The 55,071-nt window shown below is 71.2% G+C and carries 54 protein-coding genes (2 of these 54 only partly in view); 26 read left to right on the top strand and 28 right to left on the bottom strand.

Going from position 1 to position 55,071, the window contains the following annotated elements; all coding sequences use genetic code 11:
* The 3 genes from VFV21_RS10305 to VFV21_RS10295 form a co-directional block, all read left to right on the top strand.
* A protein-coding gene (locus VFV21_RS10305; RefSeq protein WP_329669333.1) for an NAD(P)/FAD-dependent oxidoreductase crosses the window boundary here: on the top strand, positions 1-1,092 show its 3' portion. 87 nt of this gene lie to the left of the window's left edge; only the last 1,092 of its 1,179 coding nucleotides appear in the window; its start codon lies off the left edge, out of view; its stop codon occupies positions 1,090-1,092.
* Positions 1,093-1,209: 117 nt separating this feature from the next.
* Positions 1,210-2,991 carry an acyl-CoA dehydrogenase C-terminal domain-containing protein gene (locus VFV21_RS10300; protein ID WP_329669332.1) on the top strand — a complete coding sequence of 594 codons (1,782 nt, stop codon included), beginning with the start codon at positions 1,210-1,212 and terminating at the stop codon, positions 2,989-2,991.
* Positions 2,992-3,062: 71 nt separating this feature from the next.
* Positions 3,063-3,596: a DUF2059 domain-containing protein gene (locus VFV21_RS10295; protein WP_329669331.1), complete on the top strand. Its 534-nt coding sequence runs from the start codon at positions 3,063-3,065 to the stop codon at positions 3,594-3,596.
* 57 nt (positions 3,597-3,653) lie between these two features.
* Here the strand turns inward: VFV21_RS10295 and VFV21_RS10290 are convergent, their stop codons facing one another.
* Both VFV21_RS10290 and VFV21_RS10285 read right to left on the bottom strand, forming a co-directional pair.
* On the bottom strand, positions 3,654-4,229 hold the full coding sequence (locus VFV21_RS10290) for a DUF1415 domain-containing protein (RefSeq protein ID WP_414638545.1): 576 nt from the start codon (positions 4,227-4,229) through the stop codon (positions 3,654-3,656).
* Positions 4,230-4,237: 8 nt separating this feature from the next.
* On the bottom strand, positions 4,238-5,539 hold the full coding sequence (locus VFV21_RS10285) for an NADH:flavin oxidoreductase/NADH oxidase family protein (protein ID WP_329669330.1): 1,302 nt from the start codon (positions 5,537-5,539) through the stop codon (positions 4,238-4,240).
* 100 nt (positions 5,540-5,639) lie between these two features.
* Here VFV21_RS10285 and VFV21_RS10280 point away from each other — a divergent pair, with 100 nt between their 5' ends.
* Complete coding sequence (locus VFV21_RS10280) at positions 5,640-6,035, top strand: MAPEG family protein (RefSeq protein WP_329669329.1); 396 nt, start codon at positions 5,640-5,642, stop codon at positions 6,033-6,035.
* A gap of 48 nt (positions 6,036-6,083) precedes the next feature.
* Here the strand turns inward: VFV21_RS10280 and VFV21_RS10275 are convergent, their stop codons facing one another.
* Together VFV21_RS10275 and VFV21_RS10270 are read right to left on the bottom strand one after the other, a co-directional pair.
* Positions 6,084-6,995 (bottom strand): sensor domain-containing protein, encoded by a 912-nt coding sequence (locus VFV21_RS10275; RefSeq protein WP_329669328.1) that lies wholly within the window; start codon positions 6,993-6,995, stop codon positions 6,084-6,086.
* Entirely contained in the window at positions 6,992-7,357 is a 366-nt protein-coding gene (locus VFV21_RS10270; RefSeq protein WP_329669327.1) for a PadR family transcriptional regulator, read from the bottom strand. Before VFV21_RS10270 ends, VFV21_RS10275 begins: the two co-directional genes overlap by 4 nt.
* 141 nt (positions 7,358-7,498) lie before the next feature.
* Here VFV21_RS10270 and ygiD point away from each other — a divergent pair, with 141 nt between their 5' ends.
* The 5 genes from ygiD (at position 7,499) to VFV21_RS10245 (ending at position 11,914) form a co-directional block, all read left to right on the top strand.
* Entirely contained in the window at positions 7,499-8,287 is a 789-nt protein-coding gene (ygiD, locus tag VFV21_RS10265) for a 4,5-DOPA dioxygenase extradiol (RefSeq protein WP_329669326.1), read from the top strand.
* A 6-nt stretch (positions 8,288-8,293) separates the two neighbouring features.
* Complete coding sequence (locus tag VFV21_RS10260) at positions 8,294-9,160, top strand: bile acid:sodium symporter family protein (protein ID WP_329669325.1); 867 nt, start codon at positions 8,294-8,296, stop codon at positions 9,158-9,160.
* Positions 9,157-9,750, top strand: a complete 594-nt coding sequence (locus VFV21_RS10255; RefSeq protein WP_329669324.1) for a class I SAM-dependent methyltransferase — start codon at positions 9,157-9,159, stop codon at positions 9,748-9,750. Before VFV21_RS10260 ends, VFV21_RS10255 begins: the two co-directional genes overlap by 4 nt.
* Before the next feature lie 65 nt (positions 9,751-9,815).
* A complete protein-coding gene (locus VFV21_RS10250; protein ID WP_329669323.1) occupies positions 9,816-10,811 on the top strand; it encodes a serine/threonine protein kinase in 996 nt (331 codons plus the stop codon).
* Between the two features lie 185 nt (positions 10,812-10,996).
* The gene (locus tag VFV21_RS10245) at positions 10,997-11,914 is read left to right on the top strand and encodes a peptidylprolyl isomerase (RefSeq protein ID WP_414638544.1); all 918 of its coding nucleotides are present in this window, start codon (positions 10,997-10,999) and stop codon (positions 11,912-11,914) included.
* 57 nt (positions 11,915-11,971) lie between these two features.
* On the opposite strand, the gene VFV21_RS10240 is transcribed toward VFV21_RS10245, so the two are convergent.
* Positions 11,972-12,871 (bottom strand): DUF2785 domain-containing protein, encoded by a 900-nt coding sequence (locus VFV21_RS10240; protein ID WP_329669322.1) that lies wholly within the window; start codon positions 12,869-12,871, stop codon positions 11,972-11,974.
* 97 nt (positions 12,872-12,968) lie between these two features.
* Here VFV21_RS10240 and VFV21_RS10235 point away from each other — a divergent pair, with 97 nt between their 5' ends.
* The 3 genes from VFV21_RS10235 to VFV21_RS10225 are packed head-to-tail and all read left to right on the top strand — an operon-like array spanning position 12,969 to position 14,438.
* Entirely contained in the window at positions 12,969-13,262 is a 294-nt protein-coding gene (locus tag VFV21_RS10235) for a YkgJ family cysteine cluster protein (RefSeq protein ID WP_329669321.1), read from the top strand.
* A gap of 1 nt (position 13,263) precedes the next feature.
* Positions 13,264-13,515 (top strand): GIY-YIG nuclease family protein, encoded by a 252-nt coding sequence (locus tag VFV21_RS10230; RefSeq protein ID WP_329669320.1) that lies wholly within the window; start codon positions 13,264-13,266, stop codon positions 13,513-13,515.
* Positions 13,512-14,438 carry a DMT family transporter gene (locus VFV21_RS10225; RefSeq protein ID WP_329669319.1) on the top strand — a complete coding sequence of 309 codons (927 nt, stop codon included), beginning with the start codon at positions 13,512-13,514 and terminating at the stop codon, positions 14,436-14,438. The genes VFV21_RS10230 and VFV21_RS10225 overlap by 4 nt, the downstream gene beginning before the upstream one ends.
* Here the strand turns inward: VFV21_RS10225 and VFV21_RS10220 are convergent.
* Positions 14,435-14,980, bottom strand: a complete 546-nt coding sequence (locus tag VFV21_RS10220; RefSeq protein WP_329669318.1) for a YaeQ family protein — start codon at positions 14,978-14,980, stop codon at positions 14,435-14,437. The genes VFV21_RS10225 and VFV21_RS10220 overlap by 4 nt on opposite strands.
* Before the next feature lie 234 nt (positions 14,981-15,214).
* Here VFV21_RS10220 and VFV21_RS10215 point away from each other — a divergent pair, with 234 nt between their 5' ends.
* Positions 15,215-15,739, top strand: coding sequence for a response regulator (locus VFV21_RS10215; RefSeq protein WP_414638558.1), 525 nt, complete (start codon positions 15,215-15,217; stop codon positions 15,737-15,739).
* 7 nt (positions 15,740-15,746) lie between these two features.
* On the opposite strand, the gene VFV21_RS10210 is transcribed toward VFV21_RS10215, so the two are convergent.
* Both VFV21_RS10210 and VFV21_RS10205 read right to left on the bottom strand, forming a co-directional pair.
* Complete coding sequence (locus tag VFV21_RS10210; protein WP_329669316.1) at positions 15,747-17,003, bottom strand: GGDEF domain-containing phosphodiesterase; 1,257 nt, start codon at positions 17,001-17,003, stop codon at positions 15,747-15,749.
* Complete coding sequence (locus tag VFV21_RS10205) at positions 17,000-18,199, bottom strand: HD-GYP domain-containing protein (RefSeq protein WP_329669404.1); 1,200 nt, start codon at positions 18,197-18,199, stop codon at positions 17,000-17,002. The genes VFV21_RS10210 and VFV21_RS10205 overlap by 4 nt, the downstream gene beginning before the upstream one ends.
* 91 nt (positions 18,200-18,290) lie before the next feature.
* On the opposite strand from VFV21_RS10205, the gene VFV21_RS10200 reads away from it, so the two are divergent.
* From VFV21_RS10200 to VFV21_RS10190, 3 genes are all read left to right on the top strand, one after another.
* A complete protein-coding gene (locus tag VFV21_RS10200; protein WP_329669315.1) occupies positions 18,291-19,814 on the top strand; it encodes a phospholipase in 1,524 nt (507 codons plus the stop codon).
* 80 nt (positions 19,815-19,894) lie between these two features.
* Positions 19,895-20,809 carry an aldo/keto reductase gene (locus VFV21_RS10195; protein ID WP_329669314.1) on the top strand — a complete coding sequence of 305 codons (915 nt, stop codon included), beginning with the start codon at positions 19,895-19,897 and terminating at the stop codon, positions 20,807-20,809.
* Positions 20,809-22,095, top strand: a complete 1,287-nt coding sequence (locus VFV21_RS10190) for an NTP/NDP exchange transporter (RefSeq protein ID WP_329669313.1) — start codon at positions 20,809-20,811, stop codon at positions 22,093-22,095. The genes VFV21_RS10195 and VFV21_RS10190 overlap by 1 nt, the downstream gene beginning before the upstream one ends.
* Here the strand turns inward: VFV21_RS10190 and VFV21_RS10185 are convergent, their stop codons facing one another.
* Together VFV21_RS10185 and VFV21_RS10180 are read right to left on the bottom strand one after the other, a co-directional pair.
* Positions 22,096-23,121 carry a fatty acid desaturase gene (locus VFV21_RS10185; RefSeq protein ID WP_329669312.1) on the bottom strand — a complete coding sequence of 342 codons (1,026 nt, stop codon included), beginning with the start codon at positions 23,119-23,121 and terminating at the stop codon, positions 22,096-22,098.
* A 424-nt stretch (positions 23,122-23,545) separates the two neighbouring features.
* Positions 23,546-24,445: a DMT family transporter gene (locus VFV21_RS10180; protein WP_329669311.1), complete on the bottom strand. Its 900-nt coding sequence runs from the start codon at positions 24,443-24,445 to the stop codon at positions 23,546-23,548.
* Between the two features lie 149 nt (positions 24,446-24,594).
* Between VFV21_RS10180 and VFV21_RS10175 the strand changes: the two genes are divergently transcribed.
* A complete protein-coding gene (locus tag VFV21_RS10175; protein WP_329669310.1) occupies positions 24,595-24,816 on the top strand; it encodes an RNA-binding S4 domain-containing protein in 222 nt (73 codons plus the stop codon).
* A gap of 24 nt (positions 24,817-24,840) precedes the next feature.
* Here the strand turns inward: VFV21_RS10175 and VFV21_RS10170 are convergent, their stop codons facing one another.
* From VFV21_RS10170 to VFV21_RS10155, 4 genes are all read right to left on the bottom strand, one after another.
* On the bottom strand, positions 24,841-25,218 hold the full coding sequence (locus tag VFV21_RS10170) for a VOC family protein (RefSeq protein WP_329669309.1): 378 nt from the start codon (positions 25,216-25,218) through the stop codon (positions 24,841-24,843).
* A gap of 19 nt (positions 25,219-25,237) precedes the next feature.
* Positions 25,238-26,908, bottom strand: a complete 1,671-nt coding sequence (hutU, locus tag VFV21_RS10165) for a urocanate hydratase (RefSeq protein WP_329669308.1) — start codon at positions 26,906-26,908, stop codon at positions 25,238-25,240.
* A gap of 63 nt (positions 26,909-26,971) precedes the next feature.
* On the bottom strand, positions 26,972-27,340 hold the full coding sequence (locus tag VFV21_RS10160) for a hypothetical protein (RefSeq protein ID WP_329669307.1): 369 nt from the start codon (positions 27,338-27,340) through the stop codon (positions 26,972-26,974).
* Between the two features lie 98 nt (positions 27,341-27,438).
* Complete coding sequence (locus VFV21_RS10155; RefSeq protein WP_329669306.1) at positions 27,439-28,701, bottom strand: formimidoylglutamate deiminase; 1,263 nt, start codon at positions 28,699-28,701, stop codon at positions 27,439-27,441.
* Positions 28,702-28,749: 48 nt separating this feature from the next.
* Here VFV21_RS10155 and VFV21_RS10150 point away from each other — a divergent pair, with 48 nt between their 5' ends.
* Positions 28,750-29,910, top strand: coding sequence for a CoA transferase (locus VFV21_RS10150; protein WP_329669305.1), 1,161 nt, complete (start codon positions 28,750-28,752; stop codon positions 29,908-29,910).
* Positions 29,907-31,145, top strand: coding sequence for an imidazolonepropionase (hutI, locus tag VFV21_RS10145; protein ID WP_329669304.1), 1,239 nt, complete (start codon positions 29,907-29,909; stop codon positions 31,143-31,145). Before VFV21_RS10150 ends, hutI begins: the two co-directional genes overlap by 4 nt.
* Positions 31,146-31,154: 9 nt before the next feature.
* Here hutI and VFV21_RS10140 read toward each other — a convergent pair whose 3' ends face one another.
* The 3 genes from VFV21_RS10140 to VFV21_RS10130 form a co-directional block, all read right to left on the bottom strand.
* Positions 31,155-32,294 (bottom strand): hypothetical protein, encoded by a 1,140-nt coding sequence (locus VFV21_RS10140; RefSeq protein ID WP_329669303.1) that lies wholly within the window; start codon positions 32,292-32,294, stop codon positions 31,155-31,157.
* A gap of 114 nt (positions 32,295-32,408) precedes the next feature.
* A complete protein-coding gene (locus VFV21_RS10135) occupies positions 32,409-32,597 on the bottom strand; it encodes a 30S ribosomal protein THX (protein WP_329669302.1) in 189 nt (62 codons plus the stop codon).
* 80 nt (positions 32,598-32,677) lie between these two features.
* Positions 32,678-33,088 carry a MerC domain-containing protein gene (locus tag VFV21_RS10130; protein ID WP_329669301.1) on the bottom strand — a complete coding sequence of 137 codons (411 nt, stop codon included), beginning with the start codon at positions 33,086-33,088 and terminating at the stop codon, positions 32,678-32,680.
* 73 nt (positions 33,089-33,161) lie between these two features.
* Between VFV21_RS10130 and VFV21_RS10125 the strand changes: the two genes are divergently transcribed.
* A complete protein-coding gene (locus VFV21_RS10125) occupies positions 33,162-35,234 on the top strand; it encodes a TonB-dependent receptor (RefSeq protein ID WP_329669300.1) in 2,073 nt (690 codons plus the stop codon).
* Between the two features lie 18 nt (positions 35,235-35,252).
* Here VFV21_RS10125 and VFV21_RS10120 read toward each other — a convergent pair whose 3' ends face one another.
* From VFV21_RS10120 to gltX, 3 genes are all read right to left on the bottom strand, one after another.
* A complete protein-coding gene (locus VFV21_RS10120; protein WP_329669299.1) occupies positions 35,253-36,539 on the bottom strand; it encodes a succinylglutamate desuccinylase/aspartoacylase family protein in 1,287 nt (428 codons plus the stop codon).
* Positions 36,515-37,003 carry a transcriptional repressor gene (locus VFV21_RS10115; protein ID WP_329669298.1) on the bottom strand — a complete coding sequence of 163 codons (489 nt, stop codon included), beginning with the start codon at positions 37,001-37,003 and terminating at the stop codon, positions 36,515-36,517. The genes VFV21_RS10120 and VFV21_RS10115 overlap by 25 nt, the downstream gene beginning before the upstream one ends.
* 64 nt (positions 37,004-37,067) lie before the next feature.
* Positions 37,068-38,468 carry a glutamate--tRNA ligase gene (gene gltX / locus VFV21_RS10110; RefSeq protein ID WP_329669297.1) on the bottom strand — a complete coding sequence of 467 codons (1,401 nt, stop codon included), beginning with the start codon at positions 38,466-38,468 and terminating at the stop codon, positions 37,068-37,070.
* 119 nt (positions 38,469-38,587) lie between these two features.
* On the opposite strand from gltX, the gene VFV21_RS10105 reads away from it, so the two are divergent.
* Both VFV21_RS10105 and lpxH read left to right on the top strand, forming a co-directional pair.
* Positions 38,588-39,265, top strand: coding sequence for a peptidylprolyl isomerase (locus VFV21_RS10105; RefSeq protein WP_329669296.1), 678 nt, complete (start codon positions 38,588-38,590; stop codon positions 39,263-39,265).
* Entirely contained in the window at positions 39,262-39,990 is a 729-nt protein-coding gene (gene lpxH, locus VFV21_RS10100; protein WP_329669295.1) for a UDP-2,3-diacylglucosamine diphosphatase, read from the top strand. Before VFV21_RS10105 ends, lpxH begins: the two co-directional genes overlap by 4 nt.
* Before the next feature lie 2 nt (positions 39,991-39,992).
* On the opposite strand, the gene VFV21_RS10095 is transcribed toward lpxH, so the two are convergent.
* From VFV21_RS10095 to folC, 6 genes are all read right to left on the bottom strand, one after another.
* Complete coding sequence (locus tag VFV21_RS10095) at positions 39,993-40,688, bottom strand: hypothetical protein (RefSeq protein WP_329669294.1); 696 nt, start codon at positions 40,686-40,688, stop codon at positions 39,993-39,995.
* On the bottom strand, positions 40,685-41,494 hold the full coding sequence (locus VFV21_RS10090) for a ferritin-like domain-containing protein (RefSeq protein ID WP_329669293.1): 810 nt from the start codon (positions 41,492-41,494) through the stop codon (positions 40,685-40,687). Before VFV21_RS10090 ends, VFV21_RS10095 begins: the two co-directional genes overlap by 4 nt.
* A 186-nt stretch (positions 41,495-41,680) precedes the next feature.
* Positions 41,681-43,150 (bottom strand): amidophosphoribosyltransferase, encoded by a 1,470-nt coding sequence (gene purF / locus VFV21_RS10085; protein ID WP_329669292.1) that lies wholly within the window; start codon positions 43,148-43,150, stop codon positions 41,681-41,683.
* A gap of 3 nt (positions 43,151-43,153) precedes the next feature.
* A complete protein-coding gene (locus tag VFV21_RS10080; protein WP_329669291.1) occupies positions 43,154-43,720 on the bottom strand; it encodes a CvpA family protein in 567 nt (188 codons plus the stop codon).
* 19 nt (positions 43,721-43,739) lie between these two features.
* Positions 43,740-44,768 carry an SPOR domain-containing protein gene (locus VFV21_RS10075; RefSeq protein WP_329669290.1) on the bottom strand — a complete coding sequence of 343 codons (1,029 nt, stop codon included), beginning with the start codon at positions 44,766-44,768 and terminating at the stop codon, positions 43,740-43,742.
* A 60-nt stretch (positions 44,769-44,828) separates the two neighbouring features.
* Positions 44,829-46,079 carry a bifunctional tetrahydrofolate synthase/dihydrofolate synthase gene (folC, locus tag VFV21_RS10070; RefSeq protein WP_329669289.1) on the bottom strand — a complete coding sequence of 417 codons (1,251 nt, stop codon included), beginning with the start codon at positions 46,077-46,079 and terminating at the stop codon, positions 44,829-44,831.
* 79 nt (positions 46,080-46,158) lie between these two features.
* Here folC and VFV21_RS10065 point away from each other — a divergent pair, with 79 nt between their 5' ends.
* Positions 46,159-46,332: a hypothetical protein gene (locus VFV21_RS10065; protein WP_329669288.1), complete on the top strand. Its 174-nt coding sequence runs from the start codon at positions 46,159-46,161 to the stop codon at positions 46,330-46,332.
* Positions 46,333-46,346: 14 nt separating this feature from the next.
* Here the strand turns inward: VFV21_RS10065 and VFV21_RS10060 are convergent, their stop codons facing one another.
* Both VFV21_RS10060 and serA read right to left on the bottom strand, forming a co-directional pair.
* Positions 46,347-46,997, bottom strand: coding sequence for a histidine phosphatase family protein (locus tag VFV21_RS10060; RefSeq protein ID WP_329669287.1), 651 nt, complete (start codon positions 46,995-46,997; stop codon positions 46,347-46,349).
* Complete coding sequence (gene serA / locus VFV21_RS10055; RefSeq protein ID WP_329669286.1) at positions 46,997-48,559, bottom strand: phosphoglycerate dehydrogenase; 1,563 nt, start codon at positions 48,557-48,559, stop codon at positions 46,997-46,999. The genes VFV21_RS10060 and serA overlap by 1 nt, the downstream gene beginning before the upstream one ends.
* 434 nt (positions 48,560-48,993) lie before the next feature.
* Here serA and VFV21_RS10050 point away from each other — a divergent pair, with 434 nt between their 5' ends.
* The 3 genes from VFV21_RS10050 to VFV21_RS10040 form a co-directional block, all read left to right on the top strand.
* The gene (locus tag VFV21_RS10050) at positions 48,994-51,102 is read left to right on the top strand and encodes a M13 family metallopeptidase (protein WP_329669285.1); all 2,109 of its coding nucleotides are present in this window, start codon (positions 48,994-48,996) and stop codon (positions 51,100-51,102) included.
* A 641-nt stretch (positions 51,103-51,743) separates the two neighbouring features.
* Positions 51,744-53,867, top strand: a complete 2,124-nt coding sequence (locus tag VFV21_RS10045; protein WP_414638542.1) for a M13 family metallopeptidase — start codon at positions 51,744-51,746, stop codon at positions 53,865-53,867.
* Positions 53,868-54,198: 331 nt separating this feature from the next.
* On the top strand, positions 54,199-55,071 hold the 5' end (the start) of the coding sequence (locus tag VFV21_RS10040) for a M13 family metallopeptidase (protein WP_329669283.1). Its footprint extends 1,014 nt past the window's final position; 873 of the gene's 1,887 nt are visible here — the first part of the coding sequence; it begins with the start codon at positions 54,199-54,201; the stop codon falls past the right edge of the window.

Genomic DNA, 55,071 nt, shown 5'->3' with positions numbered 1-55,071 from the left:
GTGATCGAGCACGCCAACCGCTGCGGCAAGAAGATCCTGATGTCGGGCGGCGGCCGCTGCAACTTCACCAATACGGGCACCACGCCGGCGAACTTCTTGTCGGCCAACCCGCATTTCTGCAAGTCCGCGCTGGCGCGCTACCGGCCCGGGGACTTCATCGCGATGGTGGATGCGCACGGCATCGCCTGGCACGAGAAGGAGCTGGGGCAGCTGTTCTGCGACGAGTCCTCGAAGCAGATCGTGGCGATGCTGCTGGAGGAGTGCGCGCGCGCCGGCGTGGTGGTGCAGGTTTCCTGCACGGTGGAATCGGTGGAGGCGATGGCGGGCGGCGGCTACCGCGTGCGCACCTCGCAGGGGCCGCTCACCGCGCCCTCGCTGGTGGTGGCCACCGGCGGCCTGTCGATCCCGAGCATGGGCGCCACTGGCTTTGGCTATGAGCTCGCGCGGCAGTTCGGCCACGAGGTGCTGCCCACGCGCGCCGGGCTGGTGCCGCTGACGCTGAGCGGCAAGCACCAGGAGCACTACGCCGAGCTGGCCGGCGTGTCCTTCCGGGTCTCGGCCCGCTGCGGCAAGGCGCGCTTCGACAATGCGCTGCTGATCACCCATCGCGGGCTCAGCGGCCCCAGCATCCTGCAGGTTTCCTCGTACTGGGAACCGGGCCGCGAGCTGCGGCTCGACCTGCTGCCGGACCGCGACGCCGAGGCCTGGCTGCTCGAGCGCCAGGCCGCCAAGCCCGCCGCCGAGCTCAAGACCGTGCTCGGCGAAGCCTTCCCGCAGCGCTTCGCGCAGCGCCTGTGCGAGGTGTGGTTCGCCAACAAGCCCATGCGCCAGTTCACCCACCGCGAACTGCCCGACATCGCCCGGCAGCTGGCGGACTGGCCCATCGTCGCCAGCGGCACCGAGGGCTACCGCACCGCCGAGGTCACCCTGGGCGGCGTCGACACCCGCGGCGTGTCCTCGGCCACGATGGAATCCCGGCACGCGCCCGGCCTCTACTTCGTCGGCGAAGTCCTCGACGTCACCGGCTGGCTCGGCGGCTACAACTTCCAGTGGGCCTGGGCCTCCGGCCACGCCGCCGGCCAATCCGCCTGACAAACCAATGAACCAGGTCCATTTACGCCGGTAAATGAACCTGGTTCATTTGTTTTCACCTGGCCCGTACGGGCGGGTATGGTAGAGTCTGCGCTCCCAACCTGCCGGCTTTCGACCATGCCCCAGTACACCGCTCCGCTGCGCGACATGCATTTCGTGCTGTTCGACCTGCTCAAGGTCCAGGATGAGCTCAAATCGCTGCCGCGGTATGCCGACGTCGACCGGGAGACCATCGAGGCGGTGCTGGAGGAAGGCGCGAAGTTCGCCAGCCAGGTGATCCAGCCGCTCAACCAGGTGGGCGACCGCGAGGGCTGCACCTGGCACGGCGACGGCGTGGTCACCGCGCCGCCCGGGTTCAAGGAGGCCTACGCGCAGTTCGTCGAAGCCGGCTGGCCCTCGGTGAGCTGCGATCCGGACTTCGGCGGCCAGGGCCTGCCCGCGATCGTCAACAACCGCCTGTACGAAATGTGGAACTCGGCCAACCAGGCCTGGCTGATGTACCCGGGCCTGTCGCACAGCGCCTACGAATGCCTGCACGCCTTCGGCACCGACGAGCAGAAGCAGGTCTACCTGACCAAGATCGTCTCGGGCGAGTGGACCGGCACCATGTGCCTGACCGAACCGCACTGCGGCACCGACCTCGGCATCCTCAAGACCAAGGCCGAACCGAACGGCGACGGCAGCTTCGCGCTCAGCGGCACCAAGATCTTCATCAGCGCCGGCGAGCACGACCTGGCGCCGAACATCCTGCACCTCGTCCTCGCCCGCCTGCCCGACGCCCCCGCGGGCACCAAGGGCATCTCGCTGTTCCTGGTGCCCAAGTTCATCCCGGACGCGAGCGGCCAGCCCGGCGAGCGCAACGCCATCCAGGCCGGCTCGATCGAACACAAGATGGGCATCCACGGCAACGCCACCTGCGTGATCAACCTCGACGGTGCCCGCGGCTGGCTGATCGGCGAGCCGCACAAAGGCCTGGCGGCGATGTTCGTGATGATGAACTCCGCGCGCCTCGGCGTCGGCATGCAGTCGCTGGGCCAGGCCGAAGCCGCGCACCAGAACGCCGTGGCCTACGCCAAGGACCGCCTGCAGGGCCGCGCGCCCACCGGCGCCGCCCAGCCTGCGAAGGCGGCCGACCCGATCATCGTGCACCCCGACGTGCGCCGCATGTTGCTCACCAGCCGCGCCTACACCGAGGCCGGCCGCGCCTTCACCACCTGGACCGCGCTGCTGATCGACCGCGAGCACGCGCATCCCGACCCGGCCGTGCGCGAGGAAGCCGACGAGCTGATGGCGCTGCTCACGCCCGTGGTCAAGGCCTTCATCACCGACAACGCCTGGGAAACCACCACGCTTTGCCAGCAGGTGTTCGGCGGCCACGGCTACATCGCCGAATGGGGCATGGACCAGTTCGTGCGCGATTCGCGCATCAACATGATCTACGAGGGCACCAACGGCATCCAGGCGCTCGACCTGCTGGGCCGGAAGGTGCTGATGGACGGCGGCAAGAAGTTCGGCCGCTTCGCCACGCTCATCCAGGCCTTCCTGGAGGAGCACGCCGCGAACGCCGCCATGGCCGAATTCACCGGGCCGCTGGCCAAGCTGCTGGCCGATACGGTGGCGCTGACCAAGGACCTGGGCGCGCGCGCGCAGGCCAACCCGGACGAAGTCGGCGCCGCTTCGGTGCCCTACCTGCGCATCATCGGCCACCTGGCCTACGCGTGGATGTGGGCGCGGATGGCGGCCGTGTCGCTGCAGCACGGGGGCGAAGGGTTCTACGGCACCAAGCTGGCGACCGCGCGCTTCTACTTCGCCTGGCTGCTGCCGGAGACCGCGCACCAGTTCCGGGCGGCCCGCGCCGGCGCCGCCACCCTGATGGCGATCGCCGCCGACGACTTCTGACGCCACCGGCGGTCGCGCCCGCGCGCGTCCGTCTGGCACACTCGTCGCACCCCACACGTCCCAGGAAAGCCATGACCCTCGTCCGCCGCCTGCTCTGCACCCTGCTCCTGGCCCTGCCGCTGGCGGCCGCGGCCCAGCCCGCCAACCCGCCCGCCGCCGACCCCGAAGCCCGCAAGGAAGCGCTGCGCCTGCTCGACGCCATGGACATGGACACCCAGCTCGCCGGCGCGCTGAAGGTGATGATGGACATGCAGCTGCAGGAAAAGCCCGAGCTGGTGCGCTACCGCCACGTGATGGAAGCCTTCTTCGCCAAGCACATGAGCTACGACGCGCTGCGCGAGCCGCTGGTCGAGCTCTACGCGCAGGAGTTCACCGCCGCCGAGATGCGTGCCGCGAGCGACTTCTACTCGACGCCGGCCGGCAAGACCTTCCTGGCCAAGATGCCGCGGATGATGCAGCTGGGCGGCGAGCTCGGCCAGCGCCAGGTGATGGAGAACATGGGCGAACTGGTCGCGGCGCTGCAGGCCGAGGACGCGCGCCTGGCCGAGGAAGCGGGCGCTTCCGGCGCCGACGAAGCCTCGGACGCCGCCAGCAACGACAAGTAAGCGGGAATACCACGCGCCGGGGCTCCGACCGGCGGCGGCCCCCGCCGCCCGCCCCGGCTAGCGCGCGAACAGCTTCTTCCAGCCTTCGGGCCCGAGCGCGCGCAGCGCCGCGATGTTCGCTTCGTAGATCCGGTTCGCCTCCGGGAACGCGGCCACGGCCTTGTCCACGCTGTCCTCCCGCAGCAGGTGCAGGGTCGGGTACGGCGCGCGGTTGCTGTAGTTCGCCATGTCGTCGGCGTCGCTGTCGGCGAACTGGTACTGCGGATGGAAGCTCGCCACCTGCAGCACGCCGTCCAGCCCCAGCTCCTCGACGGCCGCGTCGGCGATGTCGAGGAAATCGTTGTAGTCGAGGAAATCGCCCAGCACCCGCGGGTGCACCAGCAGCGTGGTCTCGATGTCGCCCGGGTCGGCCGAGGCCAGCAGCTGCAGCTCGTGCAGCAGGTCCTCGATCAGCGCCTCTTCGGTTTCGGCCTGGCTGACCACGTAGCGGATCTGCCGCTTCACGTGCACCGCCTTGGCGAACGGGCAGAGGTTCAGGCCGATCACGGCCTTCTCCAGCCACTCGCGCATCGCCGCCACCACCGCCTCGTCGGCCAGCGGCTCGTCGCCGTGCATGGGATCGTGGGTGTGCATCGGGCCTCCTAACGCGTGAGCCGGGCGGCCTTGCCCAGGTCGTTCCACCAGTAGCGCGCGAACGAGCGCAGCATGCCACGCCCGAGGTCCGGCGCGCGCCCGTCGGCCAACCGGTCCATCTGCTGGTAGTACCAGCCCTGCGCGCCGAGCACGTTCACCATCTTGGGCAGCAGCCAGGGGCTGGCCGGCGACAGCCAGCCGCGCGGGCGCAGGTGCAGGCGGCGCTCGTAGGCCGGCAGCTCGTCGATCTCGCGCGCCAGCAGCCGCCGCGCCACGTCGGGATGCGTGCAGAACGGGCGGGCCAGGCCGATCAGGTCGGTGTCGCCGCTGGCCAGCGCCGCCTCCATGCCGGCGCGGGTGCGGAAGCCGCCCGTCACCATCATCGGCATCGTCGCCACCTTGCGGATGGCGGCGGCGTAGTCGAGGAAATAGGCCTCGCGGACCTTGGTGCTTTCGCGCACCGCCACCGCGTCGCCGTCACGGCCCGAGACGCCGAGCAGGCGCGGCTGCTCGTAGTTGCCGCCCGAGATCTCGAGCAGGTCGAGCCCGCAGCCATTGAGCAGCTGCACCACGCCAAGGCAATCGGCATGGCTGAAGCCGCCTTTGCGGAAGTCGTCCGAGTTGAGCTTCACCGACACCGGGAAATCCGCGCCGACCGCCTTGCGCACCGCGCGCACGGCCTCGACCAGGAAGCGTGCGCGATTCTCCAGCGACCCGCCCCAGGCATCGGTGCGCTGGTTGGTGACGGGCGAGAGGAAGCTGCTCAGCAGGTACCCGTGCGCGCCGTGCACCTGCACGCCGGTGAAGCCGGTCTCGCGCGCGATCACCGCGACCGCGGCGAAGCGCTGCACCAGGTCGAGGATCTCGTCCTCGCGCAGCGCGCGCGGGCGCGCGTAGTTGCCCAGCAGCTCGAGCTGCACCGCCGACGGCCCCACCGGCTGGCGCGTGGCGTAGCGCGGCGACTGCCGGCCCGCGTGCGAAATCTGCATCCACAGCCCGTTGCCGCCGACCGTGCCCGCCGCGGCCCAGGCCTTGAGCCGTGCGCGCGCCTCGGCGTCGACGCTGGGCGCGTGCGTGGTGTCGATGGCGACATTGCCCGGGCGCTCGATCACGTGCCGGTCGATCATCACGTTGCCGGTGACGTGCAGGCCGGCGCCGCCCTCGCTCCAGGCGCGGTAGAGGCGGACGTGGCGTTCGGTCGCGCGCAGTCGCGCGTCGCCCAGGCCCTCGGTCATCGCTGCCTTGCAAAGGCGGTTGGGAACGACGGCGCCACAGGGCAGTTTCAGCGGCTGGGCCAGGGGATCGCTCATCACGGGTTCGCGGGCCGGGTCGGGATGGCCACGATACCGGATTCACGACAGCCATCGCCCGCCGGGCTAGAGTGGCGCCACTCCATCGCCAAGGCCCGCCATGCATCCGCTGATCGCCCTCGTCACCCTGCTCACCATCGTCCTGATGATCGCCTGCACGATCCTGGTGGGCCGCGCGCGCGGCAAGTACAAGATCCTGGCCCCGGCCACCACCGGCCACGAGGGCTTCGAGCGCGCGTTCCGCGTGCAGATGAACACCCAGGAAGGCGCGATCATGTTCCTGCCGACGCTGTGGCTGGCGGCGTACTTCGGCAACCCGGAGTGGGCGGCGCTGGCCGGCGCGGTGTGGCTGGCCGGGCGCATCTGGTACGCCGCGGCCTACGCCGTGCCGGGCCGCAACCGCGGCCCGGGTTTCGCCATCAGCCTGCTGGCGCTGGCGGTGCTGCTGGTGATGGCCGCGTGGGGCGTCATCTGGACGCTGCTGTTGGCCGGCTGAGTCTTGCCGGGATCGCGAGGCCACGCGGCCCCGCGATCCCCTCCGGCATCAGTGCTGCGCGGTCTTCACCAGCAGGTGCTTGGCCAGCGCACCGTGCACCTTGCCCACGCCGCGGGCGAGATGCAGCACCACGAACAGGCCCAGCACGCCCACCACGATCAGCACCGGCGCCGCCACCAGCGGGCTGGCGAACGGCCACACGTGCAGCGTGCCCTCGAGGTCCAGGAGGCCCGTGCCCTCCAGCAGCGCGGCGAAGCCGGCCACCACCAGGCCCAGCGACACCGACAGCCCGGTGATCGCCGCGGTGAAGTAAACCGTGCCCAGCGGCAGCATCAGCACCTGGTAAAGCATGGTCGACCAGGTGCGCGGATCGGTGAACATCGCCGCGATCCGCTCCAGCCAGGGCAGCCCGCGGCCGACGTAAAGGGGACGGCGCGGCATGCGCTCGCCCAGCATCGCTTCCACCAGCCGGCCTTCCACCAGCGCCAGCAGCCGCACGATGCCGACGAACAGGATCACCACGGGGATGCCGATGACCAGCATCGCCATGCCCGCCGACAGGCTGATGCCGGTCACGACGGTCGTGAAGTAGACGATGCCCGTGGCCAGCGACAGCAGCATGTAGAACAAGGCCGTCCAGGCCCGCGAATCCGCCGCCACGCCGAAGAAGCGACCGGCGAGGCTGGCGCGCGGCGCCGGCGGCGGCGTGCGCAGCGCCTGCGCCACCTGGACTTCGGTATCGCGGTAGATCGCCGCGACCTCGGCCGGGTCGCCGTAGCTGCCGGCGATGCTGGCCAGCAGCGCGGCCTCGTCGGTGCCGGGGTTGTCGGCCAGCTCCGAGCGCAGGTATTCCTCGGCGTCGTACAGCGCGTCCTGCACCAGGGAGGGGTCGGCGCCGCGCAGCTCGCGGCGCAGCGCGTCGAGGTATTCGGGGATGGTGCCCGGGGTAGCGGTATTCATCGCAGTTGTCCTTCCAGCACGGCGTCGACGGATTGGCGGGTGGTTTCCCAGCTCGTTCGCCACTCGGCCAGCACGCGCTGGCCCAGCGGGGTGATGCGGTAGTAGCGGCGCGGCGGGCCGCTGACCGAAGGCTCGACGTGGCTGTCGGCCAGGCCGGCGGCGCTGAGGTTGCGCAGCACGGGGTACAGGGCGCTCTGCTTGCCGCCCAGCAGCGGGTCGCCGGTCTGCTCCAGGCGCTTGGCGATCTGGTAGCCGTAAAGCGGCTCGCCGGACTGGGCCAGCACGGCCAGCAGCACCAGGGACACGGTCCCGGTGCTGAGCTCCTTCTGGAACTTCTTCAGGTGCGGCTCGGTGTCGCTCATCGCACTCTCCGGGCGCTGGGTATAGCGCCATTGACGGTATCGTTGAGTCAATACTAGGCAAACCACCCGGGGGGCTCTCAGTGCCGGAAGTCAGGGTGGTAATGTCATGCCCAAACCCACCCCCCACCGGAGAAGTCCTCGATGAGCGCTGCGTCCATGAACGGCCCGATGCCCGCGGTTTTCCTGGGGCACGGTTCGCCAATGAACGCCATCGAGGACAACGCCTGGCGGCGAAGTTGGCAGGCCCTGGGCCAGCGCCTGCCGCGGCCCGAGGCCATCCTCTGCATCTCGGCGCACTGGGAAACCCAGGGCGTGTACGTCAGCTCGACCGAGAAGCCCGAGACCATCCACGACTTCCACGGCTTCCCGCGCGCGCTGTTCGACGTGCGCTACCCGGCGCCGGGCAGCCCCGCGCTGGCGCACCGCGTCGCCGAACTGATCACGCAGCCGCGCGTGCACCTCGACAGCCACCGCGGCCTCGACCACGGCGCCTGGGGCGTGCTGCGCCCGATGTACCCGGAGGCCGACATCCCGGTGGTGCAGCTGAGCCTGTCGAGCCTGCAGCCCGGCGCCTGGCATTACGACCTGGCGCGCCAGCTGGCGCCGCTGCGCGACGAGGGCGTGCTGGTAGTGGGCAGCGGCAACATCGTGCACAACCTGCGCCACTGGAAGCCGAACCAGGCCGAGCCCTACGACTGGGCGCAGCGCTTCGACGAGGACATCGCCGACCGCATCGCCGAAGGCCACCACGAAGGCATGCTGGGCTACGAAACCCTGGGCCCGGACGCGCTGCTCGCCATCCCGACGCCCGAGCACTACCTGCCGCTGCTGTACGTCCTGGCCCTGCAGCGCGAGGACGACGCGGTCGAGTTCTTCAACGACAGCGTGGCGAGTTCGATCTCGATGCGCTCCGTGCTGGTCGGCGCCTGACCGTCCGTGGCCGACAACGCGCTGCTGGTGGTGTTCCTGCCTATCGCGCTGGCAGTGGTGATGGCGGGGCTGGGCCTGCACCTCACGCTCGCCGACTTCCGGCGCGTGCTGCAGGTGCCGCGGGCCGTGGCCGTGGCGCTGGTCGTGCAGACGCTGCTGCTGCCGCCGGTGGCCATCGGGCTGTGCCTGGCTTTTTCGCTGCCGGGTGAACTGGCCCTGGGCCTGGTGCTGCTGGCGGCGTCCCCGGGCGGCGTCACCGCCAACCTGTTCAGCCACATCGCGCGCGGCGACGTCGCACTCAACATCACGCTGACCGCCATCAACAGCCTGCTGGCGCTGCTGACGCTGCCGCTGTGGACGGCGCTGGCGCTGTCGTGGTTCCTGGGGGCCGAGGCGCACGTGCCGCCGCCGGTGGGCAAGGTGCTGGAAGTGGCGGTGCTGGTGATCGCCCCGGTCACGCTGGGCATGGCGCTGCGCGCCTGGTACCCGCGGCTGGCCGATGCCGCCGAGAAGCCGGTGCGCACGCTGTCCTCGCTGCTGCTGGGCGTGCTGATCGCGCTGGCCTTCTACTCCGAATGGGACACCGTGCGCGCCTTTGCGCCAGTGGTCGGCCTGGCCTGCATCAGCTTCAACCTCGCCAGCCTGCTGTCGGGCTACTTCGCGGCCAAGGGCGCGCGCCTGGCCGAGCCGCAGGCGATCGCGATCGGCTTCGAGATCGGCATCCACAACGGCACCCTCGCCATCTTCATCGCCATCGAGGTGCTGGGCCGCACCCAGGCCACCATCGCGCCGGCGATCTACTCGCTGAGCATGTACCTCACCGGCGCGGTGTTCGCCGCCTGGCTGCTGCACCGCCGGAAGCGCACGGCGTGAGCAAGGCCTACGACAAGCGCTACTTCGACTCCTGGTACCGGCAGCGCGACCTCGGCGGCAAGGCCGCGCTGGCGCGCAAGGTGGCGCTGGCGGTCGCGCTGGCCGAATACCACCTGGGCCGCCCGATCCGCTCGGTGCTGGACGTGGGCTGCGGCGAAGGCGCCTGGCGCGCGCCGCTGCTGGCACTGCGGCCGAAGCTGCACTACATGGGCCTGGATTCCAGCGAGTATGCGATCGCCCGCCACGGCGCGCGCCGCAACCTGCACTGGCTGCCCTTCGGCGACCTGGCCGCGCTGCCGCCGATCCGGCCGGTGGACCTGCTGGTGTGTTCCGACGTGATGCACTACCTGTCGGACGAGGAGCTCAAGCGCGGGCTGGCCGAGTTCGCGCGCCTGTGCGACGGCGTCGCCTTCCTCGAGGTGTTCGCCGAGGGCGACGAGATCGTGGGCGACCTGCACGAGATGCGGCGCCGGCCGGCGGCCTGGTACCGCCGCGCCTTCGCCCGCGCGGGGTTCACGGCGGTCGGTTCGCACACCTACCTCAGCGCCCCCGTCGCCGCGGCGGCGACCGCGCTCGAACTGCCGCGCTGACGCCAGCCGCTGGTCGCCGCCACGAAAACCGCACGCGCGAGGGCCGCCGCGGGTAACCTGCGCGCATGAATCCCGCCCCTGGCGACACGCCCTACGCCGACCTCGGCCCCGACCGCATCCTCGATGCGGTGGAATCGCTGGGCCTGGCCAGCGACGGCCGCGTGCTGTCGCTCAACAGCTACGAGAACCGGGTCTACCGCATCGGCATCGAGGGCGGCCCGCCGCTGGTGGCGAAGTTCTACCGGCCCGGCCGCTGGACCGACGCCGCCATCGCGGAAGAACACGCCTTCTCGGCCGAGCTGCTGGCCGCCGACCTCTCGGTGGTGGCGCCGATCGTGCACCGGGGCCGCACCCTGCATCCGTTCGAAGGCCACCGCTTCGCGCTGTTCCCGCTGCGCGGCGGTCACGCGCCGGAGCTGGGCGACCGCGCGGTGCTGACCCACCTCGGGCGCGTGTTGGGCCGGATGCATGCGGTCGGCGACGGCGCGCGCTTCCATCACCGCGGCCACATCGGCATAGAGAGCCACGGCGTGGCGCCGGTCGACTTCCTGCTCGAGGGCGGCTGGCTGCCGCCCGACCTCGAGGACAACTTCGCCACCCTGGCCGACGCGCTGCTGGACGCAATGGATGACGCCTGGGCTCGCGCCGGCGACGTGCACGAACTGCGCCTGCACGGCGACTGCCACCCCGGCAACATCCTGTGGCGCGAGGACCAGGCGCACTTCGTGGACCTCGACGACTGCCTGTCGGGCCCGGCGGTGCAGGACCTGTGGATGCTGGCCGGCCGCCGCGAGGACAGCGCCACGCCGCTGCGCTGGCTGCTGGAGGGCTACGAGCAGTTCCGCCGCTTCGACCGCCGCGAGCTGCACCTGGTGGAAGTCATGCGCACGCTGCGCCTGCTGCACTACAACGCCTGGATCGCCCGCCGCTGGCACGACCCCGCCTTCCCCGCCGCCTTCCCCTGGTTCGAGGCCCCCCGCCACTGGGAATCCGTCATCACCCAGATGCAGGAACAACTCGCCGCCCTGCACGAGCCGCCACCCGATCCCGAAGCGGGCTAGAGCGGTTCGGACGCGGATTTACGCGGATAAAAGCGGATAGGGCAAAAATAGTTTGGCTGGCGCCCCACCCTTTGACTGACTTTGCGTTATCCGCGTCCATCCGCGTAAATCCGCGTCAAATGCCCTTAATGCCGCACCGGCGAATCGGTTAGGCTCAGCCAACCAACCTGCCCGGAAGCCACGCCATGACGCTGCGCCCTGCCCTGCTTGCCCTTGCCCTGGTCCTGCCGCTGGGCACGGCCTGCGCCACCAGCCCGCCGCAGAAAGCGCTGACCATGCAGGACGTGATCGACGCCTCGACGCCGGAGGACTGGCGCACGCTCGACCCCGAGAACACCCTCTACCTCGAACTGGCCGGCGGCCGGGTCGTGATCGAGCTGGCGCCGGCCTTTGCGCCGCAGCACGTCGCCAACATCCGCACCCTGGTGCGCGCGGGCTACTTCGATGGCCTCACGATCAATCGCTCGCAGGACAACTTCGTCGTGCAGTGGGGCGATGCCGAGGGCGAAGACCCCGCCAAGGCGCGCCCGATGGGCGAGGCCAAGGCCAAGCTGCCGGCCGAGTTCATCCGTCCGAGCGAAGGACTCGACTTCACGACCTTGCCCGACGTGGATGGCTGGGCCCCGGAGGTCGGCTTCGTGCAGGGCTTCCCGGCGGCGCGCGACCCGAAGGCCGGCATCGCCTGGCTGGCGCACTGCTACGCCACCGTCGGTGCCGGGCGCGCCGCGGCCGCGGACAGCAGCACCGGCAACCAGCTCTACGTGGTCACGGGGCAGTCGCCGCGCCAGCTCGACCGCAACATCACCACGGTCGGCCGCGTCGTGCAGGGCATGGAGCTGCTGAGCGTCCTGCCGCGCGGCACCGGCCCGCTGGGCTTCTACGAGAAGCCGGAGCAGCGGGTGCCGATGCTGTCCATCAAGCTCGCCGCCGACGTGCCCGAGGCCGAACGCGCCAAGCTCGAAGTGTTCCGCACCGACCGCCCGGCCTTCGCCCAACTGGTGGAGTCGCGCCGCAACCGCCGCGACGACTGGTACGTGCACCCGGCCGGCCACATCGACCTGTGCAACGTGCCGGTGCCGGTGCGCGTGGCCGCTGCCGAATAACCGGGTCGCCGCGACGCATGGCGCCGCCCGGGTCGCGGCGGCGCTTTCCACCTCAAATCAGGGAACGGCGCGCATGGCGTCTGCCACCGCGGGCACCTTTGCCTTCAGCACCTCGCTGTCGCTGGCGTCGAGGGACACATACAGCGCTAGCAGGAAGCCGCGCGCATTGTGCCGTCGCGCCAGCCCGGCTTCCGAGCGATAGGCCTCGGACCAATCCGCCATCGGGGCCGGCGCCGACACGCGCGCCAGCCAGGCGCGCCATTCGGACTCGTCGTGCAGGCCGCGCTGCAATGCGAAAAGCACCGGGCGGACCAGCCGTTCCGACTCGCCGTGGACATAGGGCGGCGCGCCGGCGGGAGCGACCTGCGCGGCCACGGCGTCCATCAGCCGCGACAGCCGGTCCTTGTCGAGGGCGGGGTTGAGCGCCAGCTGCATGAGCAGGTCGGCGCCGTGGGCAACGCCATGGCGCCAGCCTTCGCCGTCCGTGAACCCCCGGTAGTCGCGGACGCCCTCGACGTAGCGGGCCGAGGCCTCGACCAGCGCTGCGCGCTGCACGGGCGTCATCCATGCCGAGACCCGGTCCGTGCGGGCCACTTCCGAAAGCACGAGCGCCGCGAACGGCGCTTCGACGCCGGCTGCATCGGTGGCTGCCAGCCGCGCCTGCAGGTCTTCGAGCAGGGCTTCGCGGGTCGCCTGCGATAGCGAGGGCTCGGCGCGCAACCAGGTCGCGAGGCCTTCGTAGGCGATGCCGTCGCGCAGCGCCGGGTCGCGGTCGGCCAGGCAATCCACCAGGCCGAGCGCCAGCCGCTCGCGGGATTCGGGTGCCAGGCCCTTGAAGCCGCCGGCCTTGAGCGCGTCGAGCTCGCCGCGGTCCCAGCCCCGCGGCGGACAGGCCGCCCCGGCCGCCAGTGGCGCGAGCATCAGCAGTGCGGCGAACGCAGCGGGCAGCGGGCGCATGGCGGGTCTCCGGGCGGGGGCTTCGATGCTACGCCCGCACCCCTCCCGTGACAGTGCCGTTGGTACCGCGGCCCGGTCGGCATGGGACAATGCCCGCGTGGACACCGACCCCGCCATCCAGTGCAGCGACTGCCAGGCCTGCTGCTGCCAGCTGCCCGTGCGCGTGCTGCCGGGCGACGCGCCGCCCGATCATTTCCTCGATGAAGACGAGGACGGCTACCTGATCATGGCCAAGGCCGACGACGGCTGGTGCGTCGCGCTCGACCGCGAGCGCATGTGCTGCGGCATCTACGAACAGCGCCCCTTCGTCTGCCGCGAGTTCGCGATGGGCGGCGGCGACTGCGCCGAGGTCCGCGACGACTGGCGCCGCATCGCGCTGAGCCTGCGCTGACGTGGCCTGGTTCGTGTACCTGGTCGAATGCCAGGACGGCAGCATCTACACCGGCATCGCCGTGGACGTGGACAAGCGCTACGCCGAGCACGCCGCCGGCAAGGGCGCGCGCTACACCCGTTCGCACCCGCCACGCCGGCTGCTGGCGCGGTTCGAGCATCCCGACCGCTCCAGTGCCCTGAAGGCGGAGTACGCCATCAAGCAGCTGCCGGCCGAGGCCAAGCGCGCGCTGGTCGCCGGAGGCGGCGCATGACGCCGGCGGCGAAGGCGCAGTGGCAGATGCACGCCTGCGTGCTGCTGTGGGGCTTCACCGCGATCCTGGGCAAGGCGATCACGCTCGACGCGATGGCGCTGGTGGTCTGGCGCATGGGCCTGGTCACCGCGGCGCTGCTGCTGGTGCCGCGGGTGTGGCGCGGGCTGCGGGCGATGCCGGCGCGGCAGCTGGCCATCTACGCCGGCATCGGCTTCCTGGTGGCGCTGCACTGGCTCACGTTCTACGGCGCGATCAAGCTCGCCAATGCCTCGGTGGCGGTGACCTGCATCGCGCTGGCCACGGTGTTCGTGCCGCTGGTCGAGCCCTGGATCACCGGCCAGCGCTTCCAGCCGCGCGAACTGCTGATCGGCGTGGCGGTGGTGCCGGGCGTCGCGCTGGTGGTCGGCGGCGTGCCGGCCGAGATGTACCTGGGCATCGTCGTGGGCACGGTCTCGGCGCTGCTGGTGGCCTTCTTCGGCGCGCTCAACAAGCGGCACGTCGAGCGCGGCGACCCGCTCACGGTCACCTTCGTCGAACTGGGCGCGGGCGGCCTGTTCCTGGCGCTGTGCACGCCGCTGCTGCCGTGGTTCGGCTCGCCGCTGGTGCTGCCGGGGCTGCGGGACGGCGTGCTGCTGCTGGTGCTGGCGATGGCCTGCACCCTGCTGCCGTTCGCGCTGTCGCTGGTGGCGCTGCGGCACCTGAGCGCGTTCTCGGCGCAGCTGGCCGTGAACCTGGAGCCGGTGTACGCGATCCTGCTCGCCATCGTGCTGCTCGGCGAGCAGCGCGAGCTGGGCGTCATGTTCTACGCCGGCGTCGCGATCATCCTGGCCGGCGTGTTCGCGCACCCGCTGCTGGTGCGGCGGCCGCCGCACCGGGCCGACCCGATGCCGCTGGGCACGGCGGAATCGAAGACGGTGGACTAGCCCGGGCCGCGGCGCAGGCGCGGGGTGATCTCCAGCGTCACGTCGCCGTCCACCAGCTGCAGCACGCCGTCCTGGACCATGGCCTGTAGCTCCATGCCGCGCCTGAGCCGCGCGGCCAGCGCCTTCGCATCCTCGGGCGACACATCGACCACGGTGAGGTTGCGGCAGCGGGCCAGCGCGGCTTCGTTCTTCTCCCACCACAGGTCGGAGGCACGGCCACCGTAGGTCAGCACCACCACCTCGGCCGCGCGGCCGCAGGCCTTGCGCACGCGCGATTCGTCGGGATGCCCCAGCTCGATCCACTGCTCCACCAGGCCGGTGAGGTCCTTGCGCCACAGGTCGGGCTCGTCCTCGGTGCTCAGGCCGCGGCCGAATTCCAGCCGCTCGTCGGCGAACAGGGCGAAGGCGAGCAGGCGCAGCATCAGCCGCTCGTCGGTTTCGGATGGATGCTGGGCCAGCACCAGGTCGTGGCCGGCGTAGTAGTGCCGGTCCATGTCGCTGACCTGCAGCTGGGCCTTGTAGACGGTGGATTTCGGGGCCACGGGCGCTCCTGGGGGCGTCGTTCGGGCCGGCAGGGTGCGCGCTGCGGGCGACGATGTCCAGCCCGCGCCGGCCGCGATTGCCAGCCGGGCGCGCGACAGGGACACTATCGCCCATTCCGCGTTGGGGAGCGCACGGTGTCCTTCTACGACAAGATCAAGCTGATGTTCGGCTGGGACACCCGGCCGGTGAGTCCGAAGGCGTCCAGCGAGCCGCTGCTGGCCGACGACACGCCGATGCCCCCGGCCGCCCCGGCCGCGCCCGTGGAAACCGGACCCAAGGGCACCGAACGCCGCGGCAAGCCGCGCATGAACGCGCGCCCCGGCACCCGCATGCTGGTCGTCGACGACTCGCCCACCATCGTCGCCCTGCTTGGCCGCATGCTGCGCCAGAACGACTACACCGTGCTCGAGGCCGGCGACGCCGAGGCCGGGCTCGAGATCGCCCGCACCCAGGCGCCCGAACTGATCTTCCTCGACATCGTGCTGCCGGGCATGGACGGCTTCGCCGCCCTGCGCCAGCTGCGCCGCGACCCGGCCACGCGCGACATCCCGGTGATCATGATCAGCGGCAACGAGCAGGCCACCGAGCAGTTCTACGTGCACCGCATCGGCGCCGACGATTTCATGAAGAAGCCCTTCGCGCGGGCCGAGGTGTTCGCGCGCATCGAGCGCCTGCTTGACGCCCACTCGGTGCCGCGCCGCCTGCCTGCGCAGCCGCAGGCGGCAACGGAATCGGAAGGCGAACCGGCGGGAAGCTGAGCCGCGCTCAGCGCGTGGCGATCATCGCCGCGACGAACTGCGCCGCCGGCTTGGCGTGGCCCAGCACGTAGCCCTGGGCGTAGTCGCAGTCGAGTTCGGCCAGCTTGCCCAGCGTGGCCTTGTCCTCCACGCCCTCGGCGACGACCTGCATGCCCAGGTGGTGGGCGAAGTCGATCATGGCCTTGGCCAGCTTGGCCGAGCGCGCGTTCTGCACCATGCCGGTGACGAAGGAGCGGTCGATCTTGAGCTCGGTGGCCGGGAATTCGCGCAGGTAGGCGAAGGACGAGTTGCCGACGCCGAAATCGTCGATGGACACCCGCACGCCCTCGCCGGCCAGGCGGTCGAGGATGTGCGCGCCCCGGTCGAGGTCGGAGATGATCGCGGTCTCGGTGACTTCGATCACCAGGTCGCGCGGCGGCACGCCCCAGAGCTTGAGCGCATCGAGCAGGTGCTCGACCAGGCCGCGCTCGGCGAAGGCCACCGCGGAAAGGTTGATCGACACCGGCAGCCGCAGGCCCGCCTTCCGCGCCTCGACCGCGTGCTGCAGGCTGGCATTGACGCTCCAGCGGGTGAGCTCGGCGATCATGCCGCTGGTTTCGGCCATGGCCACGAACTGCGCCGGGCTGATCGGGCCCAGCCTGGGATGGGTCCAGCGCGCCAGCGCCTCGGCGCCGGTGATGCGGGCGGCGCGCAGGTCCCAGATCGGCTGGAAGTGGACCTCGAGCTGGCCGGCGTGGATGGCATCGCGCAGATCGGACGGCGAAATCAGCGGCGTCGCGTCGCGCGGCGGCGCCAGCGACATGCGGTCGGCGGAGGACTCGGCCAGCGCCAGCGCGGCCTCGGCGCTGCGGCAGAGCGACTCGGCGTCGTCGCCGTGGTCGGGCGTCACCGCCACGCCCACCGCCACCGGCGTCATCACCGGGCGTCCGTCGAGCTCGAGCGCCTGCTCGAACTGCCGCAGCAGCCGCGCCGCCGCCAGCAGGGCGTGGTTGCCGTCGTTGACGGTCGGGAGGAACACCGCGAAATCGCTGGCCCCGAGGGCGATCACCTCGTCGCCCGGGCGCAGGGCGGCCTGGGCCTGGGCCTGCATCCGGGTCGCGAGTTCATCGGCGACGGCCGGGCCGTGCTGGATGTTGAAGGCACGCGAGCCCAGCAGGCTCATGCGCAGCAGCGCCATCGGCTCGCCCTTGCGCAGGCTGCCGCGCACGTAGGGCTGCAGGTGGGCCAGCAGCTCGGCGCCGCGCAGGGCCAGGGGCGCGTTCATGCCAGGAACAGCGCCGCCGGGTCGAGGCCGTGGGCGCCGGGCTCGAGCGAAGTGACGATGCGCACCGCGGTGCTGCCGCCGGCGTCGCGCTCGACCGCCATCAGGTCGATGTCGCGATACGGACGGTAGGCGCGCTTGTCGGCGTCGAGCAGCAGCATCACCCGCGGCCGCAGGCGCCGGGCCTGGTTCTGGGCCATCACGATGCCGACTTCGCCGGAGCTCAGCTCGACCAGCGAACCGGTGGGATAGACGCACAGGCACTGCAGGAACTGCTCGACCACCTCGCCCTGGTAGAGCTTGTCGCTGGCGCGGTAGACGGCCTGCAGCGCGACGTGGCGCGACGCGCCCTTGGCGTGCGGCCGGTCGCTGCAGATCGCGTCGTAGGTATCGATGATGCCACCCATGCGCGCGGCCAGCGGGATCTGGTCGCCCTTGAGGCCGTTCGGGTAGCCGCTGCCGTCGTGCCGCTCGTGGTGGCCGGCGAGGATGTCGCGGGCCCAAACGCCGTGCAGGCCGGATTCGTCGAACACCTTCAGGCCCTCGGCGACGTGGCTGCGCATCGCCACCACCGCCTCGGGCGACAGCGGCCCCGGGTGCTTGAACAGCTCCTCCGGCAGCGCCGCCTTGCCGATGTCGAGCAGCATGCCGCCGGTGGCGAGGTCCACCAGCACCTCGCGCGGCAGCGCCAGGTGCCGGCCGAACGCGGCGGCCAGGGCGCTGCAGTGCACGGCGTGGCTGTAGGCGTAGTCGTCGCGGCGCAGCAGCGCCATCAGCCAGAAGAAGGCATCGACGTTGCGGATCAGGCTCTCGACCATCGGCTCGACCGCATCATGGATGTCGCCGGCGACCAGGCGCCGGCTGCCGCGCACGTCGGCCTCGAGCCGTTGGGCCAGCTTGCGGGCGCTGGCGTGGGCCTCGCGGGCGCGCGGGAGTTCGTCGTGCAGGTCGACGGTGTTGCGGTACTCCTGCACCCGTGGCGGGAACACCGACTTGCCGTTGCGCCCCAGCGTCAGCAGCGGCTCGGCCGGCGCATTGCTCTTGACGACGTCGATGAAGACGCTGGTGCAGTAATTGCCCAGCAGCTCGACGTCCTTCTCGGACTCGATGAAGAAGCCCTGGAACGGAAAGGGCGTGCCGACCCAGTCGCGGTCGAGGCGACTGACGAACATCCCCTTCTCCAGCAGACCCACCAGCATCCGCCGCTCTTCCAACGCCATCGGCAACGCCCCCGTGAACTGTGTCGCCGGGCTAAGTTAGCATGCCCCCAGCCCCCCGCTGACCCCCGCCATGCCCAAGCCCCTGCTGGTCTTCGTCCATGGCTGGAGCGTAACCAGCACAGCGACCTATGGCGGCCTGCCGGCCCGCCTGAAAGCCGAGGCGGCGCGTGAAGGCGGCCCCGGCATCGACATTGCCCACGTCCACCTGGGCCAGTACGTCAGCTTCCGCGACGAGGTGAGGGTCGACGACATCGCGCGCGCCTTCGAAGCGGCGCTCGGCCCGGTCCTGGCCGAGGCCGGGCGCGGCCGGCGCTTCGCCTGCATCACCCACAGCACCGGCGGGCCCGTGGTGCGGGAATGGCTGGACCGGCACTACGTCCGCACCGGCCGCCTCGACGACTGCCCCATGAGCCACCTGGTGATGCTGGCCCCGGCCAACTTCGGCTCCGCGCTGGCGCAGCTGGGCAAGAGCCGGCTCGGGGCGATGAAGGCCTGGTTCGGCGGCATCGAGCCGGGCCAGGGCGTGCTGGACTGGCTGGAGCTGGCCAGCCCGGAGTCGATCGCGCTCAACCTGCGCTGGATCCACGACTATCCCGCGCTCGACCTGCCGTCGCGGCCGCGGCCGGTGTTCCCCTTCGTGCTCAGCGGCGATGCCCTCGACCGCAAGCTCTACGACCACGTCAACGCCTACACCGGCGAGACCGGCGGCGACGGCGTGGTACGCCTGGCCGCCGCCAACCTCAACGCCAGCCACCTGGTGCTGGCCCAGCCGGCGCTAGCGCCGGACGAAGCGCTGCCGGCGGCGCGAAAGCGGCTGCGCACGCTGGAAAAGGCCTCCGCCCATCGCGCGCCGACCACCGCCTTCAAGATCGTGCCGGGCGTCTCCCACAGCGGCGAGCGCATGGGGATCATGGGCAGCGTGGCCAACGACGCGCGGCCGCACCCCACGGTGGACGCGATCCTGCGCTGCCTGGGCGTGCGCGACGCGCGGGGCTACGCCGCGCTGTGTCGTGAGTTCGAGCGCGAGAACGCGGAGCACCAGGCACCGGCGCGCCGCGTCGAAGTGGAGAAGGTGCCGGTGCTGCCGGACCGCCGCTACGTGCACGACCCGCACGCGATGGTGCTGTTCCGCCTGCTCGACGACAGCGGCACGCGCGTGCCGGAGATGAACCTGCTGCTGACCGCGGGCCCCTCGGCCGACCCGAACCAGCTGCCGCAGGGCTTCCTCACCGACCGCCAGGGCAACCGGCGCGCGCCGGGCAACCTGTGCTTCTTCCTCAACCACGCGGCCCTCGCCGGCTGCCCGGAAATCCGCGACGGCGAGCGCCTCGTGCGCGAGGCCCTGGTCCCTCGCCCGCCCTACGGCCTGCGCCTGCTGCCGCGCCAGGACGAGCAGCTGGTGGAACACTGGCTCGCCGAACTTGGCGCCGACGTCGCCAGCCTGCTCGACCTGGTGCGGCCAAACGAAACCACGATCATCGACCTGCGCCTGACCCGGGTGGTGCGCGAAGGCGTGCTGCGCTTCACCCGCCAGCTGGCACCGCGCAAGTTCCGCGACGACCCGCCGGGCGGACCGATCGCCGGGCCGCCATGACCGGTGGCAGGGGACGGTGAACGGAAAGTTCACGCAGGCTGGGGCACCCTCGCGCCACATCCGCCCACCGGAGGCCCGCCATGACCACCCGCCGCTCCTTCCTGGCCGCCGCTGCGGTCGCCGCCACCGCCGCCGCCCTGCGTCCCCTGCCCGCGTTCGCGCTGACGGTTCCCGCCCCGTCGCTGCTGCGGCGCCCGATCCCGTCCACGGGTGAACTGATCCCGGTGATCGGCATGGGCACGTCGGGCAGTTTCGAAGTCGATGCGGCCGGCCGCGAACCGCTGAAGGAAGTGCTGCGGCGCTTCGTCGCGGGCGGCGCCTCGGTGATCGACACCTCGCCGAACTACTCCAACGCCGAGGACGTGCTGGGTGACCTGATGGCCGAGCTCGGCCTGCGCGACCGGATCTGGCTCGCCACCAAGCTGGCCGCCGACAACCGCGCCGCCGGCGAGGCCCAGTTCGCCGACTCGCTGCGGCGGCTGCGCACCGACCGCTTCGAACTGCTGGCCGTGCACAACCTGCGCGACTGGAAGACCCAGCTGGCGTACGCGCGCGAACTCAAGGCGCAGGGCAAGGTGAAATACGTCGGCCTGACCCACTTCATGGACGCACAGCACGACGCGCTGGCCGACATCGTCGCGGCCGAGAAGCCCGATTTCGTGCAGATCAACTACTCGGTGGCCGCGCCGAACGCCGCGAAGCGGGTACTGCCGGTGGCGCGCGACAGCGGCACCGCGGTGATGATCAACCGCGCCTTCGCCGACGGCCAGCTGTTCTCGCGCGTCGCCGGCAAGGCGCTGCCGGGCTGGGCCGCGGAGGCGGGCGTCACGTCCTGGGCGCAGATGTTCCTGAAGTTCGCGATCAGCCACGAGGCCGTCACCGTGGTCATCCCGGCCACCGGCAAGCCCGACCGCCAGGTCGACAACCTCAAGGGCGGCACCGGGCCGCTGCTGAACCAGGCGCAGCAGGCCGAACTCATCGCGATGTTCGCCTGATGGCGCCGGGGCCGCTGGCGCGCCGGCTGTCCCGGCTGTTCGACGTGAAGGAGGGCGAGGCGCCGGCGGTGCTGGCCGGCGTCGCGATGTTCTTCCTGCTGTTCACCGGCTACTTCATGCTGCGGCCGGTGCGCGAGACGATGGGCATCGCCGGCGGCGTCGACAACCTGCAGTGGCTGTTCACCGGCACGTTCGTCGCGACCCTGCTGGCGATCCCGCTGTTCGGCGCGATCGCGACGGTCGCGCCGCGGCGCCGGATCCTGCCGTGGACCTACGGCTTCTTCGCCAGCAACCTGCTCGGCTTCGCCGCCGCGATCGCCGCCGCGCCGGAGAACCCGTGGCTGGCGCGGGCGTTTTACATCTGGCTGTCGGTGTTCAACCTGCTGGCGATCTCGGTGGCGTGGAGCGTGCTGGCCGATGTGTTCGCCACCGGCCAGGCCAAGCGCCTGTTCGCGCTGATGGCCGCGGGCGCCAGCGCCGGCGGACTGGCCGGCCCGCTGCTGGGCATCGCGCTGGTGGGCTGGATCGGACAGGCCGGGCTGATGGTCGTGGCCACGGCTTTCCTGCTCGCGTCGGCCGGCTGCGCGCTGGCGCTGCAGCGCTGGCGGGAGCGCCAGCCGCTGCCGCCCGGCGAGCAGGCGGCACCGCGGGCGCCGCTCGGCGGCAATCCCTTCGCCGGCATTTCCACGGTGCTGCGCTCGCCCTACCTGATGGGCATCGCGCTGTTCGTGGTGCTGCTGGCCAGCGTCACCACCTTCCTCTACTTCGAGCAGGCCCGGCTGGTGGCGCTGCACTTCCCCGACCGCGTCGACCAGACCCGGGTGTTCGGCACGCTGGACGCGATCGTGCAGGCGCTGGCGATCCTGACCCAGGTCTTCATCACCGGCCGCATCGTCCAGCGCCTGGGCCTGGCCGTGCTGCTCGTGACGGTGCCGGTGGTGATGGCCTTCGGTTTCCTGTGGCTGGCGCTGGCGCCCACGTTCGCCGTGTTCGCGATCGTGATGGTGACGCGCCGCGCCGGCGAGTACGCCCTCGCCCGCCCGGGCCGCGAGATGCTGTTCACCGTGGTCCCGCCGGAAGCCAAGTACAAGGCCAAGAACGTCATCGACACCGCGGTCTATCGCGGTGCCGATGCGGTGAGCGGCTGGGTCAAGGCGGGCATCGACGCGATCGCGTCGAACCCGGCGGTGGTGGCCGTGGCCGGTGCCGCCCTGGCCGTGGCCTGGGCGTTGACCGGCTGGTCGCTGGCGAAAGCGCAGCAGCGACGGGCGCCGCCGCGCGACTGATCAGGCGCTGGCGCGCCGGCGCTTGGGGAAGCCGACCATCCGGTTCAACTCCTCGTCCCACAGCTTCAGCTTCGCCGACTTGAAGCTGCTCCACAGCGTCACCCGCGGACCCGCCTGCAGCAGCGGATGCGACAGGAAGGCTTCGCGCAGGCGGTAGTTCGGGATGCGGCTGGCCAGGTGGTGGATGTGGTGGTAGCCGATGTTGCCGGTGAACCAGTGCAGCACCCGCGGCAGGTCGAAGTAGGAGCTGCCGTTGATGGCGGCCTCGTTCGAATCCCACTCCTCGCCGCGCTTCCAGTAGGCGTTCTCGAAGGTGTGCTGCACGTAGAACAGCCACACGCCCAGCGCGCCGGCGATCAGCACGATCGGCAGGTGCACCATCAGCACGGTCTTCCAGCCGATCGCCCAGCCCATCAGGCCGCCCACCAGCAGCAGCATCAGGTTGTTGACCAGCACGCTGGCCCACTCCTTCTTCCAGGTGAACGGCAGGTCGAACGGGAAGCGGTGCTTGATCACGAACTGGTAGGCCGGGCCGATGCCCAGCAGCACCGGGGTGCTGCGGTAGAACCGGTAGCAGAAGCGCTTGAAGGCTGGCAGCGCCTGGTACTCGGCGACGGTCAGCGTGTCGATGTCGCCCATCTCGCGGCGGTCGAGGTTGCCCGAGGTGCCGTGGTGCACGGCGTGGGTCTTCTTCCAGTAGCCGTAGGGGAACAGCGTGATCAGGCCGAGCACGCCGCCGACGAGGTTGTTGGCGCGGGTGCTGGCGAAGAAGCTGCCGTGGCCGCAATCGTGCTGGATGATGAAGGTGCGCACGTACAGGCCCGCCGCCGGCAGCGCCAGCAGCAGGGTGAAGCCGTAGTGCCAGCCGGCGTGGATGCTCCAGGCCATCAGGGCCCAGATCGCCGCGAACAGCGGCAGGGTGTTGATGAGTTGCCAGACGGCCTTGCCGAGCTGGGGTTTCGCGAACTGCGCGCAAAGCTGGCGCAGGTTGACGGTCGGGGGCGAGGCTTCGGCGGGATGGCTCATCGGGGCTCCTGGAGGACAACTGTATTGTGTGGGCGGTCCCGGCCAAGGGCAACTTCAAGCGCTTGATGGAAGCGCGCAAACGAACCCCGTTTGTCAGCGAAACAGGACGTAGTAAGCCGCACTAGGCGCATCTTGTCCTGATTTGCTGCTGTTCCCGGGGATTCCCCCGGATAAACCGGGCATGAAGACATCTCGGTTAGTGACTTTGAGCAGGCAAGGACCGCCAACACGAGCGGCTTCTCCCCCTCCCCCTTGCCGGTGACCCCGGGTCGGTGGTCCATTCCCTTCCACGCGGCCGGCACGACTTCTTCCTCGTCGATTCGGGCCGGTGGTTTTACGTTCAACAGCCCCCTGGCGTTGACGACCTTGGGCAGGGCAATCGACTGTTTTCGGGACAGGCGGCCCTGCCATTTTTTTGCCTGCGTTATCCGGGCGCGCGCTGGCTGATGGCCACGCTGCCCAGGATCAGCGCGCAGGCGATCGCCATGGCCCAGGTCGGGGTTTCCCCGAGCAACCCCCAGCCCCAGGCCACGCCGGCTACCGGCACCAGGTAGGTCACGGTCACCGCACGGCCGGGCCCGACGCGCTGGAACAGACGGAAGTAGATCCAGTAGGCCAGGCCGGTGCAGACCACCCCGAGCGCGACCGCCGAGCCCCAGGCCTGCGGCGTGATCGTGGCGGTGGGCCACTGCGCCAGCGCGAACGGCAGCGACAGCACCGCGGCCGAAGCCAGGGTGGCCGCCGCGATGCCCGCCGGCGGCAGCCCGGCGAACAGCCGCGGGATCAGGTTGGCGCCGATGCCGTAGAGGAAGGCCGCCGTCGCACCCGCCGCGACCGCCCAGCCGATGCCGCTGCCCTGGGTCTTGTCGCTGGCCAGCACCACCACGCCGCCGAAACCGACCAGCAGTGCCAGCACCTTGCGCAGCGCAATCTTTTCGCGGAAGAACAGATAGGCCACCAGCGCCGTGAACAGCACCGCCATCGCATTGGTGATCGCGCCGACGCCGGCCGGCGCCCGCTGCGCGCCCCAGGCGAACAGCGCGAACGGCAGGGCCGTATTGATCAGCCCGACGGCCGCGAGCCGCGGCCAGATCCGCAGCGGGAACTGCGCACGCACCGCCCACAGGAAGGGCAGCAGCACCAGCGCGCCCAGGCCCACCCGCAGCTCCACCAGGGCCGCGGTGCCGAACTCCGGCGCCGCCACCCGCTGGAACAGGAAGGACGCACCCCAGATCGCGGCGAGCAGGCCCAGCTCCAGCGGCGTACGCCAGGGGGCCGGGTCGGCGGCCTGCACGGGCGTCGGAAGGGGCGCGGGATTCTTCATGGCTCGGGCAAGCTCGCTTCGTGTCTGGCCGCCATTGTCCTCTCTCCCGGCCGGCACGGGCGCCTCCCTCGCGCGACACCCGGGGAGTTCGCCGGAGACGGTGCCTGATCCGTTAACCTGTGCGACCCGCGCCCGGAGCCGCCACGGCCATGACCACATCCATCGAGTTCCCGCTCGAGCGCGAGTTCGTCGAACTCAACCAGCTGCTGAAACTGGCCGGCCTTTGCGACAGCGGCGGCATGGGCAAGCAGATCGTCGCCAGCGGCGAGGTCACGGTGGATGGCGTGCAGGAGCTGCGCAAGACCGCCAAGATCCGCGCGGGCCAGGTGGTGCGGCTGGACGACATCGAGATCCACGTCGTCCCCGGCTGACCGGGGACGACGGGCCGTGCGGGCTCAGCCGCCGGTGAAGCAGAAGAAGTTGAGCTTGTTGCCGTCGAGGTCGCGGAAGTAGGCGCAGTAGAAGCTGTCGCCACGCGGGCCCGGCGCTCCCTCGTCGGTGCCGCCCAGCGACAGCGCCAGCGCGTGCAGGCGATCCACTTCCGCCGGGTTCGGCGCGTCCAGCGCCACCATCACCCCGTTGCCCACCGTCGCCGGCTGGCCGTTGAAGGGCTTGGTGACGCTGAGGCCCGCGCCCTTGGGGTCGGTGACCCAGGCGACGAAGACGCCTTCGTGTTCCATGAAGCGCTTGCCGCCCATCGCGCCGAACAGTGCATCGTAGAAGGCGACGGCGCGGGGAAGGTCGTTGGTGCCGAGGGTGACGTAGCCGATCATCGGGATTCTCCGGGTGGGTTCACAGCATCGGGAGCTTCAGGCCCTGCTCGCGCGCGCAGGCCTTGGCGATCTCATAGCCGGCGTCGGCGTGGCGCATCACGCCGGTGCCGGGGTCGTTCCACAGCACGCGGCCCAGGCGCGCGGCGGCGGCCTCGGTGCCGTCGGCCACGATCACCACGCCGCTGTGCTGGCTGTAGCCCATGCCCACGCCGCCGCCGTGGTGCAGCGATACCCAGGTGGCGCCGCCGGCGACGTTGAGCATGGCGTTGAGCAGCGGCCAGTCGGACACGGCGTCGCTGCCGTCCATCATGGCCTCGGTTTCGCGGTTCGGGCTGGCGACCGAGCCGGAATCGAGATGGTCGCGGCCGATCACGATCGGCGCGCTGACTTCGCCGTTCTTCACCATCTCGTTGAAGGCCAGCGCCAGGCGGTGGCGATCGCCCAGGCCGACCCAGCAGATGCGCGCCGGCAGGCCCTGGAACGCGATGCGCTCGCGCGCCATGTCCAGCCAGCGGTGCAGGTGCGGGTTGTCCGGGATCAGTTCCTTGACCTTGGCGTCGGTCTTGAAGATGTCCTCCGGGTCGCCGCTGAGGGCGACCCAGCGGAACGGGCCGATGCCGCGGCAGAACAGCGGCCGCACGTAGGCCGGCACGAAGCCCGGGAAATCGAAGGCATCGGTGCAGCCGACGTCGAAGGCCATCTGCCGGATGTTGTTGCCGTAGTCGAAGGTGGGGATGCCCATGTCCTCGAAGTTGAGCATCGCTTCCACGTGCGTGCGCATCGAGTGCTTGGCGGCATCGATGACGCGCTGCGGGTTGTTCTTCTGCTCGCTGAACCACTCCTCGAGCGTCCAGCCGGCCGGCAGGTAGCCGTGCAGCGGGTCGTGGGCGCTGGTCTGGTCGGTGACGGCATCGGGCCGCACGCCGCGGCGCACCAGCTCGGGCAGGATCTCGGCGGCGTTGCCGAGCAGCGCGATCGACTTGGCTTCGCCAGCCGCGCAGTACTTCGCGATGCGGGCGAGGGCGTCGTCGAGATCACTGGCCTGCTCATCCACGTAGCGGGTGCGCAGGCGCATGTCGATGCGGCTCTGCTGGCATTCGATGTTGAGCGAGCAGGCGCCCGCCAGCGACGCCGCCAGCGGCTGCGCGCCGCCCATGCCGCCCAGGCCCGCGGTGAGGATCCAACGGCCCGAGAGGTTGCCGCCGTAGTGCTGGCGGCCCATCTCGACGAAAGTTTCGTAGGTGCCCTGCACGATGCCCTGCGAGCCGATATAGATCCAGCTGCCGGCCGTCATCTGGCCGTACATCATCAGGCCCTTGGCATCGAGTTCGTTGAAGTGCTGCCACGTGGCCCAATGCGGCACCAGGTTGGAGTTGGCTATCAGGACGCGCGGGGCGTCGGGGTGCGACGGGAACACGCCGACCGGCTTGCCGCTCTGCACCAGCAGGGTTTCGTCGTCGCCGAGCGTGCGCAGGGTCTCGAGGATCTTGTCGTAGCAGGCCCAGTCGCGGGCGGCGCGGCCGATGCCGCCGTATACCACCAGGCCGGCCGGGTTCTCGGCCACGTCCGGATCAAGATTGTTCTGCAGCATCCGGTAGGCGGCTTCGGTCAGCCAGCTGCGGCAGCTGCGCTGGGCGCCGCGCGGCGCGCGGATCTGGCGGGAGGGGTCATGGCGCGGGGACGTGGGCATCGGCGGCTCCGGGAAGGCAGGCGCCGATTATAGGTTCCCGTGCGGGCGCGGCGCGCCCGGGGCTCAGCCGCCGACGCGCGGGCTGAGCAGGCGCAGGGCCTCGGCGGTATTCGTGGCGCCCGTCTGGCGCAGCTCCTCGCCGGTGTAGGACTCGCCGATGCCGGGCGTGCAGCCGCGGCGGTCGCGGCGCTTGATGCGGGTGCCGGTGTCGCGCAGGCAGTGGCGGTCGTGCGTGGCCTCGGCGTCGGCGAGGTCCTCGGCGCGCGCGTCGGCAGCGGGTGCGGCCGGCGGGGTCGCCTCGTCGCCGGCGTCGGTGCCGGTCGCGGGGGTTGCCACCGGCGCTTCCGGTGCGGGCGTCGGCGCGGCGGGCGATTGCGCCAGCACGGCCAGCGGGGACAGGGCGATCAGCAGGGTCAGGACGGCACGGTTCACGGCAGGCTCCCGGGGAGTTCGTGGCTGCCAGCCTACGCCGGCGCGCGTCGGAAAGCTGGCTCCCGGCTGACCGGAAACGTTCAGGAAAATCGAGGCGGTCAGGCCAGCAGGTCGGCCAGCGCGCGGCGGTAGCGGGCGGCGATGGCCTCGCCGTCGCGGTGACGGCCTTCGGCGACGAGCCGCTGGCCGGCCACGTGGGTTTCGCGCACGAGCGGGCGGTTGCCGCCGAAGACGACGCGATCGAGCAGGTCGGCCGCGCGCGCGCCGGCCAGGGCCGGGGCCTGCCCGTCCAGCACGACGACGTCGGCCGCGGCATCGGCCCCCTGGCCGCAGGCGCGCAGCCCGCCGGCCAGGGCCTGCGAATACAGCAGCGCGCCGGTGCTGGGCTGGTCCGCGCTCACCGCGATGTTGCGGCGGCGGGTCACCAGGCGCTGCCCATACTCGAGCCAGCGCAATTCCTCGACCGGCGACACCGACACATGCGAATCCGAGCCGATGCCCCAGTGCCCGCCCGCCTGCAGGTATTCGCGCAGCGGGAACAGGCCGTCGCCCAGGTTCGCCTCGGTGGTCGGGCAGATGGCCACGGTGGCGCCGCTGCGGGCGATGCCCTGCACTTCCGCCGGCTCGAGGTGGGTGGCGTGCACCAGGGTCCAGCGCGCGTCCACGGCGGCGTTCGCGAGCAGCCATTCGACCGGGCGGGCGCCGCGCAGCGCGAGGCAGTCCTGGACTTCGCCCACCTGCTCGGCGACGTGGATGTGGATCGGCATCGGCGCGTCGCCGATGGCGCCCATCACCGCGGCCATCGCGTCCGGCGGCACCGCACGCAGGCTGTGGAAGGCGACGCCGACTTTCAGCGTGGCCGATTCGAGCGCGCGCAGCGACTGCAGCAGCGCCAGGTACGCATCGAGCGAATGGCCGAAACGACGCTGCCGCTCGCCGAGCGGGCGGCCGTCGAAGCCGCCGCTCATGTATAGCACCGGCAGCAGGGTCAGGCGGAGGCCGGTGTCGCGCGCGGCGGCGATGAGCGAATGCGACATCGCCGCGGGATCGGCGTAAGGCTGGCCGTCCGGCGCATGGTGCAGGTAGTGGAATTCGCAGACGCTGGTGTAGCCGGCTTCCAGCATCTCGGCGTAGAGCTGGGTGGCGATGGCGTACTGCGACTCCGGGTCGACGCGGCCGGCGAAGCGATACATCAGCTCGCGCCAGGTCCAGAAGCTGTCCTGCGGATCGCTCTGGCGCTCGGCCAGCCCGGCCATCGCGCGCTGGAAGGCGTGCGAATGCAGGTTCGGCAGGCCCGGCAGGCGCCAGTGGCCGTCGGGACCGGCGGCAGTCGGGAAACCTGGGGCGGCGATGTCGGGCATGGCGACGAGTTTCGCATGAGGCCGCGCGGGGCGCATACAATCCCGGCCATGAATGCGCTGACCGGTGTAAGGGTGCTTGAGCTGTCGCGGGTGCTCGCCGGCCCGTGGTGCGGCATGGTGCTGGCCGACCTCGGCGCCGACGTCATCAAGCTCGAGTCCTTCGACGGCGACGACACCCGCGGCCTGGGCCCGCCCTTCCTCGACGGCATGTCGGCCTATTTCGCCTGCTGCAACCGCAACAAGCGCTCGCTGGCGATCGACCTGCGCGCGCCCTCGGCTCGCCCCCTGCTCGAAGCCCTGGTGCGCGAGGCTGACGTGCTGGTGGAGAACTACCGCACCGGCGGCGCCGAAGCGCTGGGCGTGGGCTACGAGGCCATGGCCGCGATCAACCCGCGCCTCGTCTACTGCTCGATCTCGGGCTACGGCCGCACCGGCCCCGGCGCCAGGCTGCCGGGCTACGACTACGTGGTGCAGGCCGAGGCCGGCATGATGGCCATCACCGGCCCGGCCGACGGCGGCGCCTACAAGGCCGGCGTCGCGGTGGCCGACCTCGCCACCGGGCAGAACGCCGCCACCGCCATCCTGGCCGCGCTGCTGCAGCGCCACCGCACGGGCCGCGGCCAGCGCATCGAGGTCTCGCTGTTCGACAGCCAGCTGGCCATGCTGGCGAACGTCGGCAGCAACGCGCTGTTCACCGGCGCCGATGCGCCGCGCCACGGCAACGCGCACGCCAGCATCGTGCCTTACCAGGCGTTCCGGGCCCGCGACCGGGAGTTCGTGCTCGCCGTGGCCAGCGAGAAGCTGTGGATCCAGGCCTGCCAGGCGCTGGGCCGCGAGGACTGGCTGCGTGATCCGCGCTTCGGCAACAACGCCGCGCGCGTGCAGCACCGGCAGGCGCTATGCGCGGCGATGGCCGAACTGTTCGCCACCGAGGACGCTTCGCACTGGCTGGCGCTCTTCAGCCAGGCCGGCGTGCCGGCGGCGCCGATCAACAGCGTGCGCCAGGCGCTCGACCACCCCGTGGCCACCGCCGGTGGCATGCGCGTGGTGATCGATGGGATCCCGATGGTGGGCAGCCCGCTGCGTCTCTCCGCTTCGCCGCCGCGGCTGGAACGGGCGCCGCCGGCGCTGGGCCAGCACAGCGACGAGATCGCGCGCGAGTACGGCTTCGTACCCGAGCGGCTGCGCCACGAAGGGGCGATCCGATGATCGGCCGCCTCGCCCCGCCCTGGGACAAATTGCTGCTCGACGCGCGGCTGGCGACGCTGCGCGACGACCTCGGCGCCTGGGGCGCGATCGAGGACGGCGCGCTGGCCTGGAAGAACGGCCTGCTCGCCTACGCCGGCCCGCGCGCCGACCTGCCGGGCGAGCCGTCGACGCTGGCCGCCCGCATCGAATCGGCCGAGAACCGCTGGATCACGCCGGGCCTGGTCGACTGCCACACGCACCTCGTCTTCGCCGGCGACCGCGCGCCGGAGTTCGAGCGCCGGCTGCAGGGCGCCAGCTATGAGCAGATCGCGCGCGAGGGCGGCGGCATCGTCTCCACCGTGCGCGCCACCCGCGCGGCCAGCCGCGAACAGCTCCTGGCCACCGCCCTGCCCCGCGCCCGCGCGCTGCGTGCCGACGGCGTCACCACGCTCGAGATCAAGTCGGGCTATGGCCTCGACTTCGACAACGAACGGAAGATGCTGCAGGTGGCGCGGGACGTCGGCGAAGCGCTTGGGCTGACGGTCCGCACGACCTACCTCGCGACGCACGCGCTGCCGCCGGAGTTCGCCGGCCGCGCCGACGACTACATCACCGAGGTGTGTGCGTGGCTGCCGCGCCTGCACGCCGAAGGCCTGGTCGATGCGGTGGACGCCTTCTGCGAAGGCATCGGCTTCAGCCCCGCGCAGACGCGGCGCGTGTTCGAAGCCGCGCGCGCCCTCGGCCTGCCGGTGAAACTGCACGCCGACCAGCTCAGCGACCTCGGCGGCGCGGCGCTCGCGGCGGAGTTCGGCGGCCTGTCCGCCGACCACATCGAATACACCGGCGACGAGGCCGTGCGGGCGATGGCCGCCGCCGGCACCGTCGCCGTGCTGCTGCCCGGCGCCTTCCACGTGCTGCGCGAAACGAAACTGCCTCCGATCGCCGCGCTGCGCGAGCACGCCGTGCCCATGGCCGTGGCCACCGACCTCAACCCCGGCACCTCGCCGCTGCAGTCGCTGCGCCTGGCGATGAGCCTCGCCTGCACCCACTTCCGCCTCACGCCCGAGGAAGCCCTGCGCGGCGCCACGGTGAACGCCGCGCGCGCGCTCGGCCTGCACGACCGCGGCCGCCTGCTGCCGGGGCAACGCGCGGACTTCGTGCAGTGGAACATCCAGCATCCCGCTGAGCTGGCCTACTGGCTCGGCGGCGACCTGGTGCACGCCGTGCATATCGCCGGCCGCCGCGTCGGCGGCTGAGTCAGGCGATCACTCCTCGTCGCGGAGCCGCTCAAGCCGCTGGGGAATCGGCTGGTCCAGGCCAACCGGGATGAATTCAGCGCCCAGCCGCGCCAACGCCAGGCGCAGTCGGCCCTGATCCCGTGGCTCGCACGTGGCGTACACGCGCCAACCGGCGAGGGAGCCAGAGCGCAGGGTCGCAGCCTCCGTGACCAGCGCATCGGCCAGTTTCCCCGGCGCCGGTGACGCGAAGACGAAGGCGGTCGGTGCCTCCTGCCATGACTGTCGCCGACCGTCCGTCGCTCGCCAGTCCGCCAAGCGGCTGAAGCCCAGCATGCCCCGGATCGAACGGACCTCTCCCATGAAGTCAGCGTCCGGTGGCATTCGCAACAGCAGCAGCTCGTGCGCCGAGGGTGGCCAGCTTGGATCGAGACGGCGGTGGACTTCGCGAGCGTAGGCCTGCCAGGCCCTGCGGCTGTTGACGGCCGGCGCGACCAACGGTGCCTCGAATTCCCGGCGCTGCCTCGCCTGGAGGGCATTGATCCGCCGCGTCGCGGCCAGTGCGGCGATCCAGTCCATGTCCCGCACGATTTCGGTAGTCCCGGTCGCGAGATCGAGTCGAACCCGGAAGTGGCGCTCGGCACGCGGGATGCCCCCGACCTCGGGCACGGCGACCTCCAGCACCGCGGCGTCACCCGCGCCATCGAATCGATGCTCCCCGCCCCACCAGATCGAACTGGAGGAGCGCGGGAAGGCCTGCACGATGGCGGACGGAAGGAAGTCGCCAAGCGCCAACGACGCAACGATCCCACCCTGCGCTTCGTACACGACCACGACATCGTCCCCGTGGCCGAGACTGTGCCAATTGTCGAACGTAACGACGAAGTCGCCGGCGTCGGCAACGATCGCGCTGACGGGCGCGTGCAGGTTCACCAAGGGCCGCGCCCAGACCCGACGCCATTCACCGTCGGGCAAACGCTGTTCGAGCGTGCCCGAGGGCGACTGCCGCTCGCCCGACAGGCGGCCGGGCTCGACGGTGAGGCGGAACCGGGCGCCATCCGACGTGTACGCCTTGGTTTCGGGCCATCGCCAGGTGTCGGCCGCCGACGGCGCCGACCAAAACGCGAGCCACAGAAACAGCCAACCCGGGAGCGATGCGCGAATGGGCATGCCGCATGATGCCCCGGTCGCGGCAAACCCACCAACCGGAAAATTCTCGACCCCCGTGAACGACGAAGCCCCGCAAAGGCGGGGCTTCGTGCGATGCGGCCTTGGCGCGGCGAATTACTTCGCGGCGGCGGCCTTCTTGGCCGGGGCCTTCTTGGCGGGCGCCTTGGTGGCGGCCTTGGCCGGGGCCTTCACCGTGGCCGCGGTCTTGCCGGCGGTCGGCTTCTTGCTGGTCTGCGGTCGCGCATTGCCGTGGCTGCCGGTGAAACGCTTGCCCTTGGCGGTCTTCTTGTCGCCCCTACCCATGGTGATTCCTTGAAAGTGGTGTCCGGTGAGGCGCGTAGCCTATCACCGCGTGCCCGCCCCACCAAGCCGGGGCGCGGGGTTCAGTGGGTATGGCCGTACGAGAGGCGCAGGTTGACCAGGTGCGCCAGCGCGATCAGCACGCCGCCCACGGTCATCGCCACCGCATGCGGCAGCACCGAGGCGTGCAGCGGCGGGTACAGCAGCGAGCCCCAGATCAGGGCCAGGCCCGGCGCCACCAGCAGCCAGGCGTGGTAGGCGCGGTGGTTGCGGTAGCCCAGCACCAGGCTGGTGATGGCCAGCACCGTGGCCAGCACGCTGAAGCCAATTTCCGCCCCGTGCCAGGCCACCAGGCCGAGGCCCAGCGTGGGGATCAGCGCCAGCGCGATCGGGATCAGCGCGCAGTGCAGGGCGCAGATGAAGGCGCCGATCGCGCCCAGCCGATCGGCCCAGGGCGGCAGCTGCAGCTTGCTTCGTTTGACGATCGCGACCATGGCTTGGGGGGCTTGCGCTGAGGTTGGAACAATATAACATTGCGGCCCGACGCCAATCAACCGGACCCCCAACATGCCGCGCCATGCCCCGCTGACCGCCGCCATCCTGATTGCCCTGCCGCTGCTCGCGCACGCCGACGAGCGCACCGACCGCCACGCGCACGACGACGCCCGCGTGCTCGATGCCGTCGAAGTCACCGCCTCGCCGCTGCGCAACGCCATCGACGACCTGACGCGCCCGGTGGACGTGCTGGTCGGCGAAGAACTCGACGCCCGCAAGGCCGGCAACCTCGGCGAAACCCTCGAACGCCAGACCGGCGTGCAGTCCTCCTTCTTCGGCGCCGGCGTCGGCCGCCCGATCATCCGCGGCCAGGACGGCGCCCGCGTGCAGGTGCTCAGCAGCGGCACCGGTTCGCTCGACGTGTCCACCGTGAGCGTCGACCACGCCGTCACCATCGAGCCCTTCCTGGCCGAGCAGATCGAAGTGCTCAAGGGCCCGGCCACCCTGCTCTACGGCAGTGGCGCGATCGGCGGCGCGGTGAACGTGGTGGACGGCCGTGTGCCGACCCGCCGCGTCGGTCGCGACGTCGCCGGCCGCGCCGAGGTCCGCCACGGCAGCGCCGCCGACGAGAACACCGCGATGTTCCGCCTCGACGCCGACGCGGGCCCGTGGACCTTCCACGCCGATGGCTTCCGCCGCGAGGCCAGCGATGTCCGCATCCCGGGCTACGCCTATTCGCCGGAGCTGGTGGCCGAGGAAATCGAGGAGGGCGTATCGCCGGACGAGCTGGCGCAGGGCCGCCTGCCGAACAGCTCGCTGTCCACGCTGGGCGGCGCGGTTGGCGCCACCTGGTTCGGCGAGCGCAGCTGGCTCGGCGCCTCGGTCAGCACCTACCGCACCGACTACGGCATCCCGCCGGGCGCGCATGCGCACGAAGAGGAAGGCGAGGACCACGGCGGCGGCGAGGAGGAAGAAGAGGAAGTCGTGCGCCTGGACATGCTGCAGGACCGCCTCGACGTGCGCGGCGGTATCCGCGGCCTGGGCCCGCTGCAGGAGCTCAACTACCGCGTCACCCGCAGCCAGTACGAACACACCGAATTCGAGGGCGAGGAAGTCGGCACGGTGTTCGAGAACCGCGGCACCGAGGCGCGCCTGGAGGCCGTGCAGAACGAGATCGCCGGCTGGCGCGGCGCCTTCGGCCTGCAGTATGGCGACCGCGATTTCTCCGCGATCGGCGACGAGGCCTTCGTGCCGCCGTCGGTGACCCGCGACCTGGGCCTGTTCGTGGTGCAGGAGCGCGACTTCGGCGACGTCAAGCTCGAGCTCGGCGCGCGCCACGACCGCGTCAGCATCGACCCGGCCGGCGACCTGCCGACCGTGGACCAGGACGCCACCAGCCTGGCGGTCGGCGCGCTCTGGCGCTTCAGCGAGAGCATGCACCTGAGCGCCAACCTCGACCGCGCCCAGCGCGCACCCTCGGCCGAGGAGCTGTTCTCGGACGGCCCGCACATCGCCACCCAGAGCTACGAGATCGGCGACGCCGGCCTCGACACCGAAACCGCGCTGAGCGGCGAGCTCGGCCTGCATGTGCACGCCGGCCGCTTCGAGGGCAAGGTCTCGGTGTACCAGTCGCGCTTCGATGACTTCATCTACCTCGCCGACACCGACCTCGAACTCGACGAGCTGCCGGTGCGCACCTGGGTGCAGGGCGACGCCACCTTCACCGGCTGGGAAGCCGAGGGCCAGGTGGACCTGGTCGAGAACGAGACCGGCCTGTGGACCCTGCGCGTGTTCGCCGACGCGGTGGATGCCGAGCTGGACGCCGGTGGCAACCTGCCGCGCATCGCGCCGTCGCGCGTCGGCACCGACCTGTCGTGGAGCCGCGGCAACTGGCGCGCCCGCGTCGGCGCCATCCGCGTCGCCGACCAGGACGACGTGGCCGCGCTGGAATCGGCGACCGAAGGCTACACCCTGTTCGACGCCGGCCTCGCCTACCACTGGGACGTCGGCAGCGCCGGCTGGGAAGCCTTCGTCGAGGGCCGCAACCTGGGCGACGAGGACGCACGCGCGCACACGTCCTACCTCAAGGACGTCGCGCCGCTGGCGGGTCGCAATATCGCGGTCGGCCTGCGCGTCGACTTCTGACGCGGCAGGCGGCGGGGACTACTCGTAGTCCTCGCCGTCCTCGACGTCCACGGCCTCGGGCCGGTCCTCGGGATCCTCGGCCACCGCTTCGGCCGGCGCGGGGCCGGGCGCCGCGGCTTCCTGCACGGCCTGCTGCTCGCTGGTCTCGGTGCCGAGGTGGAAGGCGGCATAGCCGGGCAGCACGGCCTGGTTCTGCGCCATGCCGATCACGCGGCCCGGCACCGGCGCCAGGATGTAGCGCTCGACGTTGCTGACCGGGTCGATCACCTTGCCCAGCCGCTGCCCGGCCAGCACGCGCTGGCCCAGCGACACTTCGCTGATCAGCAGCCCGCCGGAGTTGGCGCGCACCCAGCGCGAATCCAGGAAGATCGGCGCGGGCTCGGGCGCGTCCGCCACCACCAGGGGCGCGTCCACCGTGACCAGCTGGCCCGCGTTGGGATCCTCGCGCATCTCCAGCTTGATCATCAGCCGGTCGATGGCGGCGACGGCCTGCGCGATTTCGGCCGGCTCGAGCCGGGTCGGCGCGCCGGCCTCGAAGGTGACGGCGGGAATGCCGACCTTGGTGGCGGCGACGCGCAGCATGCCGCGGTTGCCCGGGCTGTGCAGCACCACGGTGGCGCCGAAGCCGCGGGTGAATTCGAGCACCTCGGGATTGGTGAGGTCGGCCCGCACCTGCGGCAGGTTGCTGCGGTCGAAGGAGCCGGTGTGGAAATCCACCAGCACGTCGCAGTGCCGCACGATGTCCTGGAAGAAGGCGTTGGCGATGCGCGAAGCGATCGAGCCGCTGCGGCTGCCCGGGAAATGGCGGTTGAGGTCGCGCCGGTCCGGCAGGTAGCGGCTGCCGCGCGAGTAGCCGAACACGTTGACGATGGGCACGCCGATCACGGTGCCCGACAGCCGGGTCGGATCGACGCCGTGCGACAGGCGCCGGACGATCTCGACGCCGTTGATCTCGTCGCCGTGGATGCCGGCCACCAGGCACAGCACCGGGCCGGCCTTGGCGCCGCGGGCGACGATCACCGGGCTGGGGATCTCGGCCGTGCTGATGCCGCCGCCCGGGCGCCATTCCAGCTGCAGGCGCGTGCCCGGCACCACCAGGCGGTCGAGCAGGGCCAGCGGCGTCACCAGCGCGGGCGGCGGCGCCAACAGCTCGGGCGCCGCGATGCCGGCGGGGGGCACCGGGTCCTTCCCGGGCTCGGCGCCGGGCGGGTCGATCGGATAGTCCTGCGCCTGCGCGCCGGCCGCGGCGAGTGCGACGGCGGTCGCCAGCAGGGTTCGGCTCAGGCCGCGGAGCAGTGGGCGCACAGGCCGTGTACCTCGAGGGTCTGGGCGCGGGGCGAGAAGCCCATGGCCTTGGCCTGGGTGTCAAGCAGGCGGGTGATGCGCTCGTCCTCGAGCTCGATCGCCGTCTGGCAGCCGTCGCAGATCAGGAAAGGCACCGAGTGCCGCTCATGCGGATGGTGGCAGCCAACGAAGGCGTTCATCGAGGCCAGGCGGTGGATGAAGCCCTGTTCGAGCAGGAAATCCAGCGCCCGGTACACGGTGGGCGGCGCGCTGGAGCCATTGAGCGCCTTCATCGAGTCGAGCAGGTCATAGGCCTTCACCGGCCGGCCGGCGGCGGCGATCAGGCCGAGCACCTGGGCGCGCAGCGGCGTCAGGCGGACGCCACGCTCCTCGCAGGCCTTCTCGACCGCCTGCAGGTAGCCGCCGGCATCGTGGACATGATGCTCGGGGTTGGTGCAGTCGTGCTCGCGGGCGGTCTTGGGCATGGCGGTAGGGTGGCCCCAGCCCGGCGCGAAATCAATTCGCGCCGGGTGAAGGCGAGGTCGCGGTTCAGGCGGGAATGCGGGCGAGCGCCGCGTCGATGCGGGCCAGCGCCTCGGCCTGGCCGGCCAGGAAGACCGTGTGGTCGATGGACGGGCTCACCTGGGTGCCGGTGATGGCCACGCGCAGCGGCTGGGCGATCTTGCCCAGGCCGATGCCGAGCGCCGCGGCGGTAGCTTCGAGCGCACCGTGCACGGAAGCCGCCGACCAGTCGGTCAGTTTGGCCAGCTCGGCGCGCACCGTCTCCAGCGGCGCCTTCGCGGCGGCCACCAGGTGCTTGGCCACGGCGGCCTCGTCGTACTGCGCCAGCGGCTGGTACCAGACCGCGGCGCGCTCGGCCATTTCCTTCAGCGTCTGCACGCGGTCGCGCAGGGCGACCACGACATCGGCGGCCTTCGGGCCCGCGGCGAGGTCGTAGCCGGCCGCGAGCAGCTGCGGCTCGAAATGCTTCGCCACGTCCGCCGGGTCGTCGGTCTTGAGGTAGTGCTGGTTGAGCCAGCCCAGCTTGGCCGGGTCCAGGCGCGAGGCCTTCTGGTTCACGTCCTCGATGGCGAACAGGGCCTTGAGCTCGTCGCGGCTGAAGATCTCCTGGTCGCCGTGCGACCAGCCCAGGCGCGCGAGGTAGTTCACCAGCGCGTGCGGCAGGTAGCCCTCTTCCTTGTACGACATCACGTTGGCCGCGCCAGAGCGCTTGCTCAGCTTGGCGCCCTCGGGGTCGAGGATCATCGGCATGTGCGCGAAGTGCGGCACCGTCGCGCCCAGCGCCCGGTAGATGTTGATCTGGCGCGGGGTGTTGTTGACGTGGTCGTCGCCGCGGATGACGTCGGTGATGCCCATGTCCAGGTCATCCACGACCACGGCGAAGTTGTAGGTCGGATAACCGTCGGAGCGGAAGATCACGAGGTCGTCGAGCTCGTCGTTGCTCCACTCGATGCGGCCCTTGATCTTGTCCTCGAACACCACCGTGCCGCCGATCGGGTTCTTGAAGCGGACCACGCGGTTCGGGTCGTCGCGGTACGGCTCGTTGCGGTCGCGGTAGAAGCCGTTGTAGCGCGGCTTGAGGTTGGCGGCCATCGCGGCTTCGCGCATGGCCTCGAGCTCTTCCTTGGTTTCGTAGGCGTAGTAGGCGGTGCCGGCGGCGACCATCTGCTCGGCCACCTCGCGGTAGCGGTCCAGGCGCGCGGTCTGAAAGACGGGGCCTTCGTCGTACTCCAGGCCCAGCCAGTCCATCGCCTCGAGGATGGCGTCGATGGCGGCCTGGGTGCTGCGCTCGCGGTCGGTGTCCTCCACGCGCAGGATGAACTGGCCGCCGCGGCGGCGCGCCTCCAGGTAGCAATACAGCGCCGTGCGGGCGCCGCCGATGTGCAGGAAACCGGTCGGGCTGGGGGCGAAGCGGGTACGGCAGGTCATCGGGCCGGGCTCGGGATCAAAGGGCCCCGCATTTTACGCCAAATCCCCACCCTCCCCCGCCACTGCCCCCACCCCTGTGGGAGGGGTACCATGGCGGCGGGTTTTGAACTGGTGTACCGATGTCTTTCCGCCTTGCCCTGACCTTGCTTCTATCGCTGGTGGCCCGCAGCGCGCAGGCGAGTCCCGCGCTCCCCACACCGGAGTTCGCGCCGGCACCGCCGCCCGTGCGCGTACTGCTGGTGACGACGCTGGGCGAGATCACGCTGGAGCTTGATGCCGCCGCGGCGCCGAAGACGGTGGAGAATTTCCTGGCCTACGCCCGCGACGGCCACTACAACGGCACCGTGTTCCACCGCGTCATCCCGGGGCTGCTGGTGCAGGCCGGCGCGTTCACGCCCGACCTGCAGCAAAAGCCGAGCCGGGCGCCGGTGCCGCACGAGGGCGGCAACGGGCTTTCCAATCGTCGCGGCACCGTGGCGGCCGCGCGCGATCGCGGCGTGCTCGATTCGGCCACGTCGCAGTTTTTCTTCAACCTCGCCGACAACCCGAAGCTGGACCAGACCGCGCCGGGCGATCCCTACACCGCCGGCTACGCGGTGTTCGGCCGCGTGCTGCAGGGGCTCGAAGTGATCGACCGGATCGCCGCCGTGCCGACGGGCGCCGAGGGTCCGTTCGCGGCATGGGTGCCGGTGGTGCCGGTGGTGATCGAGCGCGTGCAGGTGCTCGACCCGCTGCCGGCCAGCCCGGCGCCAGCCGAGGAGGCCGCGCCGGTGGCCGAGGATGCCGCGACGCCATGACCGTGCTGTTCGTGTCCGACCTGCACCTCGATGCCGCGCGTCCGGGCATCACCCGGCTGTTCCTGGAGTTCCTGGCCGGGGAAGCGCGCTCGGCCGAAGCGCTTTACGTGCTCGGCGATCTGTTCGAGGCCTGGGTCGGCGATGACGATCCCGGCGAGCCGGGCGCCTCGGTCTGCGCAGCGCTGAAGGCCGTCGCCGACTGTGGCGTGCCGGTGTTCCTGATGCGCGGCAACCGCGATTTCCTCTACGGCCAGCGCATGGCCGAACGCTGCGGCGCCACGCTGCTGCCCGACCCCTGCGTGGTCGACCTGCACGGCGTGCCGACGCTGCTGATGCACGGCGACCTGCTGTGCACCGAAGACGCCGCCTACCAGGCCTTCCGCCGCCAGGTGCGCGACCCGGCCTGGCAGGCGAACTTCCTGGCCCAGCCGCTGGCTGCGCGGCAAGCGTTCGCCGCGCAGGCGCGCGCCGCCAGCCAGCAGCACCAGAAGGGCGTGTCGGAAGCCATCACCGACGTCGCGCCGGAGGCGGTCGAAGCCGTGATGGCGCGCCACGGCGTCACGCGGCTCATCCACGGCCACACCCACCGCCCCGCCATCCATTCGCTGGAGGTCGCGGGCCGGCGCGCCCAGCGCATCGTGCTGGGCGACTGGTACGACCAGGGCAGCGTGCTGCGCCTCGACGGCGACGGCCTGCGGCTCGACGCGCTGGCGCCGGCCGACTGAACTCAGTCGCGCAGGTGCCGCGCCGGCTGGAAGCCGCCCACCTCGAACTCGAACACCGGCACCAGCGCGCCCGAGCGCGGCAGCTCGATGCGCACGCGCGTGGCCTCGGTCATCGCGGCCAGGAAGCGGTCGCGGTCGACGATGAACAGCGCCGGTCCCGTGCCGGTATCGGCCGGGTCGCCTTCGAAGGCCAGCGTCTCGCCGTCGTCGAAGCGGATCTGCAGCCGGCACGGCGGCCCGCACTGCAGCGTCTTCTGCGTCAGCACCAGATAGGCACTCTCGCCCCACGCCGGGTGCCGGCGCAGGATCAGCTGGGCGTCGGGAATGGCGAGGCCGCGGCCGGTCTCGGGATCGACCGCGACGCGGCTGTAGATCGCGGCGCTGTGCTGGATGCCGCCGGCGGCGGGGATTTGCTGGTAATCCCAGAGCTGCACCAACCGGCGGCGCTCGCGCATGGCCTCGGCCTCGATGCGCACCTGCTCCAGCGTCTCGCGCATCGTCGCGGCGGCCTTCGTCTCGCCGTGGCGCTGGCGCAGCTCGTCGCCGCGCGCCTCGGCGATCTCGAAATCACCGTCGGCGCGCGCGGCCTCGTAGGCGGCCAGCAGCTCGGCGCCCTTGGCCTCGTCGTAGGCCGGATCCACTTCCTGGGGCTGGCAGGCGGCCAGCAGCAGCACGGCGGGCAGCAGCAGTCGTTTCATCGCGCGGGCTCCATCGCTTCGAGTTCGGTCATTTCGTAATCGTCGAAACCGGCGGCCTGGCGCGCCGGCCGGTTGAAGGGACCGCGCAGCGAGCCGCGCGCGGCCTCGCGCACCAGCCGGATGAACTCGCGCCCCGGCGGCAGGCCCTCGCGCTCGCAGCACCAGTGGAACCAGCGGGTGCCGGCGGCGACATGCGCCACTTCCTCGCGCAGGATCACTTCCAGCACGTCGGCCGATTCGTCGTCACCGTTGAGCCGCAGCCGCGTGATCATGCCCGGCGTCACGTCCAGCCCGCGCGCCTCGAGCACGCGCGGCACCAGCGCCATCCGGCGCAGGCAGCTGTCGGCGGTGGCGACGGCCATTTCCCACAACCCGTTGTGCGCGGGGTGGTCGCCGTAGGCGGCACCGAGCGCGGTGAGGCGTGCGGACAACATCGCGAAATGCCGCGCCTCGTCGTCGGCCACGGCCACCCAGTCAACGTAGAAGGCGCGCGGCATGCCGCGGAAGCGGTACACCGCATCCCAGGCCAGGTTCACCGCGTTGAACTCGATGTGCGCCACCGCATGCAGGAACGCCGCCCGCCCCGCCACGCTGCCCAGGCCGCGCTGCGGCACCTCGCGCGGCGACACCAGCAGCGGCCGCTCAGGCCGCCCGGGCACCGCGATCACCTCCGCGGCCGGGGCCTCGTCCGGCACCCCCAACTCCCCCGCACGGAACGCCGCCGCCACCGCATGCGTCATCCGCAGCTTCTCCCCCGGCTCCCGCGCCATCAGGCAATCCAACGCAGCGTCATGCAGGCTCGGCATTCGAAGGGCTATCTGGATGCTAGAGGAGAGATCATTTTCGCCACGGATGAACACAGATGAACACGGATAGGGCAATAGCAATTACGGTTTGGGTTTCGCGGGTGAGGACGCCTGCTCGAAGACCGCACCGGGGTTGCCCCTGCTCAATCTGTGTTCATCTGTGTTCATCAGTGGCAAAAAAACAACTCAGGACGCGCGGCGCTTGCGCTTGGCGTCGTCGGAGCGGAGTTGCTGGATGCGTTCGAAGTAGCCCGGCTCGATGCCCGTCACGTACTCGCCGCTGAAGCAGGAGCTGTCGAAGGGACGGTTCGGGAACTTCGGGCCCGCGACCGCGGCCTCGAGGTCGGCCAGGTCCTGGTAGATCAGCCAGTCGCAGCCCAGCAGCTTCTCGATTTCCTGCTCGGTGCGGCCGTGCGCCACCAGTTCGTCGGCCGAGGGCATGTCGATGCCGTAGATGTTCGGGTGCCGCACCGGCGGCGCCGCCGAGGCCAGGTAGACCTTCTTGGCGCCGGCGTCGCGCGCCATCTGCACGATCTGCTGGCTGGTGGTGCCGCGCACGATCGAATCGTCCACCAGCAGCACCACCCGGTCCTTGAACTCCAGCGGGATCGGGTTGAGCTTGCGGCGCACGGATTTAACGCGCTCGCCCTGCCCCGGCATGATGAAGGTGCGGCCCACGTAGCGGTTCTTGATGAAGCCCTCGCGGTACTTCACGCCCAGCACGTTGGCGATCTCCAGCGCGGCGTCGCGCGAGGTGTCGGGAATCGGGATCACCGTGTCGATGTCGTGGTCGGGCCGCAGGCGCAGGATCTTCTGGCCCAGCGTGACGCCCATGCGCATGCGCGCCTTGTGCACCGAGATGTTCTCGATCATCGAGTCGGGGCGCGCGAAGTACACGTACTCGAAGATGCACGGCGCGTGCGGCCGCGGCGCGGCGCAGACCTCGGCGTGCAGCTCGCCGCGGAAGCTGATCACCACCGCCTCGCCCGGCTGCACGTCGCGCTCGCGCACGAAGCCCAGGATGTCGAGCGCCACCGACTCGGACGCCACCGCGTACTCGGTGCCGTTCGGTCCGACGCGCTTGCCCAGCACCAGCGGGCGGATGCCGTGCGGGTCGCGGAAGGCCACCAGGCCCAGGCCCAGCACCATGCTCACCACCGCGTAGCCACCGGTGCAGCGGCGGTGCACGCCGGCCACCGCGGCCACCGCGGCCTGCGGCGTCAGCGCGCCCTGCTGCGCCAGCTCGTGCGCGAACACGTTGAGCAGCACCTCGGAATCGGACTCGGTGTTGACGTTGCGCTTGTCTTCCTCGAACACCAGCCGGCGCAGCGCGTCGGTGTTGATCAGGTTGCCGTTGTGCGCGAGCGCGATGCCGTAGGGCGAATTCACGTAGAACGGCTGCGCCTCGTCCGAGCCCTCCGAGCCCGCGGTCGGGTAGCGGCAGTGGCCGATGCCGACGCGCCCGGTGAGCAGCGCCATCGCGCGCTCGTCGAAGACTTCCTTCACCAGGCCGTTGCCCTTGTGCAGGTGCACGCGGTTGCCGTCCATGGTGGCGATGCCGGCCGCGTCCTGGCCGCGGTGCTGCAGCACGGTCAGGCCGTCGTAGAGGGCGGCCGCCACGTCGCTGGCGCCGGCGATTCCGATGATGCCGCACATGGTTCAGTTCTCCGGAACAGGGGGGCCGGCCGCTTCGTGCGGCACGACCGGGTCGATCATTTCGGGCGTCGCCGGGGCCGGCGGCGCGAAGCGCAGTTCGTCGGCGGCGCTGGCCGGCAGGAAGCCCTGCATCCACTCGGCGCCCAGCTGCACGCCGGGCATCAGCTTCGAGGCCTGCCACCAGGGCTCGGACGGCAGCGTGGTGAAGCCCATCAGCAGCACCGCCACGCAGGCCAGCACCAGCCCCCGCAGCAGGCCGAAGCCCACGCCCAGCACGCGGTCGGTGGCCGACAGCCCGGTGTTGGCGATGAACTTGCCCAGCGCCCAGGTGATGAGGCCACCGAGCAGCAGCACGCCCACGAACACGCCGGCATAACCCAGGAACAGGCGCGCCGAAGGCTCCTCGACACCCGTGAACCAGGCCGCCACGTCGGCGCCGAAGCCCATCGACAGCCAGAACGCGGCGACCCACACCGTCAGCGACAGCACCTCCACCACGAAGCCACGCCACAGGCCGACGCCCATCGACACCAGCAGCACCAGCAGCAGCGCGTAGTCGGCCCAGTTCATCGGTGGCGCGCGCGCAGGGTCACGGGTGCGGCACGACGATCGCGTCGGGCAGGCCGAGCTGGCTGCGCACGGCCTCGCGCAGGCGGTCGGCGGCGGCGCGGTCGGCCTCGGGGCCCACGCGCACGCGCCAGACGGCGCCGCGGTCGGTGTTCACGCGCTGGTGGAAAGCGACGAAGCCGGCGGCGCGGGCGCGGTCGCGCAACGCGTTGGCATCGGCCTCGGAGCTGAGCGCGCCGAGCTGCACGGCGAAGCCGACGCTGGGCGCGGTGCTGGCGCGCGCGGGGGCCGGCGCGGGCGAGGACGACGACGCCGCGGCCGGGGCCGCGTCGAGCGCCACCACGGCGGCCGATCCGCCGGTGACGGCCTCGACGCGCAGGCGCGCGGCCTCGGCGGCGGTGCGGTCGCCGTAGGGACCGACGCGCAGGCGCATGGCCGGCTTGCCGCCCACGTCCACCGATTCGCTGGTCAGCGGCAGGCCGCGCGAGCGCAGCTTGTCGGCCAGGCTGCGGGCGTTGGCGAGGTTGGAGAAGCTGCCCACGTTCACCACGTAGCGGCCACCGGCGGCGGTGGCGGGCAGCGCGGGTTCGACCGGGGAGGGTGCGGCGACCGGCGCGGGTTCGGGGGTCGGCGTTGCCGCCGCGGCGGCGGGCGTCGGCGCGGCGGCCACCGGCGCCGGCGCCGGCTCAGGCAAGCCGGTGGCGGCATCGACCGCCGTGGCCGGCGCGTCCTCGGGCTCGGGCTCGACGTCGGTGCGCGCGGGCGGCAGGCCGGTCTGGTCGACCGTGGCCACGGCATTCGGGTCATCCGAGGCCGGCGGCCGGGTGTCCATGCCGAGCACGCCGCCATCCGGGGCCTCGGGCGCCGGCAGGGTCAGCGGCACTTCCCGCGTTTCGAACGCCTGGTCGGGCGCGGCCGGCATTTCCAGCGGCACGCGCGCGGCGTCGGGTTCGGTGGGGTCGGGGCCCTTGAGCAGCATGGGCAGGAAGATCATCGCCAGCGCCACCAGCACGGCGGCGCCGATCAGGCGCTGTTTCAGGGCTGAATCCATCGGGGCGCGGTCCGGCCGGGGGGTGGCGCGAATTATAGCCGGGTTGCCACCCGCTCCGGCTCAGCGCGCCGCCAAGGCTTCAGCCACGGTGTGGAATGAACCGAACACCAGCACGCGTCCCTCGGGCCCGCAGTCCGCGGCGGCCGCCGCCAGCGCGGCGCCCAGCCGCTCGTGCCGGTGGATCGCTGCGTCCGGCAGGGCCGCCCCGACGCGCCGGGACAGTTCGGCCACGTCCAGGCCGCGCGGCCCGGCGTCGGTGATTGGCCCCAGGTGCCAGGCCTTCACGTGCGGCGCGACCGGCCCGACGATGCCCGCGATGTCCTTGTCGGCCAGCGCGCTGAACACCGCGACCGTGGGCCGCGGGTTCGCCGCCAGCCACTCAGCCAGCTGGCGCGCGCCCTGCGGATTGTGGGCGACGTCCAGCACGCGCTCGGGCGGACCCGGCAGGCGCTGCAGGCGGCCCGGCACGCGCGCGGCGCGCACGCCCTCGCGCAGCGCCGCGTCGGGCACCGGCAGGTCGAGCGCCCGCAGCGCCGCGATCGCCGCGGCGGCGTTGCCGCGCTGGGCGGGCGCTTCCAGCCCGGGCGGGGGCAGCTCGATCTCGTAGCCCGGCTCGCGCCAGCGCCAGCCGTCCGCGCCGAGGTCGTCGATCAGGTAATCGGAGTGCCCGCGGATGGCGAACGCGCCGATCGCGTAGGCCCGGCGCAGCACGGACGACGGCGGATCCTTCTCGGCCAGCACCGCGGGCTTGCCCGCGCGCAGGATGCCGGCCTTCTCGGCGCCGATGGTTTCGCGATCCGGGCCCAGGTAGTCCTGGTGGTCGAGGTCGACGGTGGTGATGATCGCGACGTCGCCATCGACGATGTTCACCGCGTCGAGCCGGCCGCCCAGCCCGACCTCGAGGATCGCCAGGTCGAGCCCGGCCTCGGCGAACAGCAGCAGCGCCGCCAGCGTGCCGAATTCGAAATAGGTCAGCGGGATCCCGTCGCGCGCGGCCTCGATGCGCTCGAAGGCATCGACCAGGCCCGCGTCGTCGGCGTCCCGGCCGTCGATGCGGATGCGCTCGTTGTAGCGCAGCAGGTGCGGCGAGGTGAACGCGCCGACGCGCAGGCCCGCGGCCCGCGCCATCGCCTCGAGGAAGGCCACGGTGGAGCCCTTGCCATTGGTGCCGCCGACCACCGCGACCCGCCGTCCCGGCCGGCCCGGCGCGAGCCGCCGGTAGACCTCGCCCACCCGCTCCAGGCCCAGGGCCACGTCGCGCGGATGGACCTGCTGCTGGTACGCCAGCCACTGCTCGAGGGTTCGCTTCATGGCCCCATTATCCGCCGCGCGCGGGCCGCCGGCGCATCCCAGCGGTTAGACTGGACGCCTTCCCGCACCGAGCCCGCCCATGGCCAAGCCCAATTACTCGTTCGAAAAGCGCCAGCGCGAGCTCGCCAAGGCCAAGAAAAAGGCCGAAAAGGAAGCCGAGAAGGCCGCCCGCAAGCGCGCGGGCCAGCCGGCCGACGCGCAGGATGACGCCGATACGGACGACGGCGACGACACCGCCCCGAACGAGGCCTGACCCGTGACCGGGCGCTAGAGCGCCCGGTGCACCGCCTCGCCGAACAGGCCGGTGTGGTGGTTGCAGTCGTTGAGCCGCACCACGTCGAGCGCGTGCGCCGATTCGCCTTCGAGCAGGTTCAGCGTGGTCGGCGCCTGGCGGAAGCTCCACATCCGCGACAGCGGCAGGCCCAGGATGCGGCACAGGATCACGCGGTTCACCGCGTCGTGGGCCACCACCAGCAGCGTGTCGTCGGCGCCGAGGCCTTCGCAGGCCCGCTGGAACGCGGGCCAGGCGCGATCGAGCACCTCGACGATCGACTCGCCGCCGGGGCCCGGCATCTGCACGGTTTCCGGCGCATCGCGCCAGGCCTTCAGGCGCACCGGGTCCTTGGCGCGGATCTCGGCGGCCAGCAGGCCTTCCCAGTCACCGTGACCGATCTCCTGCAGGCCGGGATCGAACGCGAGCGACGCCGCGCGCGCCTCGCCCAGCGCCAGTTCGGCGGTGCGGCGCGCGCGCGCCAGCGGCGAGGACACCGCGCGGGTGATCCCGACCTCGGCCAGGCGCTGGCCGAGCTTGCGGGCCTGGTCTTCGCCGATCGGCGAGAGCGCGATGTCGCGCTGGCCCTGGTAGCGGCCTTCGGCATTCCACGGCGTCTCCCCGTGGCGGGCGAGCAGGACCTTCATCAGACCTGCTCCATCGCCAGGATGCCCGGGATGCCGCGCAGCGAGGCCAGCTGCAGCGCCGGCACCTCGCGGTCCACCGTGATCGCGGCGATCGCGCCGCCGTCGCCGGTGGCGCCAAGCGAGAAGTTGACGATGTTCACGCCGGCCGCGCCCAGGTGCGAGCCGACCAGGCCGATCACGCCGGGCTTGTCCTCGTTGCGCATCAGCAGGATGTGCGCCAGCGGGTCGAAGTCGAGCTCGACGCCGTCGAGGCGCACCACGCGCGGGCCGCGGTGCAGGGTCGCCTCGATCTCGCGCAAGGTGCCGCCGCCCTCGACGCGGATGCGCAGCAGTCGGTCGAAGCCGTCGCCGTCGCCGCCCAGGGTCTCGGCCACTTCCAGCCCGCGCGCGGCGGCTTCGTGCAGCGCGTTCACCGGGGTCACGCGGCCCGAGGCCGGGCCCAGCAGCGCCGCCACCAGCAGGCGCGTCAGCGGCCGGGTGTCGAGGCCTTCGGTGCGGCCCGCGTAGGTGACCTGCAGGCGCGTGGGCGCCGGCACCAGGCGCGCGGCCAGCTTGCCCAGCGCGGTCATCAGCGGCATCCACGGGCCCACCTCGCGCGCGGTTTCCGGCGTCAGCGGCGGCAGGTTGACGCAGCCGGCCACGGCGCCGGTGGCGACGAAATCAATGATCTGCCGCGCCAGGATGGTGCTCACCGCCTGCTGCGCCTCGCCCGTGCTGGCGCCCAGGTGCGGGGTGAGGATGAGCTTGGGGTTGCCGCGAAGCGGCGAGTCCTTGGGCAGCGGCTCGGTGACGAAGGTATCGAGCGCGGCGCCCGCGAGGTGGCCTTCCTCGAGCAGGCGCAGCAGCGCCTCCTCGTCCACCAGGCCGCCGCGGGCGGCATTGATGAGGAAGGCGCCGGGCTTCATGCCGCGCAGGCGCGCTTCGTCCAGCAGGTTGGTGGTGTCCTTGGTGCGCGGGATGTGCAGCGTGATCACGTCCGCCCACGCCAGCAGGTCGGGCAGCGACATCAGCGGCACGCTGCCCTTGCCCGCGGCCGAGGCCGGCAGGAAGGGATCGTGCGCGGCCACTTCCATGCCGATGCCCTGCGCCTTGCGCGCCACGGTGGCGCCGATGCGGCCGAGGCCGATCACGCCCAGCTTCTTGCCTTCGAGCTCGAAGCCGGTGAGGCCGGCCTTGGGCCACTCGCCCGCCTTCATGCCGGCGTCGGCGCGCGGCACGTGCCGGGCCAGCGCGAACAGCAGCGACAGCGCGTGCTCGGCGGCGGCCAGGGTGTTGCCGTCGGGGGCGTTCATCACGGCGATGCCGCGGGCGGTGGCGGCATCCACGTCGATGGTGTCGACGCCGGCGCCGGCGCGGCCGATCACGCGCAGCTTGCCGGCCTGGGCCAGCGCCTCGGCCGGGACTTGGGTGGCCGAGCGCACCAGCACGGCGTCGAAGCCCTCGAGCTTGCCGGCCAGGACCTTCGGGTCCTTGATCGGATCGGAAACCTCGACCGTCCAGCCCGCCTGCTTGAACAGGGCCAGACCGTCTTCATGGATGCCATCACAGGCCAGAACGCGCATTGCCATCTCCTCGGAATCAACAGCGGTGGGAGCCCGCCCCCCCGCCCCGGACCCGGGACGCGGCGGCGGACCCGGATTCAGGCCACGGACACGCCGGCGACCGCGGGAGCGGCCGGGGGGATACGCAGGAATTCCACCGTCTGCCGGCGCACGGACGTGCGGGCAAGGAGCATCGACGCCCGGGGGCGATCGGATGGCGCGATTGCGCTGTGACCTTCAGAAAGCCGATGCGAGGCGATGCCACCGGCGTGACTGCGGGTCTGGAGACGGGGCTTCATGAGCATGGGAGTCCAGGACCAACGGCCCCACGGTACGCAATCGGGCCGGGGCTGGCAATCACCCCGGCCCCTGCCCGGCCATGACCTCTGGCCTACACCACGCTCACCCCGGATGCCCTAGTCTTCGCCGTCCGTTGCCCAAACCCCGGGGATTCCATGAACCTGCGCCAGCTCAAGCCACTCGCCCTCGCTTTCTCCATCACCGTCGCCCTGGCCGCCTGCCAGAAGGCCGAAACGCCCGCCGCCGAACCCGCGCCGGTCGCCGAAGCGCCCAAGCTCAGCGTCGACCTCTCGCAGGTCGCGCAGCAGCCGATCGCGCTGCGCGCCGACGACATCAGCCCCGAGATCCAGGCCTGCCAGGACTTCAACGGCCACGTGAACGCCAAGTGGCTCGCCGCCAACCCGGTGCCGGCCGACCGCACGACCTGGGGCGCCTTCCCGGCGCTGGGCGAGCGCTCGCTGCAGGTGCAGCACGAGATCGCCAAGGCCGCGGCCGCCGGTGACTTCCCGGAAGGCAGCATGGAGCGCAAGGTCGGCGACTTCTTCAAGGCCGGCATGGACGAGGCCGCGATCGAAGCCGCCGGCATCTCGCCGATCCAGCCGCAGCTCGACCGCATCGCCGCCATCACCAGCAACGCCGAGATCCCGGCCTACCTCGGCGAAGCCTATGCCGAAGGCAACGGCATGCTGTTCGGCTTCTACGCCATGGCCGACTACAACGACTCCAACACCAACATCGCCTACGCCACCCAGGGCGGCCTGTCGCTGCCCGAGAAGGCCTACTACCTCGAGGACCGCGAGGACTACAAGGCCGCCCGCGCCGCCTTCCTCGTCCACGTCGAGAAGCTGATGACGCTCGCCGGCGCCGACGCCGAGACCGCCAAGGCCCAGGCCCAGCAGGTGCTCGACTTCGAGACCCGCATCGCCAAGTCCTCGCTCGGCCGCGTCGAGCTGCGCGACCCGGCCACCCGCTACAACCCGGTGAGCCTGGCCGACGCCAACGCCAGCACGCCGAACTTCGACTGGACCGCGTTCTTCGCCGCGCTCGACGTCGACGCCCCGGCCAGCTTCTCGCTGGCGATGCCGGGCTTCTTCAAGGAATTCGACGCGATGCTGGCCGACGTGCCGGTGGAGCAGTGGAAGACCTGGCTGCAGTTCCGCGCCATCGACAGCGCCGCGCCCTACCTGAGCAGCGCCTTCGAGCAGGCCAACTTCGAGTTCTACCGCAAGACGCTTTCCGGCCAGCAGGAAATGCAGCCGCGCTGGAAGCGCGTGCTCGGCGCGCTCAACGGCAGCATGGGCGAAGGCTTCGGCCAGCTCTACGTCGCCCAGGCCTTCCCGCCGGAGTCCAAGGCCAAGATGGAGGCCCTGGTGCAGAACCTGATGGCCACCCTCAAGGTCCGCCTCGAGAACCTCGAGTGGATGAGCGAGGAGACCAAGGTCAAGGCGATCGAGAAGTGGTCCACCTTCACCCCGAAGGTCGGCTACCCGGACAAGTGGCGCGACTGGAGCGGCCTGCAGGTTGGCACCGACGGCTACGCGCAGAACCTGATGCGCGCCTCGGCCTTCAACTACCGCTACAACCTCGACAAGATCGGCAAGCCGGTCGACCGCAGCGAGTGGGGCATGAGCCCGCAGACGGTGAACGCGTACTACCGCTCCACCGCCAACGAGATCGTATTCCCGGCCGCGATCCTGCAGCCGCCGTTCTTCGACGTGAACGCCGACGACGCGCTCAACTACGGCGGCATCGGCGCCGTGATCGGCCATGAGATGCTGCACGGCTTCGACGACCAGGGCAGCAAGTTCGACGCGGCCGGCAACATGGCCAACTGGTGGACCGATGCCGACCGCGCCAACTTCAACGCCCGCACCGACAAGCTGGCCGAGCAGTACAGCGGCTACGAGGCGCTGCCGGGCATGAACGTCAACGGTCGCCTGGGCCTGGGCGAGAACATCGCCGACCTCGGCGGCGTCACCGTCGCCTACGACGCGCTCAAGCGCGCCCAGGGCGAGGGCTTCACCGACCCGATGGTGGACGGCTTCAGCCAGGACCAGCGCTTCTTCATGAACTGGGCCACGGTCTGGCGCATCGCGTTCACCGAGGCGCAGCTCAAGCAGCAGCTGACGGTCGGCCCGCACTCGCCGGGCATGTTCCGTGCGATCGGCGCGCCCTCCAACCTGCCGGCCTTCGCCGAAGCCTTCGGCTGCAAGGAAGGCGACAAGATGGTCCGCTCGGGCGACGACCGCGTCGTCATCTGGTAATCCCCCGCACCACGCTGCACCGAAAAGCCCGGCCCCGCGCCGGGCTTTTCGTTTCCCGCCCTGCCTCTGGCGTGCGCTTTGCGCACGAACCGCTGCACACCGGGACTTCTCGGCAGCGCCGCCGCACACTCACCCAGTACTTCTGCCCGCCGTCTTGCTAGCGCCATCCATGGCAGCAAACGTCGGCCGTTACGGGCCTCCTGCCCTTCACTTCAGAAGTATTGGGTGAGTGTGCGACGTCGCCCCGGGAGTCCGTCGCACACCGCATCGAGATCAAGAGCGAAACCGGATCAACAGCCCACGATCTCGTCATTGCTCCTGCACTTCGCTCTTGCACTTCGCCTTGGCTCTGGACTTCGAGCCGGTGTGCGGCTGACTTCCGGGGCGACGTCGCACACACACAGGGGTCTCCCGGAGTGGAGGCAGGAGGCCGGAACGGCCGACATCGGTGGTCAGGACGACGCTCCCGAGTCGGGCGGGAGACCCCTGTGTGTGGGCGGCGGCGCTGCCGGGATGCCACGCGATACCGCGGTTCGTGCGCTAGGCGCACGCGCAAGGGTGACGAGTGGCCTATGCCGGGGCGGGGGGAGGGGTCCAGAATCGCGGGGCTGGCCGCGACCGCGGCCGGCCCACTTTTCCTGATGGCCCGGACGGGCCTGGAGCTTTCCGTGAATCCTCGCAACCTCAAGCCCCTCGCCCTGGCCCTCGCGGTCGGCGTCGCCCTCGCCGCCTGCCAGAAGGCCGACGCCCCGGCCGAAACCGCCGCCGCCCCGGTCGCGCCCGCGCCCGTGGTCGACCTGGCCACCCTCAAGACTCCCGCCATCTCGCTGCAGGCCAGCGACGTGGACACCAACATCGCCGCCTGCCAGGACTTCGACGGCTTCGTGAACTCGAAGTGGCTGGCCGCCAACCCGGTGCCGTCCGACCGCACGACCTGGGGCCCGTTCGTGGTGCTGTCCGAGCGCTCGCTGGAAATCCAGCAGAAGCTGGTCGAGAACCTGGCCGCGCAGGCAGGCGCCACCGGCACCGCCAAGCTCATCGGCGACGTCTGGGCCACCGGCATGGACGAGGCCGCGGTGAACGCCGCCGGCATCGCGCCGATCCAGCCGATGCTGGATGACATCGCCGCGCTGCAGACGCCGGAGCAGATCGCCGACTTCATCGGCCGCAGCTACGCCAAGGGCCAGGGCTACCTGTTCTCGTTCGGCCCGCTGGCCGACTTCAAGGACTCGAGCCTCAACATCGCCTACGCCACCCAGGCCGGCCTGGGCCTGCCGGACCGCGACTACTACTTCGACGAGAAGCACGCCGCCGTGCGCGAGGCCTACGTCGCCCACATCGCCAAGGTGCTGGCGCTGGCCGGCGCCGACGAGGCCAGCGCGCAGGCGCAGGCCGCCGAGGTGATGGCGTTCGAGACGCGCCTGGCCAAGGTGTCGGCCTCGAGCGAGCAGCTCTCGCGCGACGTGTCGCTGTACTACAACCCGGTCAGCGTCGCCGACGCCGACGCGCTGACGCCGAACTTCAAGTGGTCGGCCTTCTTCGCCTCGCAGGGCCTCGAGGCGCCGGCGATGTTCTCGCTGGCCCAGCCTGATTTCCACAAGGAAGTGAGCACGATGCTGGCCGACGTGCCGGCCGCGACCTGGCAGGCCTACCTGCGCTTCCAGACGGTGGACGGGCTGTCGCCGTACCTGTCGGACGCCTTCGCGGAGGAGAACTTCAACTTCTACGGCAAGACCCTGCGCGGCCAGGCCGAGCAGCAGCCGCGCTGGAAGCGCGTGCTCAACACCATCAACGGCCAGATGGGCGAAGCGCTGGGCAAGGAATACGTGGACGTGGCGTTCTCGCCCGAGGCCAAGGCGCGCATGCAGGAGCTGGTGGGCAACCTCGGCACCGCGCTCAAGGCGCGCATCGAGAACCTGGAGTGGATGAGCCCGGAGACCAAGGAGCAGGCGCTGGTGAAGTGGGCTTCGTTCACGCCCAAGATCGGCTACCCGGACAAGTGGCGCGACTGGAGCGGCCTGCAGACCAGCCGCGACAGCTTCGTGGCCAACCTGATGGCCGCCGGCGAGTTCAACCACAAGTTCAACCTCGCCAAGATCGGCCAGCCGGTGGACAAGACCGAGTGGCAGATGAGCCCGCAGACGGTGAACGCCTACTACAACCCGCTGGCCAACGAGATCGTGTTCCCGGCCGCGATCCTGCAGCCGCCGTTCTTCGACCCCGAGGCCGACGACGCGGTGAACTACGGCGGCATCGGCGCCGTGATCGGCCACGAGATGATCCACGGCTACGACGACCAGGGCAGCCGCTTCGACGCCACCGGCAACTTCAAGAACTGGTGGACCGAGGCCGACATGGCCGGCTTCAAGGAGCGCACCGGCCGCCTGGTCGCGCAGTTCGACGCCTACGGCTACGGCGACGACATGAAGGTCAACGGCAACCTGACCCTGGGCGAGAACATCGCCGACCTGGGCGGCCTGGCCGTGGCCTACGACGCGCTGCAGAAGTCGCTGGAGAACAAGCGCGTGGCCGAGATCGACGGCTACTCGCCCGACCAGCGCTTCTTCATGAACTGGGCCACCGTCTGGCGCGTGAACTACAAGCCGGAAGAGCTCAAGGTGCGCCTGCAGACCGACCCGCACGCCCCGGCCCGCTTCCGCGCGATGGGCGCGCCCTCGAACCTGCCGGCCTTCGCGGCCGCCTTCGGCTGCCAGGAAGGCGACCCGATGGTGCGCAGCGGCGAGGCCAAGGTCGCCATCTGGTAAGCCCCACGCTTGCGTTGCCCAGGAAAAGCCCGGCCCCGCGCCGGGCTTTTTCTTGGGCCTGGGGTACGAAGCGCATCTTGACGCGGATTTACGCGGATGAACGCGGATAGCGCAAAGGCCGGGGGATGGGACCTTCGCCAGGGCGTTATTCCCTGCGAAAAGCCCATTCTGATTTCGCTTTATCCGCGTTCATCCGCGTAAATCCGCGTCCAAAACCGCCTTCCCCCACGCAAACCCCAGGCACCCCGCGAAAAGCTTCGGGACTGAAGTCCCTCCTACAGGGCGGGCGGCGCAGGCGGTAGAATCGCGGTCCCCCAAGTCGGAGTCCGCCATGCCCCTTCGCATGCGCCCCCTGTTCCCGTCCCTCCTGATCGCCCTGCTGGCCGCCGGCCCGGTGGCTGCCCAGCAGCGGGCCCCGCTGGCCTGCGCCGACTTCTACGGCCACGCGAACGCGGCCTGGCTGGCCCAGAACAAGCTGCCCGCCGGCGCCGCCTCGTTCAGCCGCTGGGACCAGCTCAATGCCCTGGGCGTGCAGCAGCGCGACCAGGTGCTGGCCGCGACCACCGCGCCGGCCAATGCCACCGTCTCGGTGCGCCTGGCCGACCTGTTCGCCAGCGCCGGCGACGAGGCCGCCATCGAGGCCCAGGGCATCCGCCCGATCGAGCCGATGCTGGCGATCATCAACAAGATCCGCCGCCCGCGCGACATCGCGCCGGCCATCGCCGCCCTGCACGCCGCCGGCATGCCGCTGATCGTCGACCTGCAGGTGCTGCGCGACGCCCGCGGCAACCCCTACGCCCAGGTGGGCCCGGGCGGCATGGGCCTGCCCGACCCCGGCTTCTACGGCAACGCCGACCCGCTGGTGCAGCCAGTCGAGGCGCGCTACCAGGCCGCCGTCGCCGAATGGCTGAAGCTGACCGGTTCGGCCCCAGCCAAGGCCGCCGCCGAGGCCGCCGCCGTGCTGCAGATGGAGCGCCAGCTCGCCAAGGCCACCCTGCCCGGCGTGTCCTTCACGGTGATGCCGACTGCGGAAGCCGAGAAGCTGGCCGCCGGCCTCGGGCTGAAGAACCTTCTCGCCGCGCACGGCCTGAAGGCCACCGAAGTGGCCATGACCGGTCCGGAGTTCTTCGTCGCGCTCGACCAGCTGATCGCCCGGACCAAGCCCGAACAGTGGAAGACCTACCTGCGCGCGCACATCGCCCGC

Origin of the sequence: Arenimonas sp. (assembly GCF_036275555.1) — a bacterium.
Taxonomy (GTDB): domain Bacteria; phylum Pseudomonadota; class Gammaproteobacteria; order Xanthomonadales; family Xanthomonadaceae; genus Arenimonas.
This window is presented reverse-complemented; position numbering and strand designations above follow the sequence as displayed.

Excerpts from the sequence above, each read along its gene's own strand:
- VFV21_RS10300 (WP_329669332.1), top strand. The coding sequence starts at position 1,210 with ATGCCCCAGTACACCGCTCCGCTGCGCGACATGCATTTCGTGCTGTTC.
- VFV21_RS10295 (WP_329669331.1), top strand. The coding sequence starts at position 3,063 with ATGACCCTCGTCCGCCGCCTGCTCTGCACCCTGCTCCTGGCCCTGCCG.
- VFV21_RS10290 (WP_414638545.1), bottom strand. The coding sequence starts at position 4,229 with ATGCACACCCACGATCCCATGCACGGCGACGAGCCGCTGGCCGACGAG.
- VFV21_RS10285 (WP_329669330.1), bottom strand. The coding sequence starts at position 5,539 with ATGAGCGATCCCCTGGCCCAGCCGCTGAAACTGCCCTGTGGCGCCGTC.
- VFV21_RS10280 (WP_329669329.1), top strand. The coding sequence starts at position 5,640 with ATGCATCCGCTGATCGCCCTCGTCACCCTGCTCACCATCGTCCTGATG.
- VFV21_RS10275 (WP_329669328.1), bottom strand. The coding sequence starts at position 6,995 with ATGAATACCGCTACCCCGGGCACCATCCCCGAATACCTCGACGCGCTG.
- VFV21_RS10270 (WP_329669327.1), bottom strand. The coding sequence starts at position 7,357 with ATGAGCGACACCGAGCCGCACCTGAAGAAGTTCCAGAAGGAGCTCAGC.
- ygiD (WP_329669326.1), top strand. The coding sequence starts at position 7,499 with ATGAGCGCTGCGTCCATGAACGGCCCGATGCCCGCGGTTTTCCTGGGG.
- VFV21_RS10250 (WP_329669323.1), top strand. The coding sequence starts at position 9,816 with ATGAATCCCGCCCCTGGCGACACGCCCTACGCCGACCTCGGCCCCGAC.
- VFV21_RS10245 (WP_414638544.1), top strand. The coding sequence starts at position 10,997 with ATGACGCTGCGCCCTGCCCTGCTTGCCCTTGCCCTGGTCCTGCCGCTG.
- VFV21_RS10240 (WP_329669322.1), bottom strand. The coding sequence starts at position 12,871 with ATGCGCCCGCTGCCCGCTGCGTTCGCCGCACTGCTGATGCTCGCGCCA.
- VFV21_RS10225 (WP_329669319.1), top strand. The coding sequence starts at position 13,512 with ATGACGCCGGCGGCGAAGGCGCAGTGGCAGATGCACGCCTGCGTGCTG.
- VFV21_RS10215 (WP_414638558.1), top strand. The coding sequence starts at position 15,215 with ATGCCCCCGGCCGCCCCGGCCGCGCCCGTGGAAACCGGACCCAAGGGC.
- VFV21_RS10210 (WP_329669316.1), bottom strand. The coding sequence starts at position 17,003 with ATGAACGCGCCCCTGGCCCTGCGCGGCGCCGAGCTGCTGGCCCACCTG.
- VFV21_RS10205 (WP_329669404.1), bottom strand. The coding sequence starts at position 18,199 with ATGCTGGTGGGTCTGCTGGAGAAGGGGATGTTCGTCAGTCGCCTCGAC.
- VFV21_RS10200 (WP_329669315.1), top strand. The coding sequence starts at position 18,291 with ATGCCCAAGCCCCTGCTGGTCTTCGTCCATGGCTGGAGCGTAACCAGC.
- VFV21_RS10195 (WP_329669314.1), top strand. The coding sequence starts at position 19,895 with ATGACCACCCGCCGCTCCTTCCTGGCCGCCGCTGCGGTCGCCGCCACC.
- VFV21_RS10190 (WP_329669313.1), top strand. The coding sequence starts at position 20,809 with ATGGCGCCGGGGCCGCTGGCGCGCCGGCTGTCCCGGCTGTTCGACGTG.
- VFV21_RS10185 (WP_329669312.1), bottom strand. The coding sequence starts at position 23,121 with ATGAGCCATCCCGCCGAAGCCTCGCCCCCGACCGTCAACCTGCGCCAG.
- VFV21_RS10180 (WP_329669311.1), bottom strand. The coding sequence starts at position 24,445 with ATGAAGAATCCCGCGCCCCTTCCGACGCCCGTGCAGGCCGCCGACCCG.
- VFV21_RS10175 (WP_329669310.1), top strand. The coding sequence starts at position 24,595 with ATGACCACATCCATCGAGTTCCCGCTCGAGCGCGAGTTCGTCGAACTC.
- VFV21_RS10170 (WP_329669309.1), bottom strand. The coding sequence starts at position 25,218 with ATGATCGGCTACGTCACCCTCGGCACCAACGACCTTCCCCGCGCCGTC.
- hutU (WP_329669308.1), bottom strand. The coding sequence starts at position 26,908 with ATGCCCACGTCCCCGCGCCATGACCCCTCCCGCCAGATCCGCGCGCCG.
- VFV21_RS10155 (WP_329669306.1), bottom strand. The coding sequence starts at position 28,701 with ATGCCCGACATCGCCGCCCCAGGTTTCCCGACTGCCGCCGGTCCCGAC.
- VFV21_RS10150 (WP_329669305.1), top strand. The coding sequence starts at position 28,750 with ATGAATGCGCTGACCGGTGTAAGGGTGCTTGAGCTGTCGCGGGTGCTC.
- hutI (WP_329669304.1), top strand. The coding sequence starts at position 29,907 with ATGATCGGCCGCCTCGCCCCGCCCTGGGACAAATTGCTGCTCGACGCG.
- VFV21_RS10140 (WP_329669303.1), bottom strand. The coding sequence starts at position 32,294 with ATGCCCATTCGCGCATCGCTCCCGGGTTGGCTGTTTCTGTGGCTCGCG.
- VFV21_RS10135 (WP_329669302.1), bottom strand. The coding sequence starts at position 32,597 with ATGGGTAGGGGCGACAAGAAGACCGCCAAGGGCAAGCGTTTCACCGGC.
- VFV21_RS10130 (WP_329669301.1), bottom strand. The coding sequence starts at position 33,088 with ATGGTCGCGATCGTCAAACGAAGCAAGCTGCAGCTGCCGCCCTGGGCC.
- VFV21_RS10125 (WP_329669300.1), top strand. The coding sequence starts at position 33,162 with ATGCCGCGCCATGCCCCGCTGACCGCCGCCATCCTGATTGCCCTGCCG.
- VFV21_RS10115 (WP_329669298.1), bottom strand. The coding sequence starts at position 37,003 with ATGCCCAAGACCGCCCGCGAGCACGACTGCACCAACCCCGAGCATCAT.
- gltX (WP_329669297.1), bottom strand. The coding sequence starts at position 38,468 with ATGACCTGCCGTACCCGCTTCGCCCCCAGCCCGACCGGTTTCCTGCAC.
- VFV21_RS10105 (WP_329669296.1), top strand. The coding sequence starts at position 38,588 with ATGTCTTTCCGCCTTGCCCTGACCTTGCTTCTATCGCTGGTGGCCCGC.
- lpxH (WP_329669295.1), top strand. The coding sequence starts at position 39,262 with ATGACCGTGCTGTTCGTGTCCGACCTGCACCTCGATGCCGCGCGTCCG.
- VFV21_RS10095 (WP_329669294.1), bottom strand. The coding sequence starts at position 40,688 with ATGAAACGACTGCTGCTGCCCGCCGTGCTGCTGCTGGCCGCCTGCCAG.
- VFV21_RS10090 (WP_329669293.1), bottom strand. The coding sequence starts at position 41,494 with ATGCCGAGCCTGCATGACGCTGCGTTGGATTGCCTGATGGCGCGGGAG.
- purF (WP_329669292.1), bottom strand. The coding sequence starts at position 43,150 with ATGTGCGGCATCATCGGAATCGCCGGCGCCAGCGACGTGGCGGCCGCC.
- VFV21_RS10080 (WP_329669291.1), bottom strand. The coding sequence starts at position 43,720 with ATGAACTGGGCCGACTACGCGCTGCTGCTGGTGCTGCTGGTGTCGATG.
- VFV21_RS10075 (WP_329669290.1), bottom strand. The coding sequence starts at position 44,768 with ATGGATTCAGCCCTGAAACAGCGCCTGATCGGCGCCGCCGTGCTGGTG.
- folC (WP_329669289.1), bottom strand. The coding sequence starts at position 46,079 with ATGAAGCGAACCCTCGAGCAGTGGCTGGCGTACCAGCAGCAGGTCCAT.
- VFV21_RS10065 (WP_329669288.1), top strand. The coding sequence starts at position 46,159 with ATGGCCAAGCCCAATTACTCGTTCGAAAAGCGCCAGCGCGAGCTCGCC.
- VFV21_RS10060 (WP_329669287.1), bottom strand. The coding sequence starts at position 46,997 with ATGAAGGTCCTGCTCGCCCGCCACGGGGAGACGCCGTGGAATGCCGAA.
- serA (WP_329669286.1), bottom strand. The coding sequence starts at position 48,559 with ATGCGCGTTCTGGCCTGTGATGGCATCCATGAAGACGGTCTGGCCCTG.
- VFV21_RS10050 (WP_329669285.1), top strand. The coding sequence starts at position 48,994 with ATGAACCTGCGCCAGCTCAAGCCACTCGCCCTCGCTTTCTCCATCACC.
- VFV21_RS10045 (WP_414638542.1), top strand. The coding sequence starts at position 51,744 with ATGGCCCGGACGGGCCTGGAGCTTTCCGTGAATCCTCGCAACCTCAAG.